The following is a 57,671-nucleotide window of genomic DNA, read 5'->3' on the forward strand; positions in this document are numbered from 1 at the left end:
GTCGGTTATATTAACTGCTTCCATGAACCCCTTGGACTCGAAGGTGGCATTACCTGACAAAGTCTTGTCCATACGTTCGTCAAGACTAATATGAAACTCAGGTCCAACCTCGCAGACAGAAACGATAGTAAAATAATCTAATATTTGAGAAGGCAAAACAAGAGTTGCCAAGGTGCGTAACATTTTTTCTTCCATAATGCGAAGGTCGGAATTATTAAGATAAATAACAAATTATTCCCCAGGAAATTTCTACTGAGCCTGACTTTTTGATTGATGACGGGTACCCACAGAAAGATTTATTACATTTCACCATGAAGGCTGAATTCCTCATTCGAAATTCAGCCTTATTTGGTACGCTCGACATGAGTATTATCTAACGGGTACAAGTCCCGAGTAAGTTCTAATAGCGGGAATTAGTCCAAAAAGGAACTCTCTATTCACACAACAGGATGGAATCCGACAACAGATTAGAAGTGACATATCTCTAAGGGATGGCCGAAAACAACTTGTCACACACTGTGAGGCGTAAAAGTACGAACTGCCGTATGCCGAAGGGCACGTACGGTGATGTGGGAGGTCAGTAAATGTGAAAGTAGGGGGAAATGCCTTTTACGAGTAACATTTACCTCTTACCCAATTTCCGATTGAAAAGCAATCACTTCCATATAACCGTGCTATATGACAACAGCCGTGCCACTAACAGCTACCATTAACATACTATTACCTTCGCCAATGGTTTCGTAATCAATATCTATCCCTACAATAGCGTTAGCTCCAAGTTCGGCTGCACGGTCTTGCATCTCTTGCATGGAGGTTTCTTTTGCCTGTCTCAATACTTTTTCGTACGCATTGCTGCGCCCGCCAATAAAATCACGTATTCCAGCAAGAAAATCCTTGAAGACATTTGCACCAATAATGGTTTCACCCGTAACAACACCTTTATAGGAAAGAATCTTACTTCCTTCAATCGTTGGAGTTGTGGTTATAAGCATGTATTATGACTTCTTGAAAAGAGAAGCTATCCAAAGTAACAACACTGCACCTACCACTGCGGTTCCCAAAGAGCCAATAGTTCCGCCCCAAGAGATGTTGAACAAACTCAATGTCCAACCACCGACAACACCGCCAATGATACCTAAAATCAAATTCCATAAAAAGCCGAAGCCTCCACCACGCATGATTTTACCTGCAATAAAACCTGCTAAACATCCAATGATAATTGATCCAATAAGTCCAAACATAATTCCTATTTTTTAAGTTATTAATAAATTAAGCCGTTCAAAAAACAGAACATCCATTTACAGGGATGAAAGTTAGTCGAAAGAAAAGACTCATTATGGAATGCAATAATAAAAAAATCACCTCCACTGTCTATAAACGACAACCATAAGTACCCTCTCTTCTCTTACAAAGATAATAAAACTTTTTTACTTATGTTAGAATTTTTACATAAAATAACTAAATTTTATTATTCGTGAATCACTCACCTATTATATAGAGAAGAAGTCGCTAACCGCAAAATCTACATTATCAAACGTTCTATAGTTTTGTGTCCGAAGACTTTATTGGTTTGCCAGCTTGCTCCCATTCCAAGATACCACCCTTCAAATTGTTGACAGTGAAACCAGCCTTTTGCAACTTACGTGCAGCATTCAGGCTACGCTTTCCCGAACGACAATATACGAATACAGGCTTTTCCGTTGAGAACTTTGCCTGTACCTGACGAAGAAAATCGGGCTGCTGAACATCTATATTGGCAGCATTGCCTATTTTTCCAGCCGCAAACTCATCAGCAGTTCGGACGTCAATCAATTGGACATCAGGTGCCTGAATGGCTTTTTCAAACGCATTTGCATTCATCGTATGGATTCCATCCGGCTGAATACATCCTCCAAAAATACTACCCATCATCATAATTAGCAATCCTTTTAATTTGTTCATGTTCATAGATTTATCTTTATTGTTAGACTTCAAAGATAGTGATAATTGATGAAACTCAGACACCTGAATGCGAATTATTTCACTTTCGCTGTCCTTAGAACTAAAACAAACACACCTTCTTTTGTGCGATTTCTGTCTATGCGCCTCACACTCCAACAGTGTCGAAATGCTTTTTCTGTCAGAAAGAAGATAAATAAATTTGCTTTTAGACGGGTCAATATCATATTTTTTCGTTACCTTTGCAAGTGTATAACAAAACATTCCAAAGATGTCTTGAACGAAATAGGAATCACAGCACCTCGTTTAGTTATACAATAGCGAATAATTAAAAAACATATATGGACGATTATCATTCGGAAAAATGTAAACGGAACGTTGAAGAATAGGCCTAAAAAAGACTAATCTTCAGCAACATTAATAATGGAGATTAGTCATCATGAGAACCTATTGGAATACAAACGATATATTACGTCCCATTGAAGAATGGCAGCCAAATTGCTGGATTCAAGTAACTTGTCCTACAGAAGAAGACCAACAGGAGTTAGTTGAGCACTTCAAAGTCCCAGATTATTTCTTCCAAGATATCAGTGATACGGATGAGCGTGCCCGCTATGAATATGACGATGGCTGGATGCTCATTATTCTTCGTATTCCTTATGTGAAGGAAATAAGATCGCGGACACCCTATACGACAGTCCCGTTGGGTATCATTCATAAACGTGATGTCACCATTACCGTTTGCTATTACGAAACCAATATGATGATAGATTTTGTGAGTTATCAACAAAAACGCAATTCTGGTTTCACCGATTATGTTGACATGATTTTCCGATTGTTCTTGTCAAGTGCTGTATGGTACCTAAAACGATTGAAGCAGATTAGCACGTTGATAGAGAAAGCCAAACACAATCTCGATCACGAAGTAAACAACGAGAGCCTGATAGGACTTAGTAGACTGCAAGACTCTCTGACTTATTTTATCACTTCGATACGTGGAAATGAGAACTTATTGGCAAAATTGAAGTTCAAACTACAAGTGGACGAACTTGATGTTGACCTCATTGAAGACGTCAATATTGAGATGACGCAGGCTCGAGAGACAACGAGTATTTACGCAAACATCTTGGAATCGACGATGGATACTTATTCGAGCATCATTAATAATAATATGAATACCGTGATGAAAACGCTCACCTCAGTATCTATTCTCATGATGTCTACCACGTTAGTGGCCTCACTGTATGGAATGAACGTCATCAATGGAATGGAAACTTATAAGTACGGATTTATCGTTGCTATCGGAATTTCAATATTAGTGGCAGTCCTTTCTTGGGCTATTATGCGCTATAAACGCTTTATATAACCCCAAAAACAGCAAAAATTCTACGTTTCTTTAGGAAGTTAGCGTATTTTTATTTAAGTTTGCAACATTGTTCAGCCCTATAAACTAACAAGAATATTATAATAGATAATTGCAATGGCATCGTGATAAGCTATTTGATTGATGCCTAACACTGAAATACCATATCATAAACTTAAAACAGTGAATTGATGGACTCTCAAGAAAACACCCTCAATCAGGGTAATTTAGAAAGCGAAAAACAAGTTGTCAATGCCGAGCAAGCAACCTCTTCTGAGGCTGAAATGGTCAAGGAAGAAACGCCGAGTGATAAGGCTGCTTCGGAAGTAGCAAAAGCGCAAGTAGAGAATGCCTGTGCCTCAAACGAAGAAGTTGAAACTGAAGCAACTCAAGAAGAAACACCAGAAACGTCTGAACATACACTCAAAGAGGAAGAGGACGCTGATAATGCAGAGCAAGCCGCGCGCGTTTACCAAAATAAGCAAGAGATTTTAGACCGTCTCAAAGAGATAGTATCGAGCGATGAATACCCTGTAAAGAAAGAGTTAGACCATCTTAAAACGATGTTCTATAAGTTTCATATCGCTGAACGAGAAGCCCAACAAAAGGAATATCTTGACAAAGGCGGGGACCCTGAGTCCTATCAAATAGTACCTGACAGCTTGGAAGAAACATTCAAGACACAAATGGGAGTCATTAAGGAAAAGCGTGCAAAGATTTTCCAGCAACAAGAAGAAGAAAAGCAAGAAAACTTAAAGAAGAAAGAAGCTATTATTGAGCAAATCAAAGGCATGGCAACATCGCCCGATCAGGCGAACAAATCTTTCCATGATTTTAAGGAACTTCAACAGCAATGGAAAGAGATAAAGTCGGTACCTGCCGACAAAGCCAATGAGCTATGGCGCAATTACCAGTTGTATGTGGAGCAATTCTATGACTTGTTAAACCTGAACAGAGAGGCACGAGAATACGACTTCAAGAAAAATTTGGAGCTGAAAACAAAGCTGTGTGAAGCTGCTGAAAATCTTGCTAATGAGGAAGATGTCGTAAGTGCTTTCCACCAATTGCAAGAATTACATCAACAGTACCGTGAAATAGGTCCCGTCTCCAAAGAATTGCGCGATGAGATATGGAACCGCTTCAAAGCTGCTTCTACTGTCGTCAACAAGCGTCATCAGCAGCATTTCGAAGAATTGCGGGCAAAAGAAAATGAGAATTTAGAAAAAAAGATAGCACTCTGTGAAAAAGCAGAGGAAATTGTAGCGCAAGAAAATACAAAGGCGAAGGACTGGGAAGAGCGTACACAAGAGGTAATAGACCTTCAAGCAGAATGGAAAACCATAGGGTTTGCCCCACAAAAGATGAATGTCAAAATCTTTGAAAGGTTCCGAACAGCTTGCGATCAGTTCTTCACGAACAAAGCTACTTTCTTCAAAGAGATGAAAGAACGCTTTGCGGAAAACGCTGAAAAGAAACAAGCATTGGTTGAAAAGGCAAAAGCTTTGTCAAATAGCACGGATTGGAAGTCGACAAGTGACAAACTCATTGCGCTGCAAAAGGAATGGAAGACTATCGGTATGGTGCCCAGAAAACGCGGAGATCAACTGTGGAATGAGTTCAACACCGCTTGCAACACGTTCTTTGAAGCACGCAACCAGGCGAATGCAGGAGCGCACAACGAGGAACGAGAAAACTTGGACAAGAAGCGAGACATTATCAAAAAGCTCCAAGAAATGAGCGAAGAAGTGGGTGAAGAACTTCAGGAAAAGGTTCAAGCCTTAGTTGACGAGTTCAACCAGATAGGGCATGTTCCGTATAAAGAGAAAGACAGCGTGTACAAAGAATTCCACGACATTTTAGACAAACTGTATAGCGATTTACACATTTCTAATGCACGCCGTCATCTTGATAATTTCAAGAACAACCTTAAAAACGTAGCAAAACGAGGCGACAATGCGCTGGACAATGAACGCGGACGGTTGATGTATCGATACGAACAACTCAAATCAGACATCACTACTTATGAGACAAATTTGGGGTTCCTCAATGCTTCAAGCAAAAAAGGCTCGAGTCTGCTGGACGAAATGAATCGGAAAGTAGAAAAATTGAAAGAAGATTGCGAGATGATTCGCGCCAAAATCAAGGCTATCGATGCAGAAAATAAGAAAACAGAATAACCTTTATAACGAGAGAAGTTAAAAGGTTAGGCGATTAGCAAACAATGATATCTAAAAATCCCAACAGTTCGATGCTGCTGGGATTTTTGTATTTATCTTCTTCATTCGTCTCATTTATCTTGGGTACTGTTACAGAAATTAAAATTCTTCGCTACAACTACATTGCGTAAAGCGCAATCAAGCTGTCCGTTTGTGGTGACAAATCGACCCAACTCCATGAAAGTCTCATCATCAAGTCAAGGACTTGCAAGACATGCAAACATGAAACTATTTACACATGATGATACATTTCCTCAAACGGCAAGCGATAGCGATCGCTCCAAACACCATCGGGTAGGCGGATGCCGCAGGTGATAATTATGTTAATCTCTGAACAATAAGGCAAGCCTAATGCCTTCTTGACCAACCAACTGTCAAAGCCTTCCACTGGACAGGTGTCATATCCCTCTTCACTCATAGCCAACATAAACGTCTGTACTGCAAGGGCACAACTTTTATGAACGGTTATTCGTGTATCTGCTTCGGTCACCTGTTTCACGATAGGATGAAACAAACCGATGACTTGTGCCAAGAGTTTACGCACTAAGCCAAGCAAGCCAAAACAACGTGTGTAGAACAAAGGCATCACAAAATCGTAATACAACTTCCATTTCTTGATGCGCTTTTCGTGTTTCTCTGCAGGACTGTTCCGCCTCACATTCTCAATTTCAAAAGCTTTTACAGCCTTGGCATGCGCCCGATGCTTATCTCTTCGCGTAACAAAAACAACCATTTGTTGGGCGGTTGTTGCTGTTTGTTGGTCCAACTGTGCATGTGCCAACTTTTTAAGTACCGCAGGATCTGTGACATGATAGCACTCCCACAGTTGCATGTTCGAACTGGTAGGAGCCAATGTAGCTAATTCTAAACAATGTTTTACACGCTCATTATCCAACGGTTTTGTCGGATCGTAATGCCTTACAGCACGCCTATGATTCAAAATATCTTGTAAACTCATATCTATTAGTTTTATTTCTTTTTTTTAGAGAAAATACCCTATCGCTGCTCAAACGATATCTAAAATATCTTATTCTAATGCTCCAGCAAAATTAGGTATTTTTCATATCCTTGTGCTTTCATTTCTTCTTGGGGAATAAAGCGCAAAGAAACACTGTTTATACAATATCTCAACCCACCTCTGTCTTTAGGTCCATCGTTAAAAACATGTCCCAAATGTGCTTGACCTTTGGCACTTCGTACTTCGGTGCGTTGCATACCGTGAGACGAATCTTGCTTTTCTTCCAAGAAATGCGAGTCAATAGGTTTGCTGAATGCAGGCCAGCCACAGCCCGATTCAAACTTATCAGTACTCAAAAACAGCGGTTCGCCAGTGGTGATGTCCACATAGATGCCTGGTCTAAACTCATCATTGTACGCATTGTCATAAGGACGTTCGGTGGCAGCATGCTGAGTAACTTCGTATTGCAGAGGTGTCAACAACCGCTTTAGTTCAGCATCCGTTTTCTTCACATAGCGTGAAGATTCTGTTGTATCCTTGTTGGCAACACGTGCATACGCCATCAAAGCTTGCGGAACATGGCAGTATCCACTCGGGTTCTTGTCTAAATAATCCTGATGGTAGTCTTCTGCAGCATAGAAATTTCTAAGTGGCAGCACCTCAATCTGTAGCTTCTTCGTGTATTGCGTACCGAGTTTTGCCATCTCGGCTTGTATCAAAGGAAAATCATGTGCATCGGTATAATAAATACCTGTGCGATACTGTGTACCGACATCCACACCTTGTTTATTTAAAGAGGTAGGATCTATCGTTCTAAAATACAAATGTAGAAGCAAAGAAATGGGCAGTATTTGAGGGTTATAAACGACATGTACCGTTTCTGCAAAACCCGTCCGGTCCGTACAAACCTCCTCATAAGAGGGATTTTGTCCGCGTCCATTCGCATATCCCACTTCGGTGTGGAGAACTCCATTGATTTGTTTTAGAAAGTGTTCTGTACCCCAGAAGCAACCACCCGCTAGGTACAATTCAGCTTGTTCCTTCATATTTGATTCTTTTACTGTAGCTATTTGTGCTCGCCCATGACAACTCATCCACAGGAAAGCCAATAACAAACAAGGTATTTGATAACATATTTTTCTCACCCGAGTCAATCTTTTGATGATTTACAAATCTATGAAAAAATTTGAAGCATCGCAAAATTATACACTTAAAAAAATGAAAAGCAACCGTCCTTGAACACATTTTGTGGATGAAGATAGTGAGAATGCTGTCTTTAGAAAATCAAAAAAGTGCTTTCTACGAGAAGAAAACACCTTTATAATAGTTGGGATACTCGGACTCGAACCAAGAATGACAGGACCAGAATCTGTAGTGTTACCATTACACCATATCCCAATATTGAAATTACAATTACTAAATTGCGCTGCAAAATTACTATTTATTTTTGAGATGACCATAAGAAAAGACAGTTTTTTCTTAAAAAAATAAATTTAATCCTTATTTTCTACCTTTTTCGGTTATTTACCATTAACTTTGTGGAATATTATTACAGATAAATTATACTTGATATAACTGAATGAAATCATCAAACCAATTGGTTAAAACTATTACCAAAGGAATTCAAGAGAAAAAAGGACAAGATATCATTATTGCAGACCTGAGTGACATCGATGGAGCTATTGCCAACTATTTTGTAATTTGCCAAGGTAACTCTCCTGCACAAGTAGAAGCGATTTCAGAATCGGTAGGCGTGACTGTCCACAAAGATTTGAAGGAGAAACCCATCAATGTCGTGGGATTAGGTCTCAATCAGTGGGTTGCTATTGATTTTGCAGATGTGCTGGTACATGTGTTTTTACCAGAAACAAGAGCGTTCTATGATCTTGAAAATTTATGGGAAGATGCCAAATTGACCAAAATACCAAACATTGATTAAGTTGGCATCAATTTTGATGTCTACTTGCTGTCACTGCTAAATAATAATTATGGACAACAATAAAAATCCTTACAATAATAATAACGACAATCAACCCAAGATGCCTAAATTCAATATGAACTGGATTTATGCATTGGTAGCTATTACCTTGGGTATTCTCATTTTGACCAATGGGGGTAATCTATTATCTGCTCCAAACACCAGCAAAAAAGCTGACTATACAGTGTTTCAGCAGTATGTTGCCAAAGGTTATGCTGACAAAGTCGTGATTAATAAAGACAAGAGTACGCTGAAGATGTTTGTTAAGCCTAAATATATCCGTGAGATATTCAAGGCTACAGCTAAGCAAACAGGTACTTCACCCTACTTAGAAGTTGAATTCGGCTCTGTTTCTGAATTGGAAAAGTTCCTGATGGCTGAACGACAAGCAGGAAAACTAACAAGGTTTAGCTATGAAAATGAGAGTGGTAGCGAGTTTTGGAACATCCTCATGAATCTCTCATTCCCCATCTTCCTGATTGTCTTGTGGATTCTATTCATGCGCCGAATGGGTGGAGGAGCTGGCGGTGCAGGCGGTGGCGTCTTCAATGTTGGTAAGAGTAAAGCAAAGATGTACGAAAAGGGTAATGACATTGGCGTTACCTTTAAGGACGTGGCTGGACAGGCTGGTGCTAAACAGGAAGTACAAGAAATTGTTGACTTCTTGAAGAATCCTCATAGATATACTGACTTAGGCGGAAAAATTCCTAAGGGAGCATTGTTGGTAGGTCCTCCTGGAACAGGTAAAACTCTTCTTGCCAAGGCTGTTGCAGGCGAGGCTGGAGTACCTTTCTTTTCGATGAGCGGTTCGGATTTCGTAGAGATGTTTGTGGGCGTGGGAGCCAGTCGCGTGCGCGATTTGTTCCGCCAAGCTAAAGAGAAGTCTCCCTCGATTATTTTTATCGACGAGATTGACGCTGTCGGAAGGGCACGAAGCAAGAACCCATCCATGGGGGGTAACGACGAGCGAGAAAACACTTTGAACGCCTTACTCACCGAGATGGATGGTTTTGGCACCAATAGTGGTGTGATTATCTTAGCTGCCACCAACCGTGCAGACATGTTAGACAGCGCACTGTTGCGTGCGGGTCGCTTTGATAGACAAATCAGTGTTGACCTCCCCGACTTGCCTGAAAGAAAAGAAATATTCTTGGTTCACCTGAGAAAGGTAAAGACATCTCCAGACTTAGACATCGATTTTCTTTCCAGACAGACGCCAGGTTTCTCTGGCGCAGACATTGCGAATGTTTGTAATGAGGCTGCTCTGATTGCGGCACGGCATAACAAGAAAAGTGTAGGAAAACAAGATTTCTTGGATGCAGTGGACAGAATTATTGGTGGACTGGAAAAGAAAACCAAGATAATTACTGCCAATGAGAAACGTACCATTGCCTTGCACGAAGCAGGACACGCCACGGTATCTTGGTTCTGCGAGCATGCTAACCCACTTGTCAAAGTTTCTATTGTCCCCCGTGGTAGAGCATTGGGCGCAGCATGGTATCTTCCTGAAGAGCGTCAGATTACGACCAAAGAGCAGATGTTGGATGAGTTGTGCGCCCTGTTAGGTGGACGTGCAGCAGAAGAGCTGTGTACAGGACATATTTCGACAGGCGCACTTAACGATTTGGAGCGTGCCACCAAGACTTCATATAGCATGATAGCGTACGCTGGAATGAGCGAAGTGCTGCCCAACATCAGCTATTATAACAACCAAGATTATCAGTTCCAAAAACCATATTCAGAAACAACGGCGAAGATTATTGACAGCGAAGTTTTGAAGATGATTAACGACCAATATGCGCGTGCTAAGCAAATTCTCACGGAACATAAAGAGGGTCATGCCCGTTTGGCAGAACTATTGCAAACTCGTGAGGTGATTTTTGCCGAAGATGTAGAAAAGATATTTGGGAAACGCCCATGGATTAGCCGTTCACAAGAAATCATGCAAGACAATGAACCTAAGCTGGAAGATATGCCAGACGAAGTGAAGGCAGCAGAAGAGGAACATCAACGGACATTGAAAGAGAGCCAACAAGAGAGTTAACAACAGCCTCTTCCCCTGCCACCTCCTCAAGAGGGAGGGGAAGAAAAGCTAAAATTCTTTACATCCATGACATCAAAACTTAAAAATCTCATCACAAGAAGCATTACTGGTATTCTATACGTAGCCATCTTGGTAACGTGCTTTTTACAGGCCTTTAATATGGTAATTGTGTTTGCACTCATCACAGGTTTGGCTACTTGGGAATTTACAGGCTTAGTCAATGAGCATAAACACGTAAACGTGAACCGACTTATCACCACTGTTGCAGGTGTTTATTTCTTTTTAGCAGTGGCAGGCGTGAATAGCGGAGCCATTCAAACAAATGCAGTCTTTGTTCCTTATCTGTTGACCATTATTTATCTCTTCATCAGCGGACTATATACCAAGAGCAGTGACAGCGTCAACGATTGGGCATACACAATGCTTTCACAAATGTACATTGCCCTACCGTTGTCCACGATTAACGTTATCGCCTTTAGACAAGCTGCAGATGGACTGAACTACTATTATTATCTTTTGCCACTGAGCACTTTTATTTTTTTATGGGCCAACGACACTGGTGCCTATTGCACAGGGTCGCTTTTCGGAAAGCACAAACTCTTTCCTCGCATATCACCCGCCAAAAGTTGGGAAGGAAGCATCGGAGGCGGTATCCTTGTTTTGATTGTAGCTTCCGTTATATACTATATCGAGTCTCAAGGGGAGAACTTATCTGGACTTAATCTCATAGAATGGCTCGGATTAGGATTAGTTGTTGTCGTCTTTGGTACTTGGGGCGATTTGGTAGAATCATTGTTAAAGCGCACCTTGGGCATCAAGGATAGCGGCTACATCTTGCCAGGACATGGAGGAATCCTTGACAGACTTGACTCATCCCTTATGGCCATTCCTGCCTCTGTGGTTTATTTGTACACCCTCACTCTCTTATAAATAGTGGGGAAAAAAGAAGCCTTCTTTCTCAGAAACGGATATAAAAATAGCTTCATGATGATTAGAAGACACACCTATCCCTCTATAGAAATAATAAGAGAGATTGGTTGATAATGCTCAAAAGTTTTTAAGATTCACGATGTTTCCTTAACAGAGATACCATCAGCCGAGCTGCATTATCTGAAGCTATTTCATCACCCAAAGCCATGTGTACTGTCTGATATCCTTCAAGCATGGCTTGGCGATGTTCGCCACCCGGCAAGATTTTCCCCAGTTCTGAAGTTATTTGAGAAAGCGTAAAGCGATCGGCAAATAATTCAGGAACAATTTCTTGATTTGCAATGAGATTCACTAAAGAAATGTATTTAACGTTAATAATATGGTTAAATGCAAAACGTATGAGCTTGGGAACAGCAGTTTGATAACACACAACTTGTGGTACGCCCAACAAAGCTGTTTCGAGCGTTGCTGTACCACTGGTAACCAATGCAGCAGAAGCATGTTCCAACAAGGGATAAGTCTGATTTCTTACCAAATGCACTTCGGTATTTTCCAATAAAGGTCGGTATACATCTTCTTCAATGGCGGGCGCTCCAGCGATTACGATTTGATAGTCTGAATAACGTTGGGCAGCTTTTATCATGGTCGGCAGATTCGCTGTAATTTCTTGTTTCCTACTACCTGCCAAAAGGGCAATAATGGGTTTTTGATCGTTCAGATGATTCTTTTGGCAAAAAGCAGCAAAGTCTTCATGATAGTTTGCCTTAAACTGCTTTACCTCATCTGCTGTAGGATTACCAACATAATGAATGGGAAAGAGATGTTTTCCTTCAAAGAAAGTTACCTCAAACGGCAGAATAGAGAAAAGTTCGTTGACATCTCGCTTGATTGATTTGATGCGGTATTCTTTCCAAGCCCATATTTTAGGGGCGATATAGTAAAAAATTGGGATGTCTGTATGTGTCTTTATATAATGTGCAATCTTTAGATTAAAACTCGCATAATCAACAAGAATAACAACATCTGGCTGCCATGTCAAGATATCTTGCTTACACTGTTTCATGTTGCGATAGATTGTCGGGAGATTCATCAGTACGGGTATAAAGCCCATGAATGCCATTTCACGATAATGTTTTACTAATGTTCCACCGACTTGCTGCATCAAATCGCCACCAAAGAAACGAAATTCTGCAGCTGGGTCTTCTTTTCTTAAAGACATCATCAAATGCGAAGCATGCAAATCACCACTGGCTTCTCCTACTATTAAATAATACCGCATAAACTACACTTTATTTGAACGCCTCCTATCTTCTGCTTTTTAGACAAACAAGAGGCACAGATTACTCGACTTCCCAATGTTTTATTTTAGACAAAAACTCATAAGCAGTCACATCCATGGTGATGGGTGTAACGGCAACATAGCCATGATTGAGCGCCCATTGGTCGGTATCGGCATTTTCAGGTTCATCATTTTGATACCTTCCCACTACCCAATAGTAATCGTAGGCACGAGGATGATGTGCGGTGACGATTTCATCCACCCATCTCCCATAAGTCATACGGCACACCTTTAAGCCTTGAAAAGATTCTTTTGCAGGGAAGTTAACATTCAAGCAAACACCCTTTGGCAGCCCTTCGGCAAGCACTTTTTTTACTAATTGTACCACATAAGGTCGCAAAGGCTCAATGTTCGCATCTTCATTGTAATAACAACTGGAGAACGCTATAGAGGGAATGTACTTCAAACATCCTTCCATAGCCACGCCCATTGTACCCGAATAATGGGTATTCACCGTGGAATTATCTCCATGATTGATGCCGCCTAAAATAAGAGAAGGCTTCCTATCAGTGCACAACTCACTCATCGCTAATTTGATGCAGTCGACAGGTGTACCGCTACAAGACCATACTGGGACGGTTCCTATATTATTTCTACGCTTCAAACGCAGATATTCAACCGAAGAGAAAGCACAAGAGAATCCAGACCGCGCATGCTCTGGTGCGCAGACAATGACATCTGCCAAGTCGGAAACCATATCTACCAAAGCACGAATCCCAGGAGAATGATAACCGTCGTCATTAGAAATTAAAATAAGAGGAGTTTCGTTTAGCATCTTTTTTATCATTTATAAAACATCGCAAACAGCTTCGTAAGTTTTCTTAACATAGAAAGTACGTGAGCATTGCCGAATCAATAGGTTTTTACTGATTTACCTACAAAAGTACGAAAAAAGGTTTAAAAGGTGGCTTTCTCAACCAAAATATGTAACTTTGCAAATCAATATTGTCTTAAGAAGGATTCATAGATATGGGAAAAATTATAGCATTAGCAAATCAAAAAGGAGGGGTTGGTAAGACAACCACAACTATCAACTTAGGAGCTTCATTAGCCACACTTGAAAAGTCTGTATTGATTGTCGATGCTGACCCTCAAGCCAATGCATCCAGTGGTTTAGGAGTAGACCTCAAAGAGGTGGACTGCTCAATCTACGAATGCATTATCAACAAGGCTGATGTACGTGACGCCATCTATACCACAGATATTGATGGCTTAGATATCATTCCGAGCCACATTGATTTAGTGGGTGCCGAAATAGAGATGCTCAACCTTGATAATCGTGAAAAAATTATCAAACAAATCTTAGAACCCATCCGAGAAGAATACGATTATATCTTAATTGACTGTAGTCCCTCATTAGGTCTTATCACCGTGAATGCCCTCACAGCTGCCGATTCGGTCATAATTCCTGTGCAATGCGAATATTTTGCATTGGAAGGAATTAGCAAGTTGCTCAACACGATTAAGATTATCAAGAGTAAACTCAATACCAAATTAGAAATTGAAGGATTCTTACTCACCATGTACGATAGTCGGTTGAGGTTAGCTAACCAAATATACGACGAAGTGAAACGCCACTTCCAAGAATTAGTTTTCAAGACGGTGATTCAACGAAATGTAAAACTCAGTGAGAGTCCAAGTCATGGATTACCGGTCATTTTATACGATGCAGGGTCTTCAGGTGCTAAAAACCACTTGGCATTGGCGAAGGAAATTATCAGCAAGAACGTTTAATTCAAAATAAAGAAGGGGCTAACATTCAAAAAAGGCGAATTGCACCAAACGAATGAAATGGAGCTTCCGCAATAACAAAGAGACACCTCCACTAAGATAATTCAACATCAGCATATAAACAATAGATATTCATGGCAGTACGCAAGAAATTCAGCCAGTCGGGAAAAGGTAGTGCTTTAGGTCGCGGACTTGATGCACTCATTTCCACAGATGACATCCAGACGCAAGGTAGTTCAACTATTAATGAAATTCCAATAGAACAAATTGAAGCAAATCCCAATCAGCCTCGTCGCGAATTTGACCAAGAGGCATTGGAAGAATTGGCATCAAGTATTCGAGAAATTGGTATCATTCAACCCATCACCCTACGCCAAGTCGCTACTGACAAATACCAAATCGTTGCTGGTGAGCGTCGTTGGCGTGCCTCACAAATAGTTGGTTTGGAGGCTATACCTGCGTATATTCGAACGATAGATGACGAAACTGTCATGGAGATGGCTTTGGTTGAGAATATTCAGCGCGAAGACCTTAATGCCATTGAAATTGCACTGGCTTACGAAAAACTCATGGAAAAGAGTGGCATGACGCAAGAGAAAGTGTCCAAGCACGTAGGGAAAAGTCGCACTGCCATTACAAATTACTTACGTCTGCTCAAACTTCCTGCACAAGTCCAAATGGCTTTGCAGAAGAAAGAAATAGACATGGGACACGCCAGGGCTTTATTGGCAATAGACAGTCCTTCTCAACAAATCAAACTTTTCAAAGAGGTGGTAAAGAATGCCTACTCGGTGAGGAAAGTAGAAGAGTTAGCTCAACAACTCAAAAATGGAGAGGATTTGCAAACAGCTAAAAAGAAGATGAACACAAAAAAGAGCATGCCAGAAGAATATGACATGCTGAAAAAGCGTTTATCCTCTTTCTTGGATACCAAAGTTCAATTAACTTGTTCTGCCAATGGTAAGGGGAAAATAAGCATCCCGTTCGCCAACGCAGCGGAATTAGAAAGACTGATGAATATCTTTGATCATCTGAAAGATTAACCGTCGATTGTGAAAATATCCACCGAACATACTTTCTGCGTCATCCAGTATTGTTGTCTGCTCATACTGTTGCTTTCCGTTACCAGCGTAAGAGCGCAGGTACCGACCAATGACAGCATCCCTGACAGCGATCCTCGCATTATCTTAGGCGACGTTGACACTAAAGTCATTCCTGCTGAAGCTGCGCTTTCTCCTCAAGACACATTGGTTTTCAAGGACAATGGGAAAGTAAGTAAAAAGGTTCAGCGCGACTGGAGCAAGTGGCGTCCAGACGCAAAAAGGGCGATGTGGTTGGCTATCGTTCTACCCGGAGCAGGACAAATATACAACCGTAAATACTGGAAATTACCGATTGTATATGGTGGATTCGTTGGTTGTATGTATGCTTTGCGTTGGAACAACCAAATGTACCATGATTATTCACAAGCATATATCGACCTGATGGATAATGATCCTCATTCAGAAAGCTACAAACAGTTTCTACATTTGGGTAACCAAATTAATGAATCAAATATAGAACGATATAAAGAATTGTTCCGCAAGCGCAAAGACCGCTACCGAAGATGGCGTGACTTGAGTGTTTTCTCTATCATTGGGGTTTATGCGCTATCTGTGATTGATGCCTATGTAGATGCATCATTGTCCGAATTCGACATCTCTGATGATTTAAGTTTAAGAATCGAACCCACCATCATGCAAAAAGATGCCATTCACCGACAGCTACTACCTGAAGGATTTGGTATACAATGCCGATTTACATTTTAATGTTCGGACAGAACTATTTTATACAGAAAATATTTCAATAATGAAAAAAACTTGTTTATACATTGCAACTATGCTTGCTGTCTTCTCAACCTCTCTACATGCACAGGTAGTAGATGACAAGACAGAAATCATAGTAACCAACGAAAAAGGAGAAAACGAAACAATTGACCTTCCTGAGGCACTGACGTCTGAGATTGACAGTCTGCTTCATTTGTACAACACCAAAACTTATCTAAGGAAAGACGCTGATTGTAACTTACCGAATGTCAACAGAACTTACGAGCCTGATGTTTACAAACAACGCCTACGCCGCCTTCCTACGATTATGGAAATGGCTTACAACAATGTTGTCCAAAAGTTCATTGATCGATATACCAACCAACTGCGAAATTCGGTAAGTATCATGCTCGGGGCTTCCAATTTCTACATGCCTATCTTTGAACAAGCCTTAGAGACATATAGCTTACCTTTAGAATTAAAATATCTTCCTGTCATTGAATCGGGATTGAATCCCTTAGCCGTTTCACGTGTAGGAGCTACTGGATTGTGGCAATTCATGTTGGCTACTGCTAAGAACTACGGACTGGAAGTGAACTCACTACTAGATGAGCGTTGCGATCCTATCAAGTCATCGTACGCTGCTGCCAATTACCTAAAAGATTTATATCGCATCTTCGGCGATTGGAATTTGGTCATTGCCGCTTACAATTGCGGTCCCGACAAACTCACACAAGCCATTCACAGAGCAGGTGGAAGCAAGGATTATTGGAAGATATACCCCTATTTGCCGCGCGAAACGCGTGGGTATGTGCCGGCATTCATTGCTGCCAATTATGTAATGAACTATTATTGCGAGCACAATATCTGTCCAATGACGACCGATTTGCCTGCGAAGACAGATACTATCGTGGTGAGCAAAGACATTCATTTTCAGCAAATTGCCGATGTACTCAAGATGGACAAAGAACTCATCAAGTCACTCAATCCACAGTACCGTCGTGATATTGTCATTGGCTACACCAAACCTTCTACGCTCAGATTGCCCGTTCCGATGATTAATGCCTTTATTGATCAGCAGGATTCCATCTATGCACACCAAGCCGACGTGCTACTTTCCAAGCGCACTGAGGTGAAAGTCAATGAAGATATACCTGCCTTCACGGGCAGTAGAGCGAATATCAACTCCACACGTAAAACCTATTCGTCAAAACGTAGCAAGAGCAGAAAGCACCGTCAGCGGCGCTCCACTAAAAAGTCTGTCACCGTTAGAAGTGGAGATACGCTTTCCGAAATAGCTGCACGCAATAATACAACCGTCAAGAAATTAAAGAAATTGAACGGCATCAAGGGATCTAATATTCGCAAAGGAAAGAAGATCAGAGTTAAATAATCATTGTTTTTGTAAGAGGACGATTATGGATGAGCAAGATATGAAAGATACTCAAAAGCAGGTCGATGAAGATAAAATCATTCAAGACGCATTCCAACACCTGTTAGATACCTACTTGGCTTCGCGCCACAGAAAAAAGGTGGATATCATTACCAAAGCTTACAATTTTGCACGTCAAGCGCACAAAGGAGTACGGCGTCTTTCGGGTGAGCCTTATATCCTTCACCCTATTGCGGTTGCACAAATAGCCTGCGAGGAGATGGGGTTAGGGTCTACCAGTATCAGTTCTGCCCTTTTGCACGATGTGGTGGAAGACACAGATTATACGGTAGAAGACATCGAAAATATCTTTGGTCACAAAATCGCCCAAATTGTGGATGGACTCACGAAGATTAGCGGTGGCATTTTTGGTGATAGAGCATCTGCCCAAGCGGAAAATTTCAAGAAGCTACTCCTCACCATGAGCGATGATATTCGCGTCATTCTCATCAAGATATGCGACCGCCTGCACAACATGCGCACCTTAGAGTCGCAACCCGCTAATAAACAATACAAGATTGCTGGAGAAACACTCTATATTTATGCGCCATTGGCAAACAGGTTAGGGCTGAACAAGATTAAGACCGAACTTGAAAATCTTAGTTTCAAATTCGAACATCCCGAAGAATATCAGGACATTACCAACAAACTTTCATTTACGAAAGAACAGCGAGAACGCCTTTTCGAACAGTTTACAGGTCCGATTCGAGAGACACTCGACGCCATGGGTGTTGATTATGAAATAAAGGCTCGCGTCAAAAGTCCTTATTCGATATGGAATAAGATGCAAACCAAGCACATTACTTTTGACGAAATCTATGACATCTTGGCGGTTCGTATTATCTTCACACCACAAGTCAGAGAAGACGAAATTAATGAATGTTTCAAAATATATGTGGCTATCAGTCGTATCTATAAGTCGCATCCCGACCGTCTTCGCGACTGGCTCAACCATCCCAAAGCCAACGGATATCAAGCGCTGCACATTACCTTGATGAGCAAACAGGGACGCTGGATTGAGGTTCAAATCCGAAGTGACCGCATGAACGAGGTGGCAGAACAAGGATTTGCGGCTCATTGGAAATACAAGGAAAATGGCGAATACACAGAAGATGAGGGCGAACTCAATGAGTGGTTACGAACTATCAAAGAGATTTTAGACGATCCGCAACCTGACGCAATGGATTTTTTGGATACAATTAAGCTGAATCTCTTCGCCTCTGAAATTTTTGTATTCACCCCTAAAGGCGAAATCAAGACCATGCCAGCAGGCTGTACTGCACTCGACTTTGCCTTCCAAATCCATACTCTCCTCGGCAGTCATTGCATTGGCGCCAAAGTCAATCATAAGTTGGTTCCGCTAAGTCATAAGCTCCAAAGTGGAGACCAAGTAGAGATTCTCACCAGTAAGTCGCAACGTGTACAACCCTCATGGCTCAATTTTGCCACAACAGCCAAAGCAAAGGGAAAGATTCAAGCCATGCTCAGGCGCGATAATCGCGAAAAACAAAAAGAGGGAGAGGTTATCCTTCGGGCTTGGTTGGAACGAAACGACATGGAGATGACCATGGGTGTACTCAACAAACTGTGCGAATTTCATCATCTCAAGAAACACGAAAGTCTCTTCTTATGCATTGGTAACAAATCGATTATCCTAACCGAAAAAGATCTTGATGAGCTGCAAAACAAAAAGAAGGGTGGAACACCAAGCAAGTGGCTCAAGTATATTCCTTTCATTGGACACGACAAAAAAGGCGAAGAGCAGCAAACGGTTGAACCTTTAACCATCGAAGATTCCTACAATAAGAAAAAGCCTATCATTATTAACGATAGCAACATCGATTCGCTTATCTTCCCTAACTGCTGCCATCCCATACCCGGTGACGACATCTTAGGGTTTATTGACAATCAAAACCATGTGGAAATTCACAAGCGCAACTGTCCCGTTGCCAGCAAACTAAAGTCGAGTTATGGCAACAGACTGTTGGATGCGAAGTGGGATATGCTCAAGACAAGGTTCTTCGATGCCACGATAGAAATCAAGGGCATCGACCGAAAAGGCATACTACACGATGTGGTGGATGTCATTTCGGACGAGATGAATGTCAATATGCACAAGATTACAATTTCCAGCAACGAAAATATTTTCAAGGGAATCATAGAAATCAAAGTTCACGACCGTCAGGAGGTGAAGAATATCATCAATGGTTTGAAAAAGGTAAAAGGCATACAAGAACTGCAACAAATTATGTAAAGGGCGGGTCTATCAATTGGCTTTGTCAGATTGCGAGGCTGTTTTTGTGGTCAATTTGTTTAAGAGAGAAAGGAGTATAGCGAGCTATACGACTGAACGAACAAGCAGATTGAACCAAAAAGAGACCACAAGATGACAAAACATAAATCGACCAACAGAAAAAAGCTTTACGGTGGTAATAGCCAGAACTGCCCTAAACGCTTAGTGAACGAGAACAAGCGTCTCCTCACACTATTACGTCCAGCTGCCTACGCAGTTCCTGCAATTCATCTCTAACAGAAAGCAGCGTATCCAAAATTTCAGAACTCGTTTCTACCCCCTTGCGGTTAGAACTCAACATCTTGCGAGCAGCGGACAGCTTAAACCCTCTGACCTTGACAAGGTTATAAATAATCCGAATGTCCTCAACATTGGCATCGGTATACTGTCGTACCTTGTTAGAACCCACCGTCTTTGGACGTAAATTAGGAAACTCTGTTTCCCAATATCTCAAGGTACTTTCGTTGATACCAAACATTTGGGCAACTTCCTTGATAGAATAATAGAGTTTTACATTCTTGTTTGCATTCAGTGCCATGGCGATATATCTTTTTGCAAATGTAGATAAAATTTTCGAATTATACGTCAGCAAAATAAAGAAAGCACTTTTTCTTTATCGGAAACATACGTTTACTGAATATGCTACGCCCTCCTTTCACATTTCTTTCATTCTTTCTCTCTCTGCATAAGTCCACCCATTGCTATCTCTGTGAAGCACCATTAAAATAAGTCACCAGCAGTTGTGTTGTTTGCACACAACAATGACGGGCTGAAAGCCCAAAAGGTATATAGCCCAGAGCAACGCTCTGAGAGAGATATCAACAGTGGATGTGGTTTACCTCTTAGCAAAAACGGGCAGAAAGCCAAGCAAGGATATATCTCATGGTAATACCGTTTAGGAAATATCTCCAGCAATTGTGCTATTTACATTGCCGCAAAAACGGGCTGAAAGCCCAAAAGGAATATAGCCCAGAGCAACGCTCTGGGTACAAGTTGTCCAACTATTTAGCGCTCTGAAAGAGCAAAAGGAAAGATAAAAACAATGCCTCACTGCCTCCTGTTGCGCTTACAGCGCGCCAATGAATTGATAACCTTTTACCCAGGGCGAATGCCCTGGGCTATAATCCTATTGGGGCTTCGCCCCGCCACTGCCCGTAACCATGACTGTTGCAATACAGGCTATTGCCTTTATTCATTGGATGCACTGCCTGCCGCTACAAAATTTTTCGAGATTATACGACACGTCCGTGTCGTTCCGTGCCATTCCGTTGCGATGATGAGAAATGTTACTTCCGTTTCATCACAGCAGCAGTTCCGCGACTTGCATCCTTTCAAAAGGTTTTAGCGGCAATGCGGGCTTAACACGAATAGGATGAGGAAAGGAACTTGTTCAATCACATTCCGTACCACACTTGATTATGAATTCTCCTCTCCACCTTGAAAGAGAACTTTATTTTTTTTCGAACTTCGCCCCGCCATTGCACGACACATCGGCTGCTGCGCAGTAACATTGAATTCATCACCATTTACTATGGAGAATTGGCACACAACAATGACGGGCTGAAAGCCCAAAAGGAATATAGCCCAGAGCAACGCTCTGGGTACGGTTGAACTTCTATTTAGCGCTCTGAAAGAGCAAAAGGAATGGAAAAATTGTGCCGCTCAATCTCCTGCTGTGCATTGTCATTTTTATTGACAACAGCACCAAAATGCTGGCGATATTTACAAACAACATATACCTCGGGCGAAAATACGCCAAAAATGGGGAACTTTGATAACGACTTATGAATCAACATATTAACAAAAACCGACAAATAAAAGCAGGGATTACACCAATGCTTCAAATCCTAAAACATTCATTTTGAGGCGTTATCTACTGTTTCCAATGCCATTAAGTCATGCAAATAACGATGCTAAAGCATGCTAATAACGGCATTATCTCAATGCTTCAACCCCAGTGAAGCATGCTAAGACACCTTTCAAGGCATGAATTCATGCCTTCAATCCCTTTTCGTTTCTCTATTTTGAGAATTTCTACAACTCTCCTTTTTGTCATTTTTTAAGACAAAATCCACTCTTTTCCACCCTACTGTGTAATCCATTTTCCCAAATAGACATTTGATATTCGGTTAATCTCGTCATGCTTTTATCCAAAGAGCCTCGTACCAATTTCAACCGATAATTTTGGTGCTTCCTGCTTTTTTTTATAATTTTGCTCCTTCATAAAGAAGTGAAACATTTACACATTGCACGAACAAAAATATAAATGACAATGATGACAGCAAACGAGATACGTGAATCGTTCAAGAAATTCTTTGAGTCGAAAGGACACACCATCGTGGCTTCGGCACCCATGGTGATCAAAGACGACCCCACCCTGATGTTTACCAATGCAGGCATGAACCAATGGAAGGATATCATCCTTGGCAACAAACAACCGGAACCACGCCGCAGAGCCGACTCGCAGAAATGCCTCCGCGTGAGCGGAAAGCACAACGACCTTGAGGAGGTGGGACGAGACACTTACCACCACACCATGTTCGAGATGCTCGGCAACTGGAGCTTTGGCGACTACTTTAAGGAAGGCGCCATTGACTATGCGTGGGAATATTTGGTGGACGTGCTGCACTTGGACCCAAAAGATTTGTATGTGACGGTGTTTGAAGGCTCACCCGAAGAAAACATTCCACACGACAGCGAGGCAGAGAAGTATTGGCGCAAGCACCTGCCTGCCGACCATATCATCAATGGCAACAAGCACGACAACTTTTGGGAAATGGGTGACACAGGACCTTGCGGTCCTTGTTCGGAGATACACGTAGACTCGCGTTCGGACGAAGAAAAAGCCCAACTACCCGGCCGGGAGTTGGTGAACAAGGATCATCCACAGGTCATCGAGATTTGGAACATCGTATTCATGCAGTTCAATCGCAAAGCCGATGGTTCTTTGGAGCCACTCTCCATGAACGTTATCGATACCGGAATGGGATTCGAGCGATTAGTCAGAATGCTGCAAGGAAAGAATTCCAACTACGACACCGACATCTTTCAGCCATTCATCCATGAGATGGAACGCCTGTCGGGCAAGAAATATGGTGAGCAGGAAGATGTAGACGTGGCGATGCGTGTAGTGGCTGACCACCTTAGAGCCGTAGCCTTCTCCATCGCTGACGGGCAACTACCCAGCAATGCCAAAGCGGGTTACGTCATTCGCCGCATCCTCCGCCGTGCCGTTCGCTATGCTTACACGTTCTTGGGGCAGCGCGAAGCCTTTGTATATAAGTTGCTCCCAGTACTCGTAGACGAAATGGGAGGAGCATATCCTGAACTCGTTGCCCAACGTGAGTTGATTGGCAAGGTGATGAAAGAAGAGGAAGACTCGTTCTTGCGGACACTCGAAAAGGGTATCAACCTATTGAGCAACGCCATGGACGAGCTGAAAAAAGCAGGCAAGACGCAAATCGATGGCGAACAAGCCTTCCGTCTTTTCGATACCTATGGTTTTCCACTCGATCTCACAGAATTGATATGCAGAGAGCACGGATTCAGCGTTGACGAGCAACAGTTCCATGCAGAAATGCAGAAACAGAAAGACCGTGCCCGCAATGCAGCGCAAGTAGAAAACAGCGACTGGGTAGAAATAAGACAAGGCGAACAGCAGTTTGTGGGCTATGACTATACCGAATACGAATGCCACATCTTGAAGTATCGCAAGGTAACCCAGAAAAAAAATAGTTTTTACGAGGTCATCTTGGACTTCACACCCTTCTATGGAGAAATGGGAGGACAGGTAGGCGACCAAGGTGTCTTGGTGAGCGAGCACGAGACGGTGGACGTGATAGACACCAAACGCGAGAACAACCAAAGCATTCACATCATTAAGCAACTGCCACAACATCCCGAGGCTGACTTCATGGCTTGCGTGGATACCGACAAACGTGACGCCTGTGCGGCAAACCATACAGCCACTCACCTACTGGATTATGCACTCAAGCAGGTGCTTGGCGACCATGTGGAGCAAAAAGGATCGTATGTATCGCCCGACACGCTGCGCTTCGATTTCTCGCATTTCCAAAAGGTGACCGACGAGGAAATCAGACAGGTAGAGCGGTTGGTAAACGACCTCATTCGTCAAGACATCCCCTTGGACGAACATCGTGACACTCCAATAGAAGAGGCGAAAGAAATGGGAGCCGTTGCATTGTTTGGTGAAAAATATGGCGACAAGGTGCGAGTAGTGCGCTTCGGACCGTCATGTGAGTTCTGTGGAGGTATTCACGCCAAGAGTACAGGACGCATCGGACTGTTCAAAATCCTATCCGAAAGTTCGGTAGCTGCTGGTGTTCGTCGTTTTGAAGCCATTACTGGTCGCAAATGCGAAGAAGCCATGTATGCCATAGAAGACACGGTGAAGGCCATCCGCAGCTTATTCAATAATGCCAAGGACTTGAAAGGAGTCATCGAAAAGTACATGGACGAACACGACACCATGCGCAAGGAGATAGAACAGTTCCAAGCACAAGCGGTGCAAAGAACCAAAGACGAACTCATCAGACGTGCTGAGACTATCAATGGCGTTACCGTCATCAAGGCAGTATTGCCTATCGATGGCAACGCTGCCAAGGACTTGGTGTTCAAGATTCGTGAGGCCATACCGTCGCATTTGCTTTGCGTCATCGGTTCTACGGCACATCAAAAGCCACTTCTGAGTGTTATGCTGAGCGAAGATATGGTGAAAGACCACGGATTGAATGCAGGTCAAATGGTTCGTGAGGCAGCCAAACTCATTCAGGGAGGCGGTGGCGGACAACCTCATTTTGCATCGGCCGGTGGAAAGAACGTGGATGGCATCAGCGCTGCAGTCGACAAAGTTATTGAGTTGGCGCACCTATAAATAAAGATCATCATCAAAGGCAAATGCCTCTTTCGATAGGATATTTTCATAAAAACCGCATCTCCATAATATTGAGATGCGGTTTTTGTTTTTATTTTCTACATCGCCTATACCATATAAGAAAGGTATCACAAACAAACAATCTTTTACTAACAACCTGCAAAATATCAACATCTTAGTCCAAACATCCAAAATACCACCATTGGAAATCGCTCGAAAACTATTACCCAAACTATTTTTTGATACAGGATAGTCTCATGCGTACACCCACATAATGACATTTGATAAAAATATCGATGTTACGCTCAATTATCATATCAAAAAGGTAATTGTATTTGAACATAATATCATTTATTTGAAAAAAAAGGTGTATTTTTGCAATATCTTATAGAAATAATTGAACAAATCAATTATCATATAAGAATGTAGGAAATTACTAACCATCCTTATCATAATAACAACATTCATGAAGTATCAACTTTTACTACTTGCATTTTTATCTTCTGCCCTTGGCACTTCAGCACAACAGTTTGAGAAAGTGGACAAGAGCAAATACAAGGATTATTCACCTATTTACGTCCCAGACCCTTCGCTGATGCGTAATGTCAGTGGAAAAGCTGGCAAAGTAGGCATGCGCACCCGTGCGACGCGCGCCCCGCTGCCCGCTTATGTCAACAATGCCAATGCCAAATGGTTTCCACCTATCTTCGGACAAACAGGTGGGTCGTGTGGTGCATCATCACGTATTGGCTACATGATGACATACGAATGGAATGCTTTTAGGCTCTCAGATGCATCGAAGATTGAACATCGATTGCCGCCACATTTTGAGTATCCGTTTCCGTACAATGGACTCAGCAAAGACCACATGGCACAGTATATAGGCTATCCTACTGGCGATGTGTACGGAGGTTGGGACATAAGCAGTATTTACGGAGCATACGAAGTTGATTCTAATGATGCTGGATGGATGCAAGGTTATGACAGTTGGCACAACGCCATGTTCAACCGCATCACTGGAACGGCTAACTTTCCCAAAGGGTCGAACACCCCTGAGGGAATGGAAGCCATCAAACGTTGGCTATTCAACCATAATGGTGACCCCTCATGGCCTACCATTACCGATGAAAATGGTACCCATATTGTAGGTGGCATTGCTGGTTTGGGCTGTGGTATATCGGGCTGCGTCATGCAAAAAGTAGCCGATGTGGAAGCCAACAGAAAGGCAGGCGTCGTTGGTAAACATTACATCGAGAGGTGGAGGTTTGACACTGCCGACCACGCCATTACCTTAGTGGGCTACGATGACCGTGTGGTGTTCGACTTAGACAAGAATGGCGTATATGGCGAGGAAAAGAATCGCTTAGGTCAAGACGAGCGAGGCGCATGGATTTTTGCCAACTCATGGGGCGATTGGGCAGATAAAGGATTGTGCTACGTACCCTATCCCATGGCAGGAGGAGTAACCAACAGCAAGACGGACAAACACATCTTGACCAATGAAGACGGCTCAAAAGTAGAGGTATATACGGGTGGCGGCTGGTGGCCAGAGGTGTACTACCTACGCCAGAACTATGTGCCACAACAGACCATGAAAGTAACTATGCAATACAGCAAGCGGTCGGAAATCAGCGTGAAGGTAGGCGTAAGTGAGGACCCCACGGCTACAAAACCACAAAAAGAGTCTGTGTTTAGGTATATCAACTATACCGGCGATGGGGATAAAGACCCTGCTGATGCCGAAACACCGCTACTTGGACGATGGGCGGATGGCAAAATGCATCACGAGCCAATGGAGTTTGGCGTAGACTTGACCGACCTTTGTGAAGGAATAGACTTTTCACGCCCCATAAAATTTTTCCTCACCATCAACAGTAAGGGTACCGCAACGGGTAAAGGAAGTGTGAAATCGGTAAGCATCATCGACTATGCTATGAACGAAAAGGGTGTGGAAATGCCTATATGCACAGAAGACGTTCCTATTAAGAACGGTGGACAGACCACTTGTGTGTCGGGTGTAGTGACGCAAGAATCGGTTAATGCGCCCTACAACTTAGCATTCGATGACAACAAACAGCTTACATGGGCTGAGCCTGTGAACGGATTGTCCAAGCCTGAGACATATATTGTTTACCAAAACGGAAATAAAATCACAGAGACAACATCCACCCATTATGCACCAACATCAACAGACGGATCTTTCTATGTAAAGGCTTCATACAAGATAAATGGCAAGCAAAAGCTAAGTGCTGCTTCCAACTCGGCAGCATTGCCACAAAATGCAGATGCCGTTTACGACAACGATGTTCAGCAATTCAAAAGTAGCGGAGGGTTCGTTGTGCCCAACGTAACATCCAAGCCCCACCAAAAATTTACGATAGAGTATTGGCTCAAGCCTTCATCTGTATACAACTGGAACCAAAAAGTTGATGCTGGATGGGGTACATTCTGGCTACATGCCAACAACAACCGTACACTTACTTTTGGCTGGAACACGCAAAATGGCAACCGAAGCGACTCTGAACCCATTTTACAGACCAACAAATGGACACACATCGCATTGGTAATCGATGGGAACACCATGACACTGTATGCCAATGGCGAACGCAAGGGGCAATTCAGCTCACAGTTCCACAGTGGCATGCCTGCCATCTCGGATGGACTTCTTTTTGGGGCAACCAATAACGATGGATTGCATGGATGCATTGACGACCTGCGAATATGGGAAGTAGCTCGTACTGCACAAGAGATAAAAGACAACTACCAAACCCCTATTGCCAATCCAGGAAGTGAGAAGGGATTGTTAGCTTATTTCAAAATGAACACCATCAAAAAGAAGGGACGCACACTCTTGGTTGATGCAGCCCACGGCAACCATGCCAAATTCTTGCCTAATGGCACACACAACACAGCACAAGCAAACAATGAGACCATTCGTAAACAAGCCTTACCCTCTGCTACCATTCAAGGACCAACACAGGTAAACAAGAGCGATGTAGTTACATTATCGTCTACGACATCGGTAGGTGTCATGAAGAGAACATGGACAGCCACAGGTGCAACACCTGCACAAACCACGGCACACTATGCAAGTTTCTAATTCAATGCAGCAGGTAACCAAACCGTTACACTGACAACAACCGACATCAATGGGCAAACGCAGCAGACAACCCACCAAGTCAACGTCAAAGCCATAGAACCTTCGGCAGACTTTACGATAACCAACAAGACAGTAAAGGCATCCGAACGGGTATCATTCTTGGCAAAGAACGAAGTGTCGGGCTGTACTTACGCTTGGCAATTAGATGGAGCCGACATAAAAACCTCTGATCATCGCAACATTTCTGCCGTGTTCATGAAGGCCGGCACACATACCGTTACCCTTACCGTCACATCTGCTGAAGGCAAGAAGTACACGCAGGAAAAACACCTCAACGTGGCTGCTTCGGCTCCCAAGGCTGGTTATAAAACAAGTAAAGATGACGTTGTAGTATTGAAAAACGAAGAGGTGACGCTGACAGACGCTTCCAAATATGAGCCAACAGAGTTCTACTGGTCGTTAGTAAGTCATAATCAGGTGTACAACGGAACAGGCAATCCATATCGCTTCAAGCCAGAACGAGCAGGCGTGTACAAATTGTATTACACCGTTGAAAATGCGCAGGGGAGCGACAAGTTGGTCAAAGATCAAGCTGTCATCGTATGCAATGCAGACGCACAACGTGGCTTGAATTTCTCGATAGTCGGCAACAAGTCATACAAAACGATGACTACAGGTCAGTTGGACAATATCACTACCGATTGGACTATTGATTATTGGCTGAAGCCAACATTTGCCTCATCGGCATCGAATGGCGTCTATGCGCTGAGTACCAATGGTAGGGAGGTGGCAAGCCTAATAGCACAACCCAAGGGAGGTGCGACACTAAAGGTGGGCGACCAAACTTTCCAAATCAACGATGATTTCATCATTTCCGGACAATGGCACCACTACGCCATAACTGCGGATAGAACTACGGTGAGATTGTATCGTGACGGAACTTTGTTCAAGTCGTTCACTCTCTCCGGTAGCAACAACACTGAAAACATCGCAAAGGTACGAGTAGGAGGCGAAGCACAAGCCGACGGCATCTTTGATGAGTTCAGGGTTTGGGGAAAAACACTCAGTCAAACCGACCTACGCCGTTACTGCATTGCTCCTCTGAGTGGTACAGAGCTAACCAAAGCCGTTAGCGACAACCAGTTAAAGTGCTACTATCAATTCAATACCATTGAGGACGGGACTAACATTCCTGACCAATCTGGACGTGGATGTAATGCCACTCGCAACAATTTTGGTCCTGGTGGAGATGCCTGGGTATCATCACGAGGCGTGTTTGCCATTGACTTCTCGCCTGCCGAAGGGGAAAAGATTAACGGTTACACTTCGTTGGATAGGTCTTCATACCGCATCGTAAAGGTGAGCGATGAAGAGACGCAGAGCGAACAAAACGGCAACGGATTTGCTGAACTGGCGCTCGATGCTGATGAAAGCACATTTTGGCATAGTCAATATTCTGGTGGCGAAAAGGGATTTCCTCATAGCTTCACCATCGACAGAGCAAGCCTTGACGTCATTCATGCCTTGAAGATAACGAACAAACGAGAAAGCCGATACAGGGCTGTCAGCGTAACCGTTGAGCAAAGTGATGATATGAATCAGTGGGAAATGCTTGACAACAACCATCATTTCTTAGATATGGAAAGCCCTGCCGTCAACCTCATGAAGCCGGTGACAAAACGCTATATGCGCCTAACCTTCAATGAAAACGCATGGCAAGGAAGCCTCATGACGCTGAACACAGTTGAATTTTATGGTACGAAAGCTAACGATGCCAGTCTTGAGCAGCCTGTACAGCTCATCTTCAAGAGTTGTTCAGATGAGAATAACAACGCAAAACAAAAGGCAAGCAACGCTGTAGATGGGAATGAAAACACACAGTGGCGCAGCAAAGACGGCACTCCTTATCCACATACCATTGATGTGCAGAACAGTTCATCTGGAAGATGTATCGAGACATTATCCCTTGTTCAAGCCATCATAGGCAACAAAAAGAAATCGCGAAACTACAATGCAGGCAAGGTAACCATTTGGGTGAGTGACAACGGAAAGGACTGGACAGCGTTTGAAAAGGTACGTATACCTTACTATAATAAGAGTACTATCCGCCTAAAGACTCCTATTCACCAACCATATGTCCGCTTTGAATTTACCGAAGCACAGATGAAAGGCGCCACCTCGTTGGCACTCAAAGAAATCAAAGTATATGGAAGATTGTCAAAGGAGACTGGCGTCAATGGCATTGAGCAAGACTACAACAGCACTGACACTCGCATCTACAACCTGCAAGGACAGTATGTAGGCACATCGATAGAAAGTTTACCTGCTGGCATCTACATCAGAAATGGCAAGAAGATGATTAAGCAATAAGCTTTCACACGAGAAAGAACACACACGAGGATGTATGCACCACAAAGCACATCCTCGTTTTTTTATGCTTATCACTGACAAGGATTGGAAAGAAATGTTTACTTTTGTACAACGATTTTTCTGAGACTGAGCACCAAACATCATAGTTTATAGAAAAGAACAAATATCTGACAATGCAAAAATCACTACTCATCGTCTTCTTAGGAATGTGCATCAAAGTCAGTATTGCACAATCTTTCAACCTACAATGGATTGCTTGCCCACAGGCAGACAGCACCTCGGAAGTATGGTTTAGGCAAGATTGGAAGCTGAGAGATTATCCCACACATGCCACGATGACTATTGCCAGTACAGGAAAGGTGAACGCATACATCAACGAGCGAAACATATCAACAGCGCTGTGGTTTCCTGCTCGTTCCAATAACGACGGCAAACCAATATGCATCACACTGGATGTTACTCGTTTTCTACAGCCTGGTAACAACGTCATCGCTATTTGGTATGCCCCCTCATGGACACATATTGAAAGGCAACAAATAGCCATTGCGCTGCATGCACGATATGCAAATAATGAATACACATGTTTACAGTCTGACGAGAATTGGCTCACACGACCTGCTACCACATCCTTGACCTTGGATGGAGGAGAAAAGGATGATGGTTATGTGTATGGTGCAAAATGGAATTCCGAAGATGTAGACGTCGCAACCTGGCAATCGGCAACAGCCGTTGAGGGTCCTTCTCTTCCCTATTCCTATTATTTTGCTGGATATCCCGCTGTGAAGGTGAGTAAAATTCAGACACCTCGTTATTTTGATGTCGTTGGAGATAGCGTTTATTACCAGTTTGATAAAGCATTTAAGGGACAAGTTCGTGTGACACTGCGTGGCGCTAAGCGTGGACAGAAAATACAATTTAATGGACTCACCTATACCTGCAACGGTGAACTTGACGAACAAGCCTACCCTCGTTTTGCGGTAAAAGATGTCTATCGAGTTTTGATTTCAGGCGATAAAGATTTCAAACCCGAGCAGATTCAACAGGTAGAAGGATTAGAAGTTGTCCCATATTTCCATCAAAGCTACCAATATTAACAGATAAATGTGCGGTTACATTCCAAATTTTCGCTACCTTTGTACGGAATATAGAAGTGTGTTTAATGAATTTTACATTCTTCTAAGGAAGTGTCATTGACAAATATACAAAACCAAAAACAATTATGGAAAGAAATAGTATAGCGAAACTAACGATTAAACGCATCAAAGAAATCACCAAAATATCTACCTTCATTGGCGACGATTTATTATTATTCGACCGATTAGAGGATCTTCCTTTCCCACTCGAGCCACGCAAAATGAATTGTGTTTTGGTTGGGATGTGCCTTAAAGGGCGTGCACAATACACCGTTGACACTAAAGAATGTGTCATTTCAGAGAACGATATACTTATTTTGAGTGACGGACAGGTAGTCAGTGACTATATGCTCAGTCACGATTTCAAAGGCATTGCCATGTTGGCATCCGAGAACTTCATGCAGGATATCTCCAGGGGAGTAAACAAAATTTCCTCACTGTTCATCTACTCGAAAACACATCCTGTGTTGCATTTAGAACAACAAAATGCCAATTCCTTCTTGGACATTTATAGAATGACGCAAAAGAAGGTTATCGATGTCAATCACCGCTTTCGAAGAGAAATCGTTTGTTCATTACTTGGTGCCCTTATCTACGATATGGGAAACTACATTTGGTACAATCAACAAGACCAAACAAACTTTAAGCAAAGTCGAGGAGAGAAAATCTTTTCTGATTTCATTAAATTAGTTGAACAAAACTTCCGAGTGATTCGAAGAGTAGGATGGTATGCCGAACAATTAAAGATTACCCCTAAATATTTGTCGGAAACGGTGAAGAAGGTGAGCCGAGAAACGCCAAACAGTTGGATTGATAGTTATGTAACTACGGAGCTACGAGTACAATTAAAGAACTCCGCAAAGAATATCAAAGAAATTGCGAAAGACATGAACTTCCCCAACCAAAGCTTTTTGGGCAAATACTTTAAGGACCGAACAGGGATGTCTCCTTCGAGTTATAGAAAATCTTGATGCGCCAATTGCTGTGCCACCACACACAATTCGTCATACCATTGCTGCCCAAAGCGGCGTATCAAAGGCTCTCTGAGAAATTGGTAAAGCGGCAAATTGAGCTCTTTACCTTTCTCCACTGCACATTGGCAAATCTTCCAACGGTGGTAATTCAGTCCAACAAGTCCATTTCCCAACGCCTTTTCCCGAATGGGGTATAACGCACAGGAGATGGGCTTACAAAAATCAATCTCTGCCTTTCGGTAAGCTCTTTCTAACACACAAAGGCAACACCCTTCTTGGTAACAAGTAAAAACACAATCCTTGCTACCGACGATGCTGGTTACCATGTCGCCCTCTCTATCGATATAAGCCACGCCTTGCTGGTCAATTACCGATTGAGCCGAAGCAGAAAGCTCGTTCCACACAGCATCCACGTTCTCTTCGATGCCTGCAATTTCCTCAATAGTGACAGGAGCTCCTGCATCGCCTTCAATGCAACAAGCGCCATGACACACCTCTAAATCACAACAAAACTTTTGCGTGAAAACATCTGGAGACACCAAGACGTTGCCTACTTGTATAATGGGAGGATATGAATGGTTCATACATTGAGAAGTTTTTACCATTTCACGGGTTCAATGCCCTGCTGTATTAAGTATTCATTGCAGCGTGAGAAATGATGATTACCAAACCAGCCGCCTCGATTGGCAGATAGCGGTGAGGGATGTACGCTTTCCAAAACACAGTGTTTGTGCTTGTCAATGAGATAGGATTTTGAACGCGCATAACCGCCCCACAACAAGAACACCAAGTGCTCTTTATGGTCGCTCAACACCTTAATGACAGCATCTGTAAACGTTTCCCACCCTCTTCGCTGGTGGCTTCCTGCTGCATGCGCCCTCACGGTGAGTGTGGCATTGAGGAGCATCACGCCCTGTTTCGCCCAGCGAGTCAAGTTACCTGTTGTCGGAATAGGCAGTCCCAAGTCGGCTTGTATCTCCTTAAAGATGTTTTGCAACGAAGGTGGAAACGGCACACCGTCATTAACAGAGAAACTCAAACCGTGTGCCTGACCCTGTTCATGATACGGGTCTTGCCCGATAATCACCACTTTCACCTGATCGAACGGACAGAGATTAAAAGCGTTGAAAATGAGTTTTCCGGGAGGATAGCACGCAAACTGGCTGTATTCGTTATGCACAAACTCGGTCAGTTTGGCAAAGTAAGGCTTGTCAAACTCTTGCTGTAAATGCGCCTTCCAACTTTCTTCTATCTGTACTTCCATATCCTCAAGATTGATACAGCTTAACTACTATATGCCAAAGAAACGAGAATTGAACCAACAAGTGGTTCAATTCTGATGCTCTTTTGTGCTTAAAAATTCAATAATCAGTCTGTTATCAGATTTTCACCTGTCATGGCTTCTGGTTGTTCCAAGCCCATGATGTGCAATATAGACGGTGCCACGTCAGCCAATCTTCCGTCCTTCACGGTGGCACTGTTGTTGTCTGTCACATAAATAAACGGTACAGGATTGAGCGAGTGTGCCGTGTTGGGCGTGCCATCCTCATTAATTGCATGATCAGCATTACCATGGTCGGCAATGATAATCGCCTCATAATCGTTGGCTTTGGCAGCCTCTATCACCTCTTTCACACAATGGTCAATTGCCCAAACCGCCTTGGCGATGGCGTTATAGACACCCGTATGTCCCACCATGTCACCGTTGGCAAAGTTCACCACAATGAAATCGTACTGTTGTGTACCAATGGCATCCACCAGTTTGTCTTTCACTTCGTAGGCACTCATCTCGGGCTTTAAGTCGTAAGTCGCTACCTTGGGCGAGTTGACTAAGATACGATCCTCTCCCTTGTAAGGCTCCTCACGTCCTCCATTGAAGAAGAATGTAACGTGTGCATACTTCTCCGTCTCCGCTGTATGCAACTGTCTTTTGCCCAGACTGCTAAGATATTCGCCCAATGTCATCTCTACATTTTCCTTCGGGAACAGCACATGCACATTCTTAAAGTTAGCATCGTAGGGCGTCATCGTGTAATATTGCAAGTCCTTAATGGTGTGCATTCCCTCATCGGGCATATCGGTTTGGGTCAACACCTGTGTGAGTTCTTTGGCACGGTCGTTACGGAAGTTGAAGAAAATCACCACATCACCCTCTTCTATCTGTCCTTGAACAGTAGCGTTGGTAATGGGTTTGATAAATTCGTCGGTCACATCTTCGGCATAACTCTCATGCATCGCCTGCACCATGTCCGTTGCTTTCTTACCCACACCACTTACCAACAAGTCGTAAGCCTCTTTCACTCGATTCCATCGCTTGTCACGATCCATGGCATAAAAGCGCCCTATGATACTGGCAATGTGCGCATCGTTCGTTTCACAAACATGCTGCAAAGCCTCAATAAAGCCAACTCCACTCTTCGGGTCTGTGTCGCGTCCGTCCATGAAACAATGTACATACGTATTTTTGAGACCGTATTTTTTAGAGATGATCAACAACTGATATAGATGATCCAAAGAGGAGTGAACACCACCATCGCTGGTCAATCCCATTAAATGAAGCTTCTTCCCCGTTTTCTGTGCATACGTATAGGCAGAAACGATTTCAGGATTTTGCAGAATTGACCCATCTTTACAGGCTCTGTTAATCTTCACCAAATCCTGATACACCACACGTCCTGCACCAATATTCAAGTGTCCTACCTCCGAGTTACCCATCTGTCCATCGGGCAATCCTACATTCTCACCCGAAGCCTGCAACTGCGAATGCGAGCATGTAGCATTCAGATAATCTAAATAAGGTGTCGGCGTATTACTTATCACGTCGCCTTTACCCTTGTCTCCTATTCCCCATCCATCGAGGATCATCAATAAAGCTTTCTTTGCCATAATTATTGTTACCTGTTATATTAAAATCTTTTTTGCAAAGATAGTGCAAGCCGAAACCAGAATAAGTTTACTTGTTTTGGTGAGGCGCAGCCTATCTTATGCAAAGGTACTGCAATTTTCTGACTTACGCATCATCTACACCTTATAAATACAAGAATACTTCACAATTTTCATCCACGCAAAAGCCCCACAATCCGTTTAGATTGCAGGGCTTTCTCTATCTAAATACCAAAGTAATGATTACTCCACGGTGATTTGCTTGCCTAATGTCTGTACGATTTCCTCACGTTTCGGCAAGGTAACGGTCAAGACACCATCCGACATTTTTGCGCAAATTTTCTCTTTGTCTACGTCATCTGGCAATATCAGTGTCTGCTCAAAACTCGAGTAACTGAACTCTCTACGCAAGTAGTGAGCCTTCTTGTCCTCTTCTTTGTTCTCCACCTTCTTTTCCATCTTGATAGTCAAATTTCCATCGTTATCGATATTCACGATAAAATCGTCTTTCTTCAAGCCAGGTGCAGCCAACTCTACAACATACTCACCGTCATGAGCGATTACGTTGATTGCGGGTGCTGTACTGTTCAATCTTGGTGCAAGACCGGTATCAAAAAAATCATCAAACACACTTGGTAACCATGAATTTCTGTTTCTTACTGGTAACATAATCATTTCCTCCTATTTTTATTTTGTTTATTCTTATTTGCTCTTTCGAGTTCACTAACCATTGTTGCAAGGAGCGTACCAATGAAGAAACCGTGTCATTATGACATATATTCCATTATTTAACCCAAAAACCAAGCCATTATGTCAGCTGTTTGAGACTTTTCATCCAACTCAGTATCAGCGTTATTGACATGCAGATCAAGGCTTTTCCATGCGCTTCACCCTCTGTGTTTGCTTCACTTTCATTCTGATACGTACGCAATAACGCATACTGACTGGTCTACCCACTAGCATGCCAGGTGTCCAACGTTTCATGTGTTTCATTTCTCTAATAATGATTTTATCAAACCTTGGGCCTTTCGACCGATACACTTTGAAATCCTTGCAACGACCTTTTTTATCGATAACAAAATTCACAACCATGGTTCCCGTTAACGTAGAGTCAGCCTTCATCAGCTTAGGAATCACCCTATCGCTCACAAATGCCATCAACGCTTTTTCCCCTCCGGGATAAACTGGCATCACCTCGGGATTGGAAAATATCTTTTCCGATGGTTCAACATACTTCGATGAGCCCACACACTGTGCCGATATTCCCGCCCAAACAGCCATGATAAGCCAAATCAACAACACACTTTTTCTCATCATCATATTTACTATTTAGCTTTGGGAACAGTATTTTTTTCATTCTCACGCTCCCTCTTAATCGTGATAGGAAAGCAAAATTTTACAGGCATAGCCTTGCCTTTGTGCTTACAAAGGGTCCACCTCCGCATCCTTTTCAGTCCGTTTAGAAATAAGGTATCAATCTCGGGAGCCACCGATTTTACCACTCTAAAACTGTCACAAGCTCCATTTTCCAGAACGACAAACGATATCAACAACCTTCCTTCTGCCGAGCTTTTAATACTGTCCAGCCCCGGAGCCACAGAATCTATCATCCATTTGCGCAAGGCGACTGTTCCACCAGGATAAACAGGCATGTCGTCAATGACAGACCAACATATGTTTCCATCTGGTCGTGGCAAGCTTTTCTTGTGACTTTGCGACCACGTCATCTGAAGAACAACGAAGCAAAACATAACCAACAAAATACCATATTTCTTCATATCTTATCTTTTTTAAACATTGTTCCATCCTTTCAAAAAGTACATCCGCACCGTCTATGACCGACGAAACCAAAGACAGGTGCGAACTGTACTTCAGATTTGCATATAGCTTTCGCAGACAAAGATACAACTTCTGACTGCCCTTGTCAATAGCCCGACAGACATTGACACACGCAGAAAATACAAACTTCTGACTGTCAGGTATTTAAAATACCCAAAAGATCTCTTTTGACACATCAAAGAACGAATATGAATTGTTTTTTATATCTTTGCCCTGAACAAAAAAGACCAAAACACAGCCGTATGCAAAAGATACTCGTGATGCTGCTTTCTGCCACACTTCCGCTCATGCATATTCCTAACCGATTTTCCGGCAACCATCACAACTGCCCGTCTGAGCAACAATCCCCATACCTGGCAACCTAACCCGAATTCCATTGCGGGCCAAGCACCTTCTGCTGATCTCAAAGTCGTATTCGGAGCATCAGGTCCATGCATCCGATTGTTTATGAAGAATATTTTGGGAGTAAAACATCCGCATTGGGCGGTATTTGGTTATCTAAAAGATAAGCTCACAACCTGACCATCAACCAATCTCGGAGTATGATAGCATGGTTGCAACTCTCATTCTTGGCACCGTAAAGAAGGGTAACGTCACCGTCCCGCAAAAGTTTCCGGATATGCTCTGCAAAGGAAAGTGCTTCCGGATTTCCATCAAGTTCTATCCGATACCGCACAGCGAACTCCTCGTAGTTCTCCTCTTGATGGCCAAACCATTTGCGTAGGTTTGTTGAAGGCGTCACGAGTTTATTCCACTCGTCTACCCCTGCCTTCTCCTTCGAAAGACCTCTCGGCCAAAGACGGTCTATCAGAATGCGATAACCGTCACCATCATCAGCTGCGAGATAAACACGTTTAATCTTCAGTTCATTCATAAACTATCCTCATCTTTTTTTATTACCTTGCTGTTTTAATAGACCAACCACAACAACAAAACAGGCTGGCGGATGTAAAATTACACAATATTTTTTAAAATGTCAAACAAAAAACAACACAATGCATGGAGAGTCGCAATATTGGTACAATATCCCATGGCGACACGATGCCGAGCAGGCGATGGACAGCCGACTGAAAGAGTTGGAGCAACTGAAACGCAAGCTGCCCCCAGCCATGCAAGCAGACCGCAATTATGAGTCGGTGGCACAAATCAAGCTGGGCATCGACGTGCTTGATGCCATCCTACACAATGGCAACATTAGCCAGTTTGGCAAGAAAGAGCAGGTTGCCGTGGCCAGCATCATGCCCAATATCGATGCCGAACCGGCTGAACTGCTCAACAACCAGTCGTTGGCACTGACACCCAAAGAAACCTTCTTCTGCATCATGGAGCGCAACGGCATGGCCGACAGCGAGAAAGCAAAGGCATTCTGCTGCTCAGAACAAGCCGTAAGGTCTACCAAAAGTCGGCTCACTAAAAAGCTGCGCTCTATGCCCCACCTGCATGGCACGACACCTGTACCACGACCAACAAGCCCAGTTCAACCTGATATGGAGAATCGATGAAAAGGTGCGAAGTACAGGTTTTGTCCGTTTTTCTTCCCTAATTTTAACACTTCTGGAACCTCACAAATAGAAAAAATATAAGGTATTTTTAGGGTGTTCTGAACCCTCAATCGGACTATAAACATGACTTTGACCGGTTACTCCATTGAGTTAATGAGCCTACATTAATGGAATAACGCCCTTAAATCATTATTTTATCGACCCAAAACCATGCTTTTAGCTGCTATTTCGCACTGTTTTTGCGGCTAAATGATACCACTATTTTTGTAACACGCTGATTATCAAGCATTCCTATTTTTCGCGTATTTGCGAACAAGTCTCCACTTCGTTACAAATACGCGAGTATTCTGAGAGCATTTGTCAATATATTTCAGATTTTTTAAGACGATTTTTCATCCCCAAAAATCAACATTTTTAGGACATCCTAAATAAGTGGTCTCGCTGAAATTTATCAAGGAATCCTATTATCTTTTTCATCACTTTTCTCTTATATTAGATAATTTGACAAAATGCAACATAGGATCAACATAATCATCTGGAACACTAGCACAACCGCGATGTTGTGTATCTGTAAAAATATCTCCGCTAAAAATAACTTTTATTCCAGCTTTTCTAAAACTTAAAGGTAGTGAGTTGTGTTGAGGGTAAATATTTACAATACCATAAGGAAGCTTACATACAATGCAATAAACATGATACTCGGTATTAAAAATCACTTCCCCAGGACTGTCAGTTAAGGTGAACCTAACTGTATTATCTTTACATACTGGGTAATTTGACGATTCTAATTCTTTTGAATCATCAGAGCTACAGCCAACATTCAATATAAGAAATAATGGCAATAATAAAAATAGTACTTTCTTCATTTCTACTTTTTTTATAGTTACGGTATGTCGAAAAAAATCTAAACTAATAAAGATCATCCAAAGATTGGGAATGAATTGTTAATTTATCATTCGCTGTCACAGTGTACTACTGTGTACAAATATAAACATTTAAGAAATACGAAACAAGCAAATTATTCGTTTTTTTAATAAAAAGTTGGTGGTTCAATGGCTAAAGTTTTCCTATTGTTTTCCCAATCATTATAATCCTCAAAAATCAAGTGAAACGTATCACAGCTCAAAAAACTTGTACTTCTGCCTAAAAACAAGTACTTTTGTAACCAAATTCCCTGCGGATGACAGAGACACTCAAAGAGAAAACGGCAAAAGGTATATTTTGGGGGGCGATGAGCAACATCACCCTGCAATTGGTAGGTGTGGTGTTTGGCATCATGCTGGGTCGTATCCTGTCTGACGAAGACTATGGCATGATGGCGATGATAGCCATTTTTCAGTTGGTTGCCATTGCCCTTCAAAACAGTGGGTTCACGGTAGCTATTACCAATATGAAATCCCCTACCCACGATGACTACAACGCTGTATTCTGGTTCAACATCTTGGTTGGCGGCACCTTGTACATCCTTTTGTTCCTATCCGCTCCTCTAATTGCTTCCTTCTACGATACGCCAGCCCTGACATCCTTGTGCCGATACAGTTTTTTAGGCATCCTCTTCGCCTCGTTCGGCACCGCCCAATCGGCATGGCTGTTCAAGAACTTACACGCCAAGCAACAAGCCAAAGCCAACATCGTCGCCGTATTGCTGTCGAGCATCACGGGAGTACTGATGGCGTGGGGTGGTTTTCGTTATTGGTCATTAGCCACTCAAAGTTTGGTGTACATCCTGCTGTGTACCCTACTCTACTGGCATTATTCGCCTTGGCGACCCTCCGTACACCACATTTCGTTTGCTCCCGTGAGACGAATGTTCAAGTTTTCATTCAAAATCCTACTCACCACGCTCATTACCCAAGTCAACAACAACGTGCTGAACATTCTGTTGGGCAGGTTATACACCAAACACGACGTGGGACAATACAACCAAGCCTACCAATGGGACAGCAAGGGATTTCAGTTGGTGCAGAGCATAGTGAGCCAAGTAGCACAACCTGTACTCGTTGAACTGAAGAACGAGGCTGACCGACAGCTGCACGCTTTTCGCAAGATGATGCGCTTTTCAGCATTTCTCAGTTTCCCCCTCTTGTTGGGACTGGGACTGGTATCGCGCGAATTCATCGTGCTTACCATTACCGAGAAATGGCTTCCCAGTGCCCAACTCCTTCGGCTGTTGTGCGTGAGTGGGGCTATCTTCCCCCTCATCACACTGATGTCGAACCTCATTATCAGCAAAGGGAAAGCCAATGTTTACCTTGGTTGCACCGTTGCCTTGGGCGTATTACAAATCATCCTCATGCTATTGCTGTGGCCCTACGGCATCCGCAACATGGTTATTGCCTATGTATGCCTCAATGTGAGTTGGCTTTTTGTGTGGTTCTACTTCGTGAGAAAGTCCACAGGATACACGCTTCCGCAGTTTTTTAAGGATGTGTTACCCTTTGCAGTCAGTGCATCAGGGGTCATGGTTGTGACCTACTACGCCACGTTGGGCATCACTCATCTGCTCCCGTTATTAGTCGTCAGGGTGGTAATGGCAGCTGTTTTGTATTACGTCATCATGCGCGTTGCCAAAGCAGAAATACTCCGCGAATGCCAAGCAGCCATTCTTTCTAAATGGAAGAAAAAGCGCTAAGGACATCCCAAAATCCATATTTTTATGTATATTTGCTCATTATTGAAAATCAAAGCAGAAATTTAACACATGCAAGCCATTATATTAGCCGCAGGAATGGGGCGTCGTTTAGGAAGCTACACCAAGGAAAACACCAAATGTATGGTACCCGTCAATGGGGTAAGACTCATTGACCGCGTACTCACGCAACTCTCCGCATTGCATCTAAAGCGTGTACTGATGGTGGTGGGCTATAAGGGAAAAGAACTCATCCACCACATCGGAGAGCGATATGCAGACGCTCTAAAGATAGAATATGTAGAAAATCCTATTTACGACCGCACCAATAATATTTATTCATTGTCGTTGGTAAAGGAGCAAATGCAAGAAGACGACACGCTCTTGATAGAGTCGGACCTCATCTTCTCTGACCAACTTTTCTCCATGATTCTTGCCGATGAACGTCCCAACATTGCCCTCGTTGCCAAATATGAGACATGGATGGACGGTACCATGGTGCGCATTGACGGTGATGGTAACATCGTGAACTTTGTTCCTAAAAAGGCTTTCAACTATCAGGAGGTTGACTCGTATTATAAAACGGTGAACATTTACAAGTTTAGCAAAACGTTTTCGCAAACACAGTACGTTCCTTTTCTCGATGCTTATTGTAAAGCTTTGGGAAATAACGAATATTACGAACAGGTGTTGCGCGTCATCACGTTGTTAGATAAAACCAACCTCAAAGCACTTGACATTGGTAATGAGAAGTGGTACGAGATAGACGATGTGCAAGACTTGGACATTGCAGAAACCATTTTCGCTAAAGACGACGAGATGCTCAAGCGGTATAACTATCGCTATGGTGGGCATTGGCGTTTTCCGAAAATGCTGGACTATTGCTATTTGGTAAACCCCTACTTTCCTTGTAAGCAGATGAAAGCCGAGATGAAAGCCAACTTTGACACCCTTTTGACCGAATATCCTTCGGGTATGTATGTCAACTCGCTGTTGGCAGGCAAGTGTTTTGGCATCAAACAAGAATACATGGTGGTGGGCAACGGTGCAGCAGAACTCATCAAGAGCCTCATGGAGAACGTTAAAGGTAATGTGGGCATGGTGTTCCCCACGTTCGAGGAATATCCACATCGACTGCGAAAAGAGCAGATAGTAGCGTTTGTTCCGTCCTTGGACACGCTGCGATATACTGCCAACGACTTGATGAATTTTTACAAAGACAAGTCCATAGACATGCTGTTGCTCATCAATCCGGACAATCCCTCGGGTAACTTCATACCCAAAGCCGACGTTGTGAGACTGGCAGCATGGTGCAAGGAGCGAAATATACAGTTAGTGGTTGACGAATCGTTTGTAGACTTTAGTGATGACTTTCTACACAACTCACTTCTCTGTGATGAGACATTGGAAGCATATCCCAATCTGTTGGTCATGAAAAGTATTTCAAAATCGTACGGCGTCCCCGGACTTCGGTTAGGTATCTTGGCTACCTCGCAACGAGAAACCATTGCTCGCATCAAGAAAGACGTGTCAATATGGAATATCAACTCGTTTGCCGAGTTCTTCATGCAGATATACAATAAATATCAAGCGCAATACGAAAAAGCATGTCAGCAATTTATTGACGAGCGCAATCGCTTTGCCCTACGCTTGAAGGAGATACATTTTTTGCGTGTTCTGCCAACCCAAGCCAACTACTTCTGTTGTGAGGTAAAACCGCCCTATACCGCAGCCGAACTGACTAAACAGCTGTTGGCACGCTTTGACATCATGATAAAAGATTGTAACAGCAAGACATCGCTCAAAGGATTGAACTATATTCGCATCTCTATCCGCAACCAAGTGGACAACGACCAACTAATCACAGCATTGCTCAACCTACAAAACGAAACCATATAAATGAAAATATGTATTTGCGGAGGAGGTAATTTAGGGCATGTGGTGGCTGGTTTCTTGGCTGCACAACCCACACATGAGGTGAGTTTGTTGACACGACATCCCGAACGATGGACGCACCATTTGCTCATTGACACCCCCAATGGAGAGGTGTTGAAGGGAGAGTTATGCCACATCAGTACGCATGCCAAAGAAGTAATACCTTCTGCAGAGTTGGTTTTGCTGTGCCTCCCGGGATATGCACTGCACGATACACTGGAGCAAATAAGTAAGTACCTGTCGCCCCACGTACCTGTGGGAAGCATCGTGTCGAGTACGGGATTCTTCTTTGAGGCGTTGGACATATTGCCCGATACCACTCCTCTTTTTGGCTTTCAGCGCGTACCTTTCATTGCCCGAACCACTCAATATGGACATCGAGCATCGTTGTTGGGCTATAAACCTCAACTCAATTTAGCGATTGAACGAGGTGGCGAGGCTACTGACGCATTAAGGGAAACATTGCAAGAAATGTTGCATACCCCCATCAGTTTGTTAGATAATTATTACGAAGCGAGTTTGACAAATAGCAATCCGCTGTTGCACACCGCTCGCTTGTACGAGCTATGGCACACTTGGCACAAGGAGATTATATATAAAGAGGTGCCGCTCTTCTACACCGATTGGACCGATGAAGCCGCACAATTATACATCCAAATGGATGAAGAACTTCAAACTCTATTGAGCAAATTAAAGGTAAAGCAGGGCGCAATACCCACTGTTCTCGATTATTACGAGAGTACGGATGCACATAGTTTAGGCAAAAAACTGTCGTCCATTGCTGCCTTTCAAGGCATACCTGCACCCATGAAAGCCGTTGAGGGAGGTTATCAACCTGATTTTTCCAGTAGGTATTTCACAGAAGACTTCCCTTATGGACTTGCTATCATTCACCGTTTGGCGCATCAACACGGTGTAGAGGTTCCACATATCAACAAGGTTTATGAATGGGGGATGCGTCAATTATCAAAATAAAACAGCACTCATGAACACACCACTCATACCACACGAGGAACTGCGCCAACGATATAATCCCGACGGCTCGTTGCTGCGCCGCCAACAGATGCGCATGCTGCACATCCTTGTTGAGGTTGACAAGATATGCCAACGCCACAACATTCGGTATTGGCTCAGTAGTGGAACGTTGATAGGTGCCGTTCGACATGGCGGTTTTATACCCTGGGACGATGACTTGGACATTGAGATGATGCGCTCAGACTACGAGCGACTTTTGGAAATTCTGCCTCACGAACTGCCCGATGACTTAGTATTGCAAGCCCATTGTACCGATCCAAATTATTGTTACCATTACGCAAAGGTGCGCGACCGTTGTTCCTATATCGAAGAGAAGCCCAACTACGACCGCTTTTTTAAGCATCGTGGCATCTATATAGACATCTTCCCTTTGGAGAAGCAACATATGTGGACACACAAACTTTCGGAACTTTCCTTCGGTCATGCGTATAAACTTATGCGTACTTACAAGGGAAGCGACGAGGAGTGCATGAAAAAAGTGAAACGACTGTATGCGTGGAATGTAAGATTTATCTACCCATTACTGCGCTTGGTGAATCGCATCACGGGCGCAAAGACCATCACCAGCGGACTTGGGATTCCGTTTCACAATCCCCGATACGAGGAGGATATATTCCCATTGACAACCATTGTGTTTGAGAACCGACCCTTCATGGCTCCCCATGACAGCGATCGCATGTTGCGACACATCTATGGCGACTATATGAAGCTGCCCGATTTAAGTCAACTGAAACCTCATACAGGCAGCATTGAAATATACAATAACGAAACCAACAAACATTGATAGGACATGAAACAGCCTGCAAAAACAGACGTGGCGGTACTGATACTCTTCTTTAACCGTCCCAAGGAACTGGGCAACCTGTTTGAACAAATCAAACTGGCTCGTCCCAGCAAGTTGTATCTGTATCAGGACGGACCACGCAACGACAGCGACTTGCCACGCATGGAAGCGTGTCGAAAGCTGCTCGACGATGAACACATAGACTGGGAATGTGAGGTACATCGCAACTACCAAGAGGTGAACAGGGGCTGCGATCCTTCTGAATATCTCTCCCAAAAGTGGGCATTCAGCCATGAAGACAAGTGCATTGTCTTGGAAGATGACAACGTGCCTGCCCTCTCGTTCTTCCCTTTTTGCAAAGAATTGCTTGACAGATACGCTCATGATGAGCGCATCGGCATGATTGCGGGCATGAATTACGATGAAGAAACACAGGGAATTCCCGATGATTATTTCTTCACCACCACCTTTAGCATAAGTGGTTGGGCATCGTGGAAACGGGTAGTTGACAAATGGGACGCTACTTATTCATTCCTTGACGACAAGTACAATCGGCAGCAGTTGGAAGCCCTTATTAAAGAAAGGAAATACCAAAGCGACTTTATTGAGTTTTGCGAGTATCACCGTTCGGTGGGGAAAGCGTATTACGAAACGATTTTTCATGCAGCCATCTTCTTCCATTCACAACTCTGCATCGTTCCCCGAGTGAACATGATTAGCAATGCTGGAGCTACTGAAGACGGTGTTCACCTCAGTGGGAGCAACGACGATTTACCCAAAGCCATTCGAGGAATCTTCACCATGCAACGCCACGAACTGTCGTTTCCGCTGAAACACCCACGATATGTCATTGAAAATGTGGGCTATAAGCACCGCATGTTCCGCATCATGGGCTGGGGACATCCTTGGCTCAAGATAGGACGATCGGTAGAAGAGCTGTTCATCAACTTACGTAAAGGCAATTTCAAACGCATCAAAGAGGCGATGGTCAATCGGATGCGAAAACTATGTGGCAAATCCAAATGGGATTAAAAATAGCTTAAAAGAATAAACATCTTAAATAATAAAAAACCTACATTTATGAAAAAAACACTCATTTTTGCTGCCCTCACACTATCTCTATCTGTGGCAGCTCAAACCAATCCGTTGTGGATGAGACACACTTCTATCTCTCCCGATGGGCAAACCATTGCGTTTTCGTACAAGGGCGACGTGTTCACCGTACCCGCTTCGGGCGGTCAGGCACGACAGCTTACCTCGAATGCAGCATACGATTCCTACCCCATTTGGAGTCCTGACGGCAAAAAGATTGCTTTCGCATCGAGTCGTGAAGGTAGCTTGGATATCTTCGTAATGAACAAATTCGGTGGCGAACCCAAGCGGTTGACCACCCGAAGCACCAACGAAACTCCCATTGCATGGCGTGACAACGAACACATTCTGTTCAGTGCAGCTATCATGCCAACGGCAAAATCTATCTTTTTTGCCAGCAGTCAGTTCCCACAAGTGTACGAGGTAAACTTGAAAGGCGACCGCCCAAAACTTTTCTCTGTTGTGAACATGGAGGACTTGAGCATCAACCAAAAGGGTGAGATATTGTATCATGACAAGAAAGGATACGAAGACCCCTTCCGTAAACATCACCGATCGCCTATCACAAGGGATATATGGCTCAACCAAAATGGCAACTTTAGCAAACTAACTACTTTCAATGGTGAGGATCGTACACCACGCTGGGCACCCGATGGCACCTCTTTTTACTACCTAAGTGAGGAAGACGGGACTTTCAATGTGTATAAACGAGGGGTGAAAAGCGCAAACAAGACACAAATCACTCACCACACCAGACACCCAGTGCGCTATCTGTCGGTGGCACAAAATGGGCGAATTTGTTACAGTTACGACGGTGAGATATACACCCAAATGGGGTCGGCTGCACCACAAAAAGTAAACGTGAGCATTACTGCCGACCGTAATGACATCGACTTGAGTCGACAGATAAAGACATGGGGAGCGACAGAGATTGCTCTTTCCCCCAACGGAAAGGAAATAGGATTCGTGCTACATGGTGACGTGTATGTGACCAACATCGAATACAAAACCACCAAACAAATCACCGATACACCCGAACAAGAGCGTTCGATTGAATTCTCTCCCGACGGACTGGCAATTGTCTACGCATCGGAACGGGAAGGGTTGTGGCAGATTTACCAAACAACCATGAAGAATAAAGCGGAGAAACAGTTTGCGTATGCCACCGACCTACAGGAAGAACGCCTTATCCATTCGGCTTACACGTCTTTTCAACCGCAATACAGTCCCGATGGGAAAAGCATTGCCTTCTTTGAGAACAGGGGTACGCTCAAGGTGCTTGATGTGAAGAGCAAGAAAGTAAGAACCGTGATGGACGGCAAATATGTTTACTCTTATAGCGACGGAGATATTTGGTTTGAATGGAGTCCAGACAGCAAATGGCTCATCTCCAATTATATCGGAACAGGAGGATGGAACAACCAAGACATCGCCTTGATTGACGCAGAAGGTAAAAAGCCCATTTACAACCTTACGCAAAGTGGGTATAATGCCGGCAACGGAAAATGGGTATTAGGCGGAAAAGCCATCATCTTCCAAAGCGATCGGGCTGGGTATCGCAGTCATGGAAGTTGGGGAACGGAGGACGATGTGTACATCATGTTCTTCGACTTGGATGAATTTGAGAAGTTCAAAATGACGAAAGAGGAAAAGAGTCTCCTCGACGAAGCAGAGAAAGAGAAGAAGAAAGCCGAAGAGCCAAAGACGGTAGACGTGACGGTGAAGAAGAAAGAAAAGAAGGAAGAGCCTATCAAATTGGACTTGGACAACTGTCGCGACCGTGTGCTTCGGCTCACTGTCAACTCATGCCGATTGGGCGATGCTGTGCTAAGCAACGACGGAAACGCCCTCTATTATCAGGCTGCCTTCGAAGGTGGTTACGACTTATGGAAACATGATCTACAAGATAAGAGTACAAAAATTGTGTTGAAAGGTGTTGGAGGCGGCGGTATGCTGGCGGACAAAGACTTCAAGAATCTGTACCTATGCTCTGGAGGGGGCATCAAGAAGATAGATATAGGCAGCAACTCGTCGAAAAATGTCGACTTTGAAGCACGCTTCAACTACAAGCCTTATCAAGAAAGGGAGTACATGTTCAACCACATCTGGCAGCAGGTGAAGGATAAATTTTATAAGGTAGACTTGCACGGTGTCGATTGGGAAGGCTACAAAAAGAGTTATGCACGGTTCTTACCTTATATCAATAACAACTATGACTTCAGTGAAATGCTGAGCGAAATATTGGGCGAACTGAACGCATCACACACAGGTGCGCGCTATTTTGGCGGTGGCGCCAACCTTAGCACTGCTACCTTGGGCTTGTTCTACGACCAGACGTACGATGGAGATGGACTGAAAGTCGAGGAAGTTATCAATCGTGGACCTTTCTCGGTGAAGAAAACCGGGGTTACGAAAGGCTGTATCATTGAGAAGATAGACGGTGAACCGATATTGAGAGACAAAGACTACTACTATATGTTGGACGGAAAATCGGGTCGCAATGTCAGGGTATCGGTGTACAATCCCAACACCAAAAAGCGTTTCGATGTAACGGTTAAGGCCATTAGCAAGGGCTACCAAGACGAATTGCTGTACAGACGATGGGTGGACAGGAACCGCCAATTGGTAGACAGTCTGTCGCATGGACGGTTGGCATACGTACATGTGAAAGCCATGGATAGTGAGAGTTTCCGCACTGTATTCCATGAATTGCTGAGTGACAAGAACAGAAATCGCGAGGCAGTGATTGTAGATGAGCGTCACAATGGTGGCGGATGGTTGCACGATGACTTATGTACGCTACTCTCAGGCAAGCAATATCAGAGCTTTGTCCCACGTGGACAGTTCATTGGCAAAGACCCTTGGAACAAGTGGACCAAGCCTTCGTGTGTCATGGTGTGCGAAGATGACTACAGCAATGGACATGGATTCCCGTTCGTGTACAAAGAGTTGGGCATTGGAAAACTGATTGGTACGCCAGTTGCTGGTACTATGACCGCCGTTTGGTGGGAGACACTCATCGACAATACCATGGTCTTTGGAATCCCACAGGTAGGTTGCCGAGACATGCGAGGCAACTTCGGAGAGAACACACAACTCAATCCTGATATTGAAGTGTATAACACTCCAGAGGATTATATCAATGGCAACGACCAACAGTTGAAACGGGCTGTTGAGGAGATGCTAAAGAAATAATGTTGCAACCAACATTGCCTAAATGATTTAGACAATGAAATGATACAAATAAAAACCTATCTGAAGCTGTCCAAAGTCTGACACTTTCAGATAGGTTTTATCATGAGATATCCTAAAGAAGCATGGACACCATGCTCAAATCTCATTTGGAAATCTACAAACTATTCTTGGTTAATTCGGCATAAACCTGTTGGAACTGATGCTCTATATTTATATAATCTTGCCATTTCTCATAGATTTTATCGACCTCCGTATAATAATCTAATAAGGACATCTCGCCAATTTCAACAATCTTTCGAAGAGTTTGTAGCGATTGACGTAAGAAAATCAAATCATAGGTGCTCAAAGAAGTGCGCAATTGTTCGAGTTCATTCTGGCGTGCCCTCCACTCATTACTTACTTTCATTTGCACATTGGCTTTTCTTAGCAACGCTCCTTCTAAAGCAGCCTGCGCAGCTTTCTTTTTGTGTTGGTTTGTGTAAAGCGGCAAAGCAAATCCTATTTGCACTCCATTACTAATTAAATCTCCTTCTGTATTGCGGCGATATCCAATGGTAAGGCGTGGCAACCAACTATTTTTATTGACTTTCAGTTGCTGTTGAGCCGCCTCCCCATAACCTTTAGCAGCGAGAACTTCCGCATCTGTTTGCAATAAGTGAGTGCGTAACGAATCCGCATTAAACTTGGTCATGACCAAAGGATAAGCCAAATGTTCTAAGAGAAGGGATTGATTTCCATTAAGTATCAGTAACTCTTGGTATACTCGCTGTCGGGATGCCTCATTCTTTGCAATATCAGCATGTAGAGACATTTGTTCCATTTTTAGTTTGTTCAGTTCAAGGACAGTAGCCTCTCCATGTTCAAACCGCTTTTGATACAATTCCAAGAGCCGCTGCGCTTTCTCTAAACGATCTGCCAAAACGTTCTTCAATTGATTCAACTGAATCCAATCCAAACATTTAATTTTCGCCTCGAGTAGCAGGTCTCTTCGCTTTGTCTGATACTCCAAGTTCAATACACGATGCTGTTTCTTTGCCAATAATCGCCTGGCGCCATACAATGTAGGGAAATCAAACTCTTGCGCGACGATGAGTTCGGAACTGGAAACGCCAGGAATGCCACTCCTCATAAATGGACTATACTCCACAGAGGGACCTTCAACGGTATTGCTTTGTTTTATTTCTTCGACCTCGCTCGCTATGTCTTTTTGTGCTGCCTGCAATTCTATATTGTTCTTTTCAATGCTTTTAAGCACATCGTCAATACCTTGCGCTTGGCTATACAAAACGCAAGGTAGGATTGCCCACAAAATAGTTGTTCTTTTTATCATGACCATTTTATATAAATTCATTATTTATTTCCTTCCGACAAATCCACTCATAAACAATCGGTATAATAAAGGCGTTTAAGAAAGTAGAACTTAAGAGTCCGCCCAAGATGACTGTTGCCATAGGACTTTGAATCTCATTGCCAGGCAAATCACCACGAAAAACAAGAGGAACGAGCGCCAACGCCGAGGTTAGGGCAGTCATCAAAATGGGATTAAGACGGTCGGAAGAACCTTTTAGCACACTCTCTCGCACCGACAGTCCCTCATCTTCCCTTAACGAATTGTAGCGAGTAATGAGCAACATCCCGTTTCGTGTGGCAATTCCAAATAAAGAGATAAACCCGATAATGGCAGGAATGCTCACTTCGCCAGATGTCATCCAAAGAACCAACACGCCTCCAATGAGTGCAAAAGGCAAGTTCAGAAGAATGACACCACTTTCTACGGCATTCTTAAACTGCATATACAAAAGCAAAAAGATGACGACAATGCTCAGCAAAGAGGTGAGCAATAAGGTCTTACTGGCAGATTTCTCGCTTTCAAACTGTCCACCATATTCTATATGATACCCTTCAGGAAGATTCACTTTTGCATTGATTTCTTTTTGAATATCGTTCACAACACTTCCCAAATCTCGCCCATTGGCATTGGCTGAAATCACTATTTTACGAGCCACATTTTCACGATGAATGGTATTGGGACCTGTGGAAGAGATAATATCTGCAATATTACTCAATGGAATCTTCTTGCCGTTAGAGGTATCCACCATTAGGTTTCGTATATCCGCCATCGTACGTCGGCTCTCTTCATCCGAGCGTACGATGAGGTTAAAACTTTTGTTTCCTTCGTACACTTGTGACACCTGCTCGCCTTTTAAGAACACTGCAATATAATCATTGAACTCGGGTTCTGTGATTCCATAGCGCGCCAACATTTCAGGTCGAGGCACTATTTTCAGCTCAGGACGCTCCACTTGCTGCTCTAAATTAAGATCTTCTATGCCATCTACATCTTCAATTGCAGATTTTATTTGACCACCAAGCATATACATCTTATTGAGGTCTTCACCAAACAATTTTATGGCAATGCTCGCTTTTGTACCACTGAGCATCGCATCAATACGGTGAGTAATAGGCTGCCCTATCTCTATGTTAGCCCCCACTATGGTAGACAGCTTTTCTCTTACATCATTTAAGAGCGCTTGATGTGAACGATTTGTCAACTCAAAGGGTGCTTCTATCTCCGACATATTCACACCCAATGCATGCTCATCCAACTCTGCACGTCCCGTTTTACGTGCTACCGTCTTTATCTCTGGAATAGAAAGTAAAATCTTTTCTGCCTGCTGACCAATCTTATTGGACTCCTCTAAGGATATGCCTGGCATGGAACTCACATTGATGGTAAACGACCCCTCGTTGAAAGGTGGTAAAAAACTGTGTCCTAAGGAAAAGAAAATACACAACGTTGCCAATAGCACACCGCAGGCACTCCATAGCACTACTCGTTTATGGTAGAGTACCCAAGACAATCCAGTTGCGTAATGTCGCTTCAACCAATCTACAACTTTCGGCTCTTTCCATTTCACATTGTTTTGATTCATGTGTACATTAAGTAAATAACTGCACAGCACGGGAGTGAGGGTAAGCGCCACAACGGTTGATGCAAACAATGCCACAATAAAGGCGATGCCTAAGGGTATTAACATTCTACCTTCCATACCGCTAAGAAAGAACAAAGGCACAAAACTGGCAACGATAATCAGTGTAGAGTTCAAGATGGGCAAGCGTACTTCTCTGGAAGCATGGTAAACCACATTCAGGATACCCAACCGCTCGGCTTTGGGCAAGAGATGATTCTCTCGCAACTTGCGCCAAACATTTTCAACATCGACGATAGCATCGTCTACCAACGACCCTATGGCAATAGCCATACCACCTAAACTCATGGTATTGACACTCTCTCCTAACTGGTGTAACACTAACAAGGAGACCAAAAGTGACAACGGAATGGTAACCAAAGAAATGATGGTGGTACGTACATTGGCTAAAAACAAGAACAGTACAATCACCACAAAAAGTGCACCTTCAAGGAGCGAATCCTTTACGTTGTCAATAGAGCTTTGGATAAAGCTCGACTGTCTAAACACATCTGTAGACACATGGACATTAGCAGGTAAATCTTTCTGCAAATCCTCAATCGCCTTATCCAAGACTTCCGTCAATTCTATGGTTCCAGTATTGGGTTGTTTGGTTACGGTGAGCAACACTGCTGGCTTCCCCTTTTCGGAGGCAACACCTAATTTGGGACTTTCCGAACCAATTTTTATCTCTGCAACATCAGACAAAGTCACGGGATAATCGCCTGTTTTCTTCACCACAGTCTTGCCGATGCGCTCAAGAGCAGGAGTCGGCATCATCCCTCGAATTACATATTCATTCCCAAATTCGTAGAGTACACCGCCATTCGTATTCTTATTCATGCCTCGAGTGGCTGCCATCACATCTGCCAAGTTCACCCCATAGTGATTCATCTTGCGGGGATTCACCTGTATTTGGTATTCTTTCTGATCACCTCCAATGACTGCAACTTGTGCAACACCACCAATGGAGAGCAGTCGTGGGCGAATCGTCCAGTCGGCTAAAGTACGAAGATCTAACATGGAAGTGCTATCCGATGTCAGGCTCACTATCATCACCTCTCCCAAGATAGACGATTGCGGTCCCAAGGTGGGTCGGCGCACTGTGCTGGGTAATGACTCTGAAACGGTCAAAAGCTTTTCCGAAACAATTTGGCGTGCACGATAAATATCCGTCCCCCAATCAAACTCAACCCATACAACCGAAAATCCTGTTGTTGATGAAGAGCGTACCCTGCGCACGCCTGTGGCACCATTCACGGAAGTCTCAATGGGAAAAGTAACCAACTGCTCCACTTCCTCTGCCGCCATTCCCTCTGCCTCCGTCATTACCACCACAGTGGGTGCATTGAGGTCAGGAAATACGTCCACCTCTGTTCGGTGAACGCTGTACAAGCCCATGAGGACGAGTACCACAGCACACACCAATATCAGAAGACGATTGTGTAATGAAAATTTGATAATTTTATCTAACATAACGTTCCTCTCCCCCTATTAATGCGAATGACCTGGTATCTCCATTGTAGATGCGGCGAGCTTTACATGAATTGCTCCTTGTATCACTACATTCTCTCCACTCTTTAATCCCGATAGGATTTCTACTCGTGTACCATCCGACTCACCTAACTTCACTTCCTGCTTTCGATAGTGAGTCGCTTCTTCTTGGATATAAATAAAATAGACTCCTTGCTCTTCTGTAATGGCAGATATAGGAACACTCAACACATTGGGGCGTTGCGTTGTCAACAAATAAATCTCGGCAAACGCACCAGGAATAACTCCATTGCGATTATCAAATTCGAACGTGACAGGTATGAAAGCCGACTCTATGCTGGAGCCCTTACCATAAGTCAATAGTTTCCCACCCATAGATGAAAGCTGATACACCTGTTGACTATAAGAGGTCTTGAAGTTGGCAGATGTAATTTGGCTCAACATACCATAACTACTTTCTGGCACTTCTGCTCGCAAATAAAGATGCTTGTTTTGAGAAATCGTCATAAGCGGCTGCCCTACTTCCACATAGTCGCCTTGTTTTACCAAGCACTCTTTGATAAACCCAGACATCTGTGCAACCACAGCTACTCCACTCGAATTACTTCTTCCCAAAGCCTTATAAGCGAGTGCGGCTCGTTCCATGTTGGCTTTGGCATCTAAATATTCTTTTTGTGTCACAATTTTGTCAGCTACCAAGTCTTTCTTTCGCTTATAATCTGCTAAAGCCGTCTCATAAGCAATTCGAGCCCGTTGTGCAACATCTCCTTCAGGGAGTTGATCAGAGAAAATGCGGAACACACTCGTGCCTTTACCCACCGACATTCCCTCGGTCAGGGGGTGCAGCATTGACACAATACCTGCCACCGTAGCCACTACAGTCTTTTCAGAACCAGAAGCTGGCAACACCTTACCACTCACTTTCAGTACGCCATGAAAGGCAGTTGGCTTTATCTCTCGTACCACAACTCCAGCAGCTTGCGCTTTCTTCTGGTCTAACTCAATCAAGTTAGCATGCTCATGCGAAGCCTCCTCTGCTTGCTCCGTTGGTGAATTTGAATGCTGTTGGGGATTGCTTTGACAAGCTGAAAGAAACATCCCCCCTAAAATAATCTTAAAAATAAATGGTCTAAACATACATCTAATTGTTTTGTATGCAAAGGTAACCATACGGGGATGCAACTCGGTGTCAAACCCTTATCGTGTTCGAAAGGGCGGAAATTCAAATGTTGTGTTATCTGTGGGAGACTTTCTTCGCTTGACAGTCTGGACACAAGCCTTTCAACATATAATTGACAGCATGAACCTGAAAACCTTCAGGCAACTCAAGAATTGGTGCATGTAGCGTCTTAAAACAAAAAACTTTCTCGCAGGCTTCACAATAAAAGTGGACGTGCATGTCGTCATCTACATGCGTGTTATCGGTCGTACAGATTTCATACCGTGCCAAGCCCTTACCATCTTCTATGGAATGAATGACTCCTTTTCTTAAAAAGAGTCGCAACACACGGAAGATACTTGATTTCTCTAAAGTCAACAGGTTGTTCTCTAAGTCGGAGAGACTCACAGGTCGATTCATTTCAATGATGGTGCGCAACACCAATATGCGATTGGAAGTAGGCTTGACGCCCGCTTTATTTAGAATGTGAATAATAAGATCGATGTCTGCTTTCATAGCTGAAAAATATTTAGAAAAGATAAGAAACCATGTTTTACATGTTGCTCAAAGTGCGACGAATAGCTCGTTTACAATAGCGGGTCTGCAAAGAATCACCATGTTCAGAAAGAACTTTCTGGTATTGTTGCACAAATTAGTGTTCCGCATTTTTACTCCCATTGAGAGGAAATTCCTGTTGTGAAACCGTTGTCATCATACTGTAATTTCTCCCGAACCAATACAACAATGGTGCTGTTCATCATACACCACACAGAATTGTCCTGGTGCAACACCATGTATTGCAGTCTCTGCATGAACGGTATAACTATCTGGTGCTGTTTGTTCGATGATGCCCGAGTGAAATTCTGGGGTGTGTCGAATCTTAAAGGTAACATGATGCATGTCTACAGGCATTGTCAAAAAATGGAAATCATGTATCTTGAAGTCCTTTTGATAGGCGGTTTGGGGGTCGTAACCCTTACTAATATACAATACATTGTTGGCGACATCTTTCTTCACCACAAACCAAGGACCGCCTCCAAAGCCTAACCCGTGACGCTGACCAATGGTATGAAACCACAGTCCACGATGCTCGCCTATCTGTTTTCCCGTTTCTAATTCAATGACCTTTCCAGGATTTTCACCGATATACCTCCGCAAATATTCGTTGTAATTGATTTGCCCTAAGAAACAAATGCCTTGACTATCCTTCCGTTTGGCATTGATGAGGTGCTCACGTTCAGCGATTTTACGCACCTCACCCTTCTGATAATGCCCTATGGGAAACAGGGCTTTCTTGAGTTGCCAATCATAGATTTGCGCTAAGAAATCTGTTTGATCTTTCACTGGGTCAGGACTTGTAGTAAGCCACTTCCTACCTTCTATTATCTCGGTTTGAGCATAATGTCCTGTCGCTATCAAATCGTATTGATACCCCATCTTTTCATGAAAGGCACCGAACTTGATAAGTCGATTGCACATCACATCAGGATTGGGCGTGTACCCTGCCTTCACTTTCTCCATAGTGTAGCGAGTCACCTCGTTCCAATACTCTTTGTGACAGTCCACCACCTGCAACTTACAACCGTATTTGGCTGCTACATGGGTCGCCATCTCTAAATCTTCTTCCGATGTGCAATCCCATTCTTCTTGCTCTTCTGGTCCGATTTTGATGTAAAAGCAGTCGGGTTGTACACCCATACGCACCAACTCGTACACGACCACCGAACTGTCAACGCCCCCAGAGAGCAACACCGCAATACGCTTATCCTTTATTTCATCTATGTTTATCAATGCAATAGCCCTTTCATCTATGTTGTGATTGATAGTGCAAAGATAATGATTTATTTCAGGTTATACGATGATTGCAAGGCGATTTTATGGTCTACTTGTGGAGAACCACTGTGTTCACTCAAAATATCGCATGCTGTTGACACATCCCTATTTTTAACTTCCATGCGCAGCTCTTTCATTGAAGACTCATATTTATACAACGAAGAGCACCCACGAAGCAACGTAAGTCATATTGATGTTATGCTGCATGGAAGGCTCATCAATGCTGAATTTTCTTTACAAAGTACCTCTCAAAACTCGCGTGAAATCATCCAACAGCAAAGTGGGTCGCAAATACGCGAATTTTGAGCAAGGTTTGTAATCTATTGTCATTAAAGACGTTACATCTATGACGCCGCTTTTCTTGCCTATTTTTACCACTTTTTGGCGATTAAAGCATTGAGATAAGCCTCCAATTTGCATGCTTTAATGCCTCTATGTTATGTAAATAACACCGTTAAAGAGTGTTTCCAAGGGCGTTAAGTCAATGTTTGAACTAAAAAAGCCCTCTATTTTGTGAAAATCAGCCCATTTTTGTGGTACGTTTGCCTATTCATTTTTTCTATTTTGAAGATTTTAGATGGCCGTTTTTTGGTAAAATAATAGGACAAAAACAACTCCTGCCTTAACCAAAAAGCAGCAGCCGTTTCACCGCATTAGCATTATTGTTGAAACAAGAGAAAAAAGATGATCTTTCATTACAAACCACCTTTCTTCATGTAAGCCCCGTGACCTTCATGTGTAATTTTATGACTTTTAACTTGGATATATAAAATATAGTTCGTACTTTTGAGTTATTATATCATTATTAAACTAACGTAGATAAA

General features: G+C 43.2%; 44 protein-coding genes, 1 tRNA gene and 1 pseudogene. 22 read left to right on the forward strand and 24 right to left on the reverse strand.

Annotation, left to right across the window (positions count from 1 at the left end):
- The 4 genes and pseudogenes from BN35_RS13955 to BN35_RS10040 form a co-directional block, all read right to left on the reverse strand.
- A pseudogene (locus BN35_RS13955) lies at positions 1 to 195 on the reverse strand (ISAon1 family transposase N-terminal region protein); the annotation flags it as partial.
- Between the two features lie 479 nt (positions 196 to 674).
- Entirely contained in the window at positions 675 to 992 is a 318-nt protein-coding gene (locus tag BN35_RS10030) for a heavy metal-binding domain-containing protein (RefSeq protein WP_025071523.1), read from the reverse strand.
- A gap of 3 nt (positions 993 to 995) precedes the next feature.
- On the reverse strand, positions 996 to 1,241 hold the full coding sequence (locus tag BN35_RS10035) for a GlsB/YeaQ/YmgE family stress response membrane protein (protein ID WP_025071522.1): 246 nt from the start codon (positions 1,239 to 1,241) through the stop codon (positions 996 to 998).
- Positions 1,242 to 1,539: 298 nt separating this feature from the next.
- On the reverse strand, positions 1,540 to 1,941 hold the full coding sequence (locus BN35_RS10040) for a rhodanese-like domain-containing protein (RefSeq protein WP_025071521.1): 402 nt from the start codon (positions 1,939 to 1,941) through the stop codon (positions 1,540 to 1,542).
- Positions 1,942 to 2,377: 436 nt separating this feature from the next.
- Here BN35_RS10040 and BN35_RS10045 point away from each other — a divergent pair, with 436 nt between their 5' ends.
- Both BN35_RS10045 and BN35_RS10050 read left to right on the forward strand, forming a co-directional pair.
- Positions 2,378 to 3,304, forward strand: coding sequence for a magnesium transporter CorA family protein (locus tag BN35_RS10045; RefSeq protein WP_008124497.1), 927 nt, complete (start codon positions 2,378 to 2,380; stop codon positions 3,302 to 3,304).
- A 188-nt stretch (positions 3,305 to 3,492) separates the two neighbouring features.
- Positions 3,493 to 5,478, forward strand: coding sequence for a DUF349 domain-containing protein (locus BN35_RS10050; RefSeq protein WP_025071519.1), 1,986 nt, complete (start codon positions 3,493 to 3,495; stop codon positions 5,476 to 5,478).
- Positions 5,479 to 5,749: 271 nt separating this feature from the next.
- Here BN35_RS10050 and BN35_RS10055 read toward each other — a convergent pair whose 3' ends face one another.
- From BN35_RS10055 to BN35_RS10065, 3 genes are all read right to left on the reverse strand, one after another.
- Positions 5,750 to 6,475 (reverse strand): nitroreductase family protein, encoded by a 726-nt coding sequence (locus tag BN35_RS10055; protein WP_025071518.1) that lies wholly within the window; start codon positions 6,473 to 6,475, stop codon positions 5,750 to 5,752.
- Positions 6,476 to 6,549: 74 nt separating this feature from the next.
- On the reverse strand, positions 6,550 to 7,569 hold the full coding sequence (gene msrB, locus BN35_RS10060) for a peptide-methionine (R)-S-oxide reductase MsrB (RefSeq protein WP_234396626.1): 1,020 nt from the start codon (positions 7,567 to 7,569) through the stop codon (positions 6,550 to 6,552).
- A gap of 233 nt (positions 7,570 to 7,802) precedes the next feature.
- Positions 7,803 to 7,873, reverse strand: a tRNA-Gln gene (locus BN35_RS10065).
- A 181-nt stretch (positions 7,874 to 8,054) separates the two neighbouring features.
- On the opposite strand from BN35_RS10065, the gene rsfS reads away from it, so the two are divergent.
- From rsfS to BN35_RS10080, 3 genes are all read left to right on the forward strand, one after another.
- Positions 8,055 to 8,414, forward strand: a complete 360-nt coding sequence (rsfS, locus tag BN35_RS10070) for a ribosome silencing factor (protein ID WP_008124488.1) — start codon at positions 8,055 to 8,057, stop codon at positions 8,412 to 8,414.
- 49 nt (positions 8,415 to 8,463) lie between these two features.
- Complete coding sequence (ftsH, locus tag BN35_RS10075; RefSeq protein WP_025071516.1) at positions 8,464 to 10,497, forward strand: ATP-dependent zinc metalloprotease FtsH; 2,034 nt, start codon at positions 8,464 to 8,466, stop codon at positions 10,495 to 10,497.
- Positions 10,498 to 10,563: 66 nt separating this feature from the next.
- Positions 10,564 to 11,427: a phosphatidate cytidylyltransferase gene (locus tag BN35_RS10080; RefSeq protein WP_025071515.1), complete on the forward strand. Its 864-nt coding sequence runs from the start codon at positions 10,564 to 10,566 to the stop codon at positions 11,425 to 11,427.
- Positions 11,428 to 11,554: 127 nt separating this feature from the next.
- Here the strand turns inward: BN35_RS10080 and lpxB are convergent, their stop codons facing one another.
- Positions 11,555 to 12,706 (reverse strand): lipid-A-disaccharide synthase, encoded by a 1,152-nt coding sequence (gene lpxB / locus BN35_RS10085; RefSeq protein WP_025071514.1) that lies wholly within the window; start codon positions 12,704 to 12,706, stop codon positions 11,555 to 11,557.
- 61 nt (positions 12,707 to 12,767) lie between these two features.
- The gene (surE, locus tag BN35_RS10090; RefSeq protein WP_025071513.1) at positions 12,768 to 13,541 is read right to left on the reverse strand and encodes a 5'/3'-nucleotidase SurE; all 774 of its coding nucleotides are present in this window, start codon (positions 13,539 to 13,541) and stop codon (positions 12,768 to 12,770) included.
- 194 nt (positions 13,542 to 13,735) lie between these two features.
- On the opposite strand from surE, the gene BN35_RS10095 reads away from it, so the two are divergent.
- From BN35_RS10095 to BN35_RS10115, 5 genes are all read left to right on the forward strand, one after another.
- Complete coding sequence (locus BN35_RS10095) at positions 13,736 to 14,500, forward strand: ParA family protein (protein ID WP_025071512.1); 765 nt, start codon at positions 13,736 to 13,738, stop codon at positions 14,498 to 14,500.
- 131 nt (positions 14,501 to 14,631) lie between these two features.
- Positions 14,632 to 15,540, forward strand: coding sequence for a ParB/RepB/Spo0J family partition protein (locus BN35_RS10100; protein ID WP_008124520.1), 909 nt, complete (start codon positions 14,632 to 14,634; stop codon positions 15,538 to 15,540).
- A 69-nt stretch (positions 15,541 to 15,609) separates the two neighbouring features.
- The gene (locus tag BN35_RS10105) at positions 15,610 to 16,305 is read left to right on the forward strand and encodes a DUF5683 domain-containing protein (protein WP_025071511.1); all 696 of its coding nucleotides are present in this window, start codon (positions 15,610 to 15,612) and stop codon (positions 16,303 to 16,305) included.
- Positions 16,306 to 16,345: 40 nt separating this feature from the next.
- On the forward strand, positions 16,346 to 17,695 hold the full coding sequence (locus BN35_RS10110; protein ID WP_025071510.1) for a lytic transglycosylase domain-containing protein: 1,350 nt from the start codon (positions 16,346 to 16,348) through the stop codon (positions 17,693 to 17,695).
- Between the two features lie 25 nt (positions 17,696 to 17,720).
- Positions 17,721 to 19,988 (forward strand): RelA/SpoT family protein, encoded by a 2,268-nt coding sequence (locus BN35_RS10115; protein WP_028900822.1) that lies wholly within the window; start codon positions 17,721 to 17,723, stop codon positions 19,986 to 19,988.
- Between the two features lie 226 nt (positions 19,989 to 20,214).
- Here BN35_RS10115 and BN35_RS10120 read toward each other — a convergent pair whose 3' ends face one another.
- Both BN35_RS10120 and BN35_RS13960 read right to left on the reverse strand, forming a co-directional pair.
- Positions 20,215 to 20,565: a MerR family transcriptional regulator gene (locus BN35_RS10120; RefSeq protein ID WP_025071509.1), complete on the reverse strand. Its 351-nt coding sequence runs from the start codon at positions 20,563 to 20,565 to the stop codon at positions 20,215 to 20,217.
- Positions 20,566 to 21,646: 1,081 nt separating this feature from the next.
- Positions 21,647 to 21,823 carry a hypothetical protein gene (locus tag BN35_RS13960; RefSeq protein ID WP_218916341.1) on the reverse strand — a complete coding sequence of 59 codons (177 nt, stop codon included), beginning with the start codon at positions 21,821 to 21,823 and terminating at the stop codon, positions 21,647 to 21,649.
- Positions 21,824 to 22,293: 470 nt separating this feature from the next.
- Between BN35_RS13960 and alaS the strand changes: the two genes are divergently transcribed.
- From alaS to BN35_RS10145, 5 genes are all read left to right on the forward strand, one after another.
- On the forward strand, positions 22,294 to 24,921 hold the full coding sequence (alaS, locus tag BN35_RS10125) for an alanine--tRNA ligase (RefSeq protein ID WP_025071508.1): 2,628 nt from the start codon (positions 22,294 to 22,296) through the stop codon (positions 24,919 to 24,921).
- Between the two features lie 466 nt (positions 24,922 to 25,387).
- Positions 25,388 to 28,021, forward strand: coding sequence for a LamG domain-containing protein (locus BN35_RS10130; RefSeq protein ID WP_025071507.1), 2,634 nt, complete (start codon positions 25,388 to 25,390; stop codon positions 28,019 to 28,021).
- Between the two features lie 93 nt (positions 28,022 to 28,114).
- Positions 28,115 to 30,391, forward strand: a complete 2,277-nt coding sequence (locus BN35_RS10135) for a discoidin domain-containing protein (protein WP_257009519.1) — start codon at positions 28,115 to 28,117, stop codon at positions 30,389 to 30,391.
- A gap of 173 nt (positions 30,392 to 30,564) precedes the next feature.
- A complete protein-coding gene (locus BN35_RS10140; RefSeq protein WP_025071505.1) occupies positions 30,565 to 31,485 on the forward strand; it encodes an alpha-L-rhamnosidase N-terminal domain-containing protein in 921 nt (306 codons plus the stop codon).
- 125 nt (positions 31,486 to 31,610) lie between these two features.
- Complete coding sequence (locus tag BN35_RS10145; protein ID WP_025071504.1) at positions 31,611 to 32,495, forward strand: helix-turn-helix domain-containing protein; 885 nt, start codon at positions 31,611 to 31,613, stop codon at positions 32,493 to 32,495.
- On the opposite strand, the gene BN35_RS10150 is transcribed toward BN35_RS10145, so the two are convergent.
- From BN35_RS10150 to BN35_RS10185, 7 genes are all read right to left on the reverse strand, one after another.
- Positions 32,480 to 33,082 carry a DUF3109 family protein gene (locus BN35_RS10150; RefSeq protein ID WP_025071503.1) on the reverse strand — a complete coding sequence of 201 codons (603 nt, stop codon included), beginning with the start codon at positions 33,080 to 33,082 and terminating at the stop codon, positions 32,480 to 32,482. The two genes, BN35_RS10145 and BN35_RS10150, sit on opposite strands and share 16 nt — an antisense overlap.
- Before the next feature lie 14 nt (positions 33,083 to 33,096).
- The gene (gene ung, locus BN35_RS10155) at positions 33,097 to 33,762 is read right to left on the reverse strand and encodes a uracil-DNA glycosylase (RefSeq protein ID WP_025071502.1); all 666 of its coding nucleotides are present in this window, start codon (positions 33,760 to 33,762) and stop codon (positions 33,097 to 33,099) included.
- A 104-nt stretch (positions 33,763 to 33,866) separates the two neighbouring features.
- Positions 33,867 to 35,384: a 2,3-bisphosphoglycerate-independent phosphoglycerate mutase gene (gene gpmI, locus BN35_RS10160; protein ID WP_028900821.1), complete on the reverse strand. Its 1,518-nt coding sequence runs from the start codon at positions 35,382 to 35,384 to the stop codon at positions 33,867 to 33,869.
- Positions 35,385 to 35,624: 240 nt separating this feature from the next.
- Positions 35,625 to 36,056: an Hsp20/alpha crystallin family protein gene (locus BN35_RS10165; protein WP_025071501.1), complete on the reverse strand. Its 432-nt coding sequence runs from the start codon at positions 36,054 to 36,056 to the stop codon at positions 35,625 to 35,627.
- A 192-nt stretch (positions 36,057 to 36,248) separates the two neighbouring features.
- On the reverse strand, positions 36,249 to 36,701 hold the full coding sequence (locus BN35_RS10170) for an energy transducer TonB (protein ID WP_028900820.1): 453 nt from the start codon (positions 36,699 to 36,701) through the stop codon (positions 36,249 to 36,251).
- Between the two features lie 5 nt (positions 36,702 to 36,706).
- On the reverse strand, positions 36,707 to 37,159 hold the full coding sequence (locus tag BN35_RS10175) for a hypothetical protein (protein ID WP_025071499.1): 453 nt from the start codon (positions 37,157 to 37,159) through the stop codon (positions 36,707 to 36,709).
- Between the two features lie 572 nt (positions 37,160 to 37,731).
- The gene (locus BN35_RS10185; RefSeq protein ID WP_025071497.1) at positions 37,732 to 38,094 is read right to left on the reverse strand and encodes a DUF488 domain-containing protein; all 363 of its coding nucleotides are present in this window, start codon (positions 38,092 to 38,094) and stop codon (positions 37,732 to 37,734) included.
- Positions 38,095 to 38,215: 121 nt separating this feature from the next.
- Between BN35_RS10185 and BN35_RS10190 the strand changes: the two genes are divergently transcribed.
- Entirely contained in the window at positions 38,216 to 38,722 is a 507-nt protein-coding gene (locus tag BN35_RS10190; protein ID WP_025071496.1) for a hypothetical protein, read from the forward strand.
- Positions 38,723 to 39,198: 476 nt separating this feature from the next.
- Here the strand turns inward: BN35_RS10190 and BN35_RS10195 are convergent, their stop codons facing one another.
- Positions 39,199 to 39,588 (reverse strand): hypothetical protein, encoded by a 390-nt coding sequence (locus tag BN35_RS10195; RefSeq protein ID WP_145992955.1) that lies wholly within the window; start codon positions 39,586 to 39,588, stop codon positions 39,199 to 39,201.
- Between the two features lie 314 nt (positions 39,589 to 39,902).
- On the opposite strand from BN35_RS10195, the gene BN35_RS10200 reads away from it, so the two are divergent.
- From BN35_RS10200 to BN35_RS10225, 6 genes are all read left to right on the forward strand, one after another.
- Positions 39,903 to 41,354: a lipopolysaccharide biosynthesis protein gene (locus tag BN35_RS10200; protein ID WP_025071494.1), complete on the forward strand. Its 1,452-nt coding sequence runs from the start codon at positions 39,903 to 39,905 to the stop codon at positions 41,352 to 41,354.
- A gap of 69 nt (positions 41,355 to 41,423) precedes the next feature.
- Positions 41,424 to 43,250, forward strand: coding sequence for an aminotransferase class I/II-fold pyridoxal phosphate-dependent enzyme (locus BN35_RS10205; protein WP_025071493.1), 1,827 nt, complete (start codon positions 41,424 to 41,426; stop codon positions 43,248 to 43,250).
- Positions 43,251 to 44,261 carry an NAD/NADP octopine/nopaline dehydrogenase family protein gene (locus tag BN35_RS10210; protein WP_025071492.1) on the forward strand — a complete coding sequence of 337 codons (1,011 nt, stop codon included), beginning with the start codon at positions 43,251 to 43,253 and terminating at the stop codon, positions 44,259 to 44,261.
- Positions 44,262 to 44,271: 10 nt separating this feature from the next.
- Positions 44,272 to 45,105 carry a LicD family protein gene (locus BN35_RS10215; RefSeq protein WP_025071491.1) on the forward strand — a complete coding sequence of 278 codons (834 nt, stop codon included), beginning with the start codon at positions 44,272 to 44,274 and terminating at the stop codon, positions 45,103 to 45,105.
- Between the two features lie 6 nt (positions 45,106 to 45,111).
- Entirely contained in the window at positions 45,112 to 46,137 is a 1,026-nt protein-coding gene (locus BN35_RS10220) for a hypothetical protein (protein WP_028900819.1), read from the forward strand.
- Positions 46,138 to 46,185: 48 nt separating this feature from the next.
- On the forward strand, positions 46,186 to 49,392 hold the full coding sequence (locus tag BN35_RS10225) for a S41 family peptidase (protein ID WP_028900818.1): 3,207 nt from the start codon (positions 46,186 to 46,188) through the stop codon (positions 49,390 to 49,392).
- Between the two features lie 154 nt (positions 49,393 to 49,546).
- Here the strand turns inward: BN35_RS10225 and BN35_RS10230 are convergent, their stop codons facing one another.
- The 5 genes from BN35_RS10230 to mnmA all read right to left on the reverse strand — a co-directional run bounded on the left by BN35_RS10230 (position 49,547) and on the right by mnmA (position 56,802).
- Positions 49,547 to 50,722 carry a TolC family protein gene (locus tag BN35_RS10230; RefSeq protein WP_159100006.1) on the reverse strand — a complete coding sequence of 392 codons (1,176 nt, stop codon included), beginning with the start codon at positions 50,720 to 50,722 and terminating at the stop codon, positions 49,547 to 49,549.
- A 7-nt stretch (positions 50,723 to 50,729) separates the two neighbouring features.
- Positions 50,730 to 53,837 carry an efflux RND transporter permease subunit gene (locus BN35_RS10235; RefSeq protein WP_025071489.1) on the reverse strand — a complete coding sequence of 1,036 codons (3,108 nt, stop codon included), beginning with the start codon at positions 53,835 to 53,837 and terminating at the stop codon, positions 50,730 to 50,732.
- Between the two features lie 18 nt (positions 53,838 to 53,855).
- Positions 53,856 to 54,992: an efflux RND transporter periplasmic adaptor subunit gene (locus BN35_RS10240; RefSeq protein ID WP_028900817.1), complete on the reverse strand. Its 1,137-nt coding sequence runs from the start codon at positions 54,990 to 54,992 to the stop codon at positions 53,856 to 53,858.
- A 97-nt stretch (positions 54,993 to 55,089) separates the two neighbouring features.
- Positions 55,090 to 55,530 carry a Fur family transcriptional regulator gene (locus BN35_RS10245; RefSeq protein ID WP_025071488.1) on the reverse strand — a complete coding sequence of 147 codons (441 nt, stop codon included), beginning with the start codon at positions 55,528 to 55,530 and terminating at the stop codon, positions 55,090 to 55,092.
- 195 nt (positions 55,531 to 55,725) lie between these two features.
- Positions 55,726 to 56,802, reverse strand: a complete 1,077-nt coding sequence (gene mnmA, locus BN35_RS10255) for a tRNA 2-thiouridine(34) synthase MnmA (protein ID WP_008124574.1) — start codon at positions 56,800 to 56,802, stop codon at positions 55,726 to 55,728.
- Between the last annotated feature and the right edge of the window lie 869 nt (positions 56,803 to 57,671).

Source organism: Hoylesella timonensis 4401737 = DSM 22865 = JCM 15640, assembly GCF_000455445.1.
Lineage (GTDB): Bacteria > Bacteroidota > Bacteroidia > Bacteroidales > Bacteroidaceae > Prevotella > Prevotella timonensis.

Excerpts from the sequence above, each read along its gene's own strand:
- BN35_RS10045 (WP_008124497.1), top strand. The coding sequence starts at position 2,378 with ATGAGAACCTATTGGAATACAAACGATATATTACGTCCCATTGAAGAA.
- BN35_RS10140 (WP_025071505.1), top strand. The coding sequence starts at position 30,565 with ATGCAAAAATCACTACTCATCGTCTTCTTAGGAATGTGCATCAAAGTC.
- lpxB (WP_025071514.1), bottom strand. The coding sequence starts at position 12,706 with ATGCGGTATTATTTAATAGTAGGAGAAGCCAGTGGTGATTTGCATGCT.
- BN35_RS10205 (WP_025071493.1), top strand. The coding sequence starts at position 41,424 with ATGCAAGCCATTATATTAGCCGCAGGAATGGGGCGTCGTTTAGGAAGC.
- BN35_RS10215 (WP_025071491.1), top strand. The coding sequence starts at position 44,272 with ATGAACACACCACTCATACCACACGAGGAACTGCGCCAACGATATAAT.
- BN35_RS10115 (WP_028900822.1), top strand. The coding sequence starts at position 17,721 with ATGGATGAGCAAGATATGAAAGATACTCAAAAGCAGGTCGATGAAGAT.
- BN35_RS10110 (WP_025071510.1), top strand. The coding sequence starts at position 16,346 with ATGAAAAAAACTTGTTTATACATTGCAACTATGCTTGCTGTCTTCTCA.
- BN35_RS10245 (WP_025071488.1), bottom strand. The coding sequence starts at position 55,530 with ATGAAAGCAGACATCGATCTTATTATTCACATTCTAAATAAAGCGGGC.
- msrB (WP_234396626.1), bottom strand. The coding sequence starts at position 7,569 with ATGAGTTGTCATGGGCGAGCACAAATAGCTACAGTAAAAGAATCAAAT.
- BN35_RS10225 (WP_028900818.1), top strand. The coding sequence starts at position 46,186 with ATGAAAAAAACACTCATTTTTGCTGCCCTCACACTATCTCTATCTGTG.
- BN35_RS10235 (WP_025071489.1), bottom strand. The coding sequence starts at position 53,837 with ATGTTAGATAAAATTATCAAATTTTCATTACACAATCGTCTTCTGATA.
- BN35_RS10230 (WP_159100006.1), bottom strand. The coding sequence starts at position 50,722 with ATGATAAAAAGAACAACTATTTTGTGGGCAATCCTACCTTGCGTTTTG.
- BN35_RS10220 (WP_028900819.1), top strand. The coding sequence starts at position 45,112 with ATGAAACAGCCTGCAAAAACAGACGTGGCGGTACTGATACTCTTCTTT.
- BN35_RS10200 (WP_025071494.1), top strand. The coding sequence starts at position 39,903 with ATGACAGAGACACTCAAAGAGAAAACGGCAAAAGGTATATTTTGGGGG.
- ftsH (WP_025071516.1), top strand. The coding sequence starts at position 8,464 with ATGGACAACAATAAAAATCCTTACAATAATAATAACGACAATCAACCC.
- BN35_RS10210 (WP_025071492.1), top strand. The coding sequence starts at position 43,251 with ATGAAAATATGTATTTGCGGAGGAGGTAATTTAGGGCATGTGGTGGCT.
- BN35_RS10165 (WP_025071501.1), bottom strand. The coding sequence starts at position 36,056 with ATGATTATGTTACCAGTAAGAAACAGAAATTCATGGTTACCAAGTGTG.
- BN35_RS10130 (WP_025071507.1), top strand. The coding sequence starts at position 25,388 with ATGAAGTATCAACTTTTACTACTTGCATTTTTATCTTCTGCCCTTGGC.
- BN35_RS10040 (WP_025071521.1), bottom strand. The coding sequence starts at position 1,941 with ATGAACAAATTAAAAGGATTGCTAATTATGATGATGGGTAGTATTTTT.
- BN35_RS10195 (WP_145992955.1), bottom strand. The coding sequence starts at position 39,588 with ATGAAGAAAGTACTATTTTTATTATTGCCATTATTTCTTATATTGAAT.
- BN35_RS10030 (WP_025071523.1), bottom strand. The coding sequence starts at position 992 with ATGCTTATAACCACAACTCCAACGATTGAAGGAAGTAAGATTCTTTCC.
- BN35_RS10240 (WP_028900817.1), bottom strand. The coding sequence starts at position 54,992 with ATGTTTAGACCATTTATTTTTAAGATTATTTTAGGGGGGATGTTTCTT.
- BN35_RS10175 (WP_025071499.1), bottom strand. The coding sequence starts at position 37,159 with ATGAAGAAATATGGTATTTTGTTGGTTATGTTTTGCTTCGTTGTTCTT.
- BN35_RS10055 (WP_025071518.1), bottom strand. The coding sequence starts at position 6,475 with ATGAGTTTACAAGATATTTTGAATCATAGGCGTGCTGTAAGGCATTAC.
- BN35_RS13960 (WP_218916341.1), bottom strand. The coding sequence starts at position 21,823 with ATGTTGATTCATAAGTCGTTATCAAAGTTCCCCATTTTTGGCGTATTT.
- gpmI (WP_028900821.1), bottom strand. The coding sequence starts at position 35,384 with ATGGCAAAGAAAGCTTTATTGATGATCCTCGATGGATGGGGAATAGGA.
- BN35_RS10185 (WP_025071497.1), bottom strand. The coding sequence starts at position 38,094 with ATGAATGAACTGAAGATTAAACGTGTTTATCTCGCAGCTGATGATGGT.
- BN35_RS10035 (WP_025071522.1), bottom strand. The coding sequence starts at position 1,241 with ATGTTTGGACTTATTGGATCAATTATCATTGGATGTTTAGCAGGTTTT.
- BN35_RS10190 (WP_025071496.1), top strand. The coding sequence starts at position 38,216 with ATGCATGGAGAGTCGCAATATTGGTACAATATCCCATGGCGACACGAT.
- alaS (WP_025071508.1), top strand. The coding sequence starts at position 22,294 with ATGACAATGATGACAGCAAACGAGATACGTGAATCGTTCAAGAAATTC.
- surE (WP_025071513.1), bottom strand. The coding sequence starts at position 13,541 with ATGCTAAACGAAACTCCTCTTATTTTAATTTCTAATGACGACGGTTAT.
- BN35_RS10170 (WP_028900820.1), bottom strand. The coding sequence starts at position 36,701 with ATGATGATGAGAAAAAGTGTGTTGTTGATTTGGCTTATCATGGCTGTT.
- BN35_RS10095 (WP_025071512.1), top strand. The coding sequence starts at position 13,736 with ATGGGAAAAATTATAGCATTAGCAAATCAAAAAGGAGGGGTTGGTAAG.
- ung (WP_025071502.1), bottom strand. The coding sequence starts at position 33,762 with ATGGAAGTACAGATAGAAGAAAGTTGGAAGGCGCATTTACAGCAAGAG.
- rsfS (WP_008124488.1), top strand. The coding sequence starts at position 8,055 with ATGAAATCATCAAACCAATTGGTTAAAACTATTACCAAAGGAATTCAA.
- BN35_RS10145 (WP_025071504.1), top strand. The coding sequence starts at position 31,611 with ATGGAAAGAAATAGTATAGCGAAACTAACGATTAAACGCATCAAAGAA.
- BN35_RS10050 (WP_025071519.1), top strand. The coding sequence starts at position 3,493 with ATGGACTCTCAAGAAAACACCCTCAATCAGGGTAATTTAGAAAGCGAA.
- BN35_RS10120 (WP_025071509.1), bottom strand. The coding sequence starts at position 20,565 with ATGGCACTGAATGCAAACAAGAATGTAAAACTCTATTATTCTATCAAG.
- BN35_RS10100 (WP_008124520.1), top strand. The coding sequence starts at position 14,632 with ATGGCAGTACGCAAGAAATTCAGCCAGTCGGGAAAAGGTAGTGCTTTA.
- BN35_RS10150 (WP_025071503.1), bottom strand. The coding sequence starts at position 33,082 with ATGAACCATTCATATCCTCCCATTATACAAGTAGGCAACGTCTTGGTG.
- BN35_RS10080 (WP_025071515.1), top strand. The coding sequence starts at position 10,564 with ATGACATCAAAACTTAAAAATCTCATCACAAGAAGCATTACTGGTATT.